Annotated in this window: 35 protein-coding genes, 3 tRNA genes and 2 pseudogenes (1 of these 40 running past the window's edge); 24 read left to right on the top strand and 16 right to left on the bottom strand. The window is 71.0% G+C overall.

What is annotated here, in order from left to right; genetic code table 11:
* Window positions 1-66: 66 nt before the first annotated feature.
* Both GA0070621_RS29715 and GA0070621_RS00010 read right to left on the bottom strand, forming a co-directional pair.
* A pseudogene (locus tag GA0070621_RS29715) lies at window positions 67-918 on the bottom strand (sugar transferase); the annotation flags it as partial.
* Window positions 919-1,532: 614 nt separating this feature from the next.
* Window positions 1,533-2,609 carry an LCP family protein gene (locus GA0070621_RS00010; RefSeq protein ID WP_091190036.1) on the bottom strand — a complete coding sequence of 359 codons (1,077 nt, stop codon included), beginning with the start codon at window positions 2,607-2,609 and terminating at the stop codon, window positions 1,533-1,535.
* A gap of 113 nt (window positions 2,610-2,722) precedes the next feature.
* Between GA0070621_RS00010 and GA0070621_RS00015 the strand changes: the two genes are divergently transcribed.
* Together GA0070621_RS00015 and GA0070621_RS00020 are read left to right on the top strand one after the other, a co-directional pair.
* Window positions 2,723-3,556 carry a class I SAM-dependent methyltransferase gene (locus GA0070621_RS00015; protein WP_091190040.1) on the top strand — a complete coding sequence of 278 codons (834 nt, stop codon included), beginning with the start codon at window positions 2,723-2,725 and terminating at the stop codon, window positions 3,554-3,556.
* Window positions 3,557-3,634: 78 nt separating this feature from the next.
* The gene (locus GA0070621_RS00020; protein ID WP_091190043.1) at window positions 3,635-4,630 is read left to right on the top strand and encodes an expansin EXLX1 family cellulose-binding protein; all 996 of its coding nucleotides are present in this window, start codon (window positions 3,635-3,637) and stop codon (window positions 4,628-4,630) included.
* A 60-nt stretch (window positions 4,631-4,690) separates the two neighbouring features.
* Here the strand turns inward: GA0070621_RS00020 and GA0070621_RS00025 are convergent, their stop codons facing one another.
* The 3 genes from GA0070621_RS00025 to bcp form a co-directional block, all read right to left on the bottom strand.
* Window positions 4,691-5,224, bottom strand: a complete 534-nt coding sequence (locus tag GA0070621_RS00025) for a GNAT family N-acetyltransferase (protein ID WP_091201792.1) — start codon at window positions 5,222-5,224, stop codon at window positions 4,691-4,693.
* A 64-nt stretch (window positions 5,225-5,288) separates the two neighbouring features.
* Window positions 5,289-5,375, bottom strand: a tRNA-Leu gene (locus tag GA0070621_RS00030).
* A 94-nt stretch (window positions 5,376-5,469) separates the two neighbouring features.
* Window positions 5,470-5,940, bottom strand: a complete 471-nt coding sequence (gene bcp / locus GA0070621_RS00035) for a thioredoxin-dependent thiol peroxidase (RefSeq protein WP_091201794.1) — start codon at window positions 5,938-5,940, stop codon at window positions 5,470-5,472.
* A gap of 160 nt (window positions 5,941-6,100) precedes the next feature.
* Between bcp and GA0070621_RS00040 the strand changes: the two genes are divergently transcribed.
* From GA0070621_RS00040 to GA0070621_RS00055, 4 genes are read left to right on the top strand one after another with little or no spacing between them, the layout of a single operon-like run.
* A complete protein-coding gene (locus GA0070621_RS00040) occupies window positions 6,101-6,820 on the top strand; it encodes an energy-coupling factor ABC transporter permease (protein WP_091190047.1) in 720 nt (239 codons plus the stop codon).
* Window positions 6,817-7,230: a PDGLE domain-containing protein gene (locus GA0070621_RS00045; RefSeq protein WP_091190050.1), complete on the top strand. Its 414-nt coding sequence runs from the start codon at window positions 6,817-6,819 to the stop codon at window positions 7,228-7,230. Before GA0070621_RS00040 ends, GA0070621_RS00045 begins: the two co-directional genes overlap by 4 nt.
* A gap of 13 nt (window positions 7,231-7,243) precedes the next feature.
* Window positions 7,244-8,014 (top strand): cobalt ECF transporter T component CbiQ, encoded by a 771-nt coding sequence (cbiQ, locus tag GA0070621_RS00050; RefSeq protein WP_091190054.1) that lies wholly within the window; start codon window positions 7,244-7,246, stop codon window positions 8,012-8,014.
* The gene (locus GA0070621_RS00055) at window positions 8,011-8,781 is read left to right on the top strand and encodes an energy-coupling factor ABC transporter ATP-binding protein (RefSeq protein ID WP_091190057.1); all 771 of its coding nucleotides are present in this window, start codon (window positions 8,011-8,013) and stop codon (window positions 8,779-8,781) included. Before cbiQ ends, GA0070621_RS00055 begins: the two co-directional genes overlap by 4 nt.
* On the opposite strand, the gene GA0070621_RS00060 is transcribed toward GA0070621_RS00055, so the two are convergent.
* Genes GA0070621_RS00060 through GA0070621_RS00075 form a run of 4 tightly spaced genes read right to left on the bottom strand, consistent with a single transcriptional unit; the run spans window position 8,745 to window position 11,758 of the window.
* Window positions 8,745-9,902, bottom strand: a complete 1,158-nt coding sequence (locus tag GA0070621_RS00060; RefSeq protein WP_167666443.1) for a hypothetical protein — start codon at window positions 9,900-9,902, stop codon at window positions 8,745-8,747. The two genes, GA0070621_RS00055 and GA0070621_RS00060, sit on opposite strands and share 37 nt — an antisense overlap.
* Window positions 9,899-10,621 carry a DsbA family protein gene (locus tag GA0070621_RS00065; protein WP_091190059.1) on the bottom strand — a complete coding sequence of 241 codons (723 nt, stop codon included), beginning with the start codon at window positions 10,619-10,621 and terminating at the stop codon, window positions 9,899-9,901. The genes GA0070621_RS00060 and GA0070621_RS00065 overlap by 4 nt, the downstream gene beginning before the upstream one ends.
* The gene (locus tag GA0070621_RS00070) at window positions 10,614-11,138 is read right to left on the bottom strand and encodes a MauE/DoxX family redox-associated membrane protein (protein ID WP_091190062.1); all 525 of its coding nucleotides are present in this window, start codon (window positions 11,136-11,138) and stop codon (window positions 10,614-10,616) included. The genes GA0070621_RS00065 and GA0070621_RS00070 overlap by 8 nt, the downstream gene beginning before the upstream one ends.
* A gap of 32 nt (window positions 11,139-11,170) precedes the next feature.
* Entirely contained in the window at window positions 11,171-11,758 is a 588-nt protein-coding gene (locus GA0070621_RS00075) for a sigma-70 family RNA polymerase sigma factor (protein ID WP_091190064.1), read from the bottom strand.
* A gap of 272 nt (window positions 11,759-12,030) precedes the next feature.
* On the opposite strand from GA0070621_RS00075, the gene GA0070621_RS00080 reads away from it, so the two are divergent.
* From GA0070621_RS00080 to GA0070621_RS30610, 3 genes and pseudogenes are all read left to right on the top strand, one after another.
* Complete coding sequence (locus GA0070621_RS00080) at window positions 12,031-13,713, top strand: copper resistance CopC/CopD family protein (protein ID WP_091201796.1); 1,683 nt, start codon at window positions 12,031-12,033, stop codon at window positions 13,711-13,713.
* A 17-nt stretch (window positions 13,714-13,730) separates the two neighbouring features.
* On the top strand, window positions 13,731-14,465 hold the full coding sequence (locus GA0070621_RS00085) for a YcnI family copper-binding membrane protein (RefSeq protein ID WP_091190068.1): 735 nt from the start codon (window positions 13,731-13,733) through the stop codon (window positions 14,463-14,465).
* Window positions 14,466-15,139: 674 nt separating this feature from the next.
* Window positions 15,140-15,565: pseudogene (locus tag GA0070621_RS30610) on the top strand (hypothetical protein); the annotation flags it as partial.
* A gap of 162 nt (window positions 15,566-15,727) precedes the next feature.
* Here the strand turns inward: GA0070621_RS30610 and GA0070621_RS00095 are convergent.
* Window positions 15,728-16,987 (bottom strand): glycosyltransferase family 87 protein, encoded by a 1,260-nt coding sequence (locus tag GA0070621_RS00095; RefSeq protein ID WP_091190075.1) that lies wholly within the window; start codon window positions 16,985-16,987, stop codon window positions 15,728-15,730.
* 73 nt (window positions 16,988-17,060) lie between these two features.
* Here GA0070621_RS00095 and orn point away from each other — a divergent pair, with 73 nt between their 5' ends.
* Window positions 17,061-17,651 carry an oligoribonuclease gene (gene orn / locus GA0070621_RS00100; protein WP_091190077.1) on the top strand — a complete coding sequence of 197 codons (591 nt, stop codon included), beginning with the start codon at window positions 17,061-17,063 and terminating at the stop codon, window positions 17,649-17,651.
* A 102-nt stretch (window positions 17,652-17,753) separates the two neighbouring features.
* A tRNA-His gene (locus GA0070621_RS00105) sits at window positions 17,754-17,826 on the top strand.
* Window positions 17,827-17,931: 105 nt separating this feature from the next.
* On the opposite strand, the gene GA0070621_RS00110 is transcribed toward GA0070621_RS00105, so the two are convergent.
* Together GA0070621_RS00110 and GA0070621_RS00115 are read right to left on the bottom strand one after the other, a co-directional pair.
* A complete protein-coding gene (locus tag GA0070621_RS00110) occupies window positions 17,932-19,257 on the bottom strand; it encodes a L,D-transpeptidase (RefSeq protein ID WP_091190082.1) in 1,326 nt (441 codons plus the stop codon).
* Between the two features lie 220 nt (window positions 19,258-19,477).
* Window positions 19,478-20,767: a L,D-transpeptidase gene (locus GA0070621_RS00115; RefSeq protein ID WP_091190086.1), complete on the bottom strand. Its 1,290-nt coding sequence runs from the start codon at window positions 20,765-20,767 to the stop codon at window positions 19,478-19,480.
* Between the two features lie 186 nt (window positions 20,768-20,953).
* Between GA0070621_RS00115 and GA0070621_RS00120 the strand changes: the two genes are divergently transcribed.
* Window positions 20,954-21,029 (top strand) — tRNA-Lys (locus tag GA0070621_RS00120).
* Between the two features lie 292 nt (window positions 21,030-21,321).
* Here GA0070621_RS00120 and GA0070621_RS00125 read toward each other — a convergent pair.
* The gene (locus tag GA0070621_RS00125) at window positions 21,322-21,840 is read right to left on the bottom strand and encodes a hypothetical protein (RefSeq protein ID WP_091190090.1); all 519 of its coding nucleotides are present in this window, start codon (window positions 21,838-21,840) and stop codon (window positions 21,322-21,324) included.
* A 71-nt stretch (window positions 21,841-21,911) separates the two neighbouring features.
* Complete coding sequence (locus GA0070621_RS00130; protein ID WP_167666445.1) at window positions 21,912-23,339, bottom strand: alkaline phosphatase; 1,428 nt, start codon at window positions 23,337-23,339, stop codon at window positions 21,912-21,914.
* Here GA0070621_RS00130 and GA0070621_RS29305 point away from each other — a divergent pair.
* From GA0070621_RS29305 to GA0070621_RS00180, 7 genes are all read left to right on the top strand, one after another.
* Window positions 23,326-23,667, top strand: a complete 342-nt coding sequence (locus GA0070621_RS29305; protein ID WP_167666446.1) for a hypothetical protein — start codon at window positions 23,326-23,328, stop codon at window positions 23,665-23,667. The genes GA0070621_RS00130 and GA0070621_RS29305 overlap by 14 nt on opposite strands.
* Before the next feature lie 159 nt (window positions 23,668-23,826).
* A complete protein-coding gene (locus GA0070621_RS00155) occupies window positions 23,827-30,315 on the top strand; it encodes a carboxypeptidase regulatory-like domain-containing protein (RefSeq protein ID WP_167666447.1) in 6,489 nt (2,162 codons plus the stop codon).
* Window positions 30,316-30,887: 572 nt separating this feature from the next.
* A complete protein-coding gene (locus tag GA0070621_RS00160; protein WP_231921110.1) occupies window positions 30,888-36,740 on the top strand; it encodes an RHS repeat domain-containing protein in 5,853 nt (1,950 codons plus the stop codon).
* The gene (locus GA0070621_RS00165) at window positions 36,721-37,446 is read left to right on the top strand and encodes a hypothetical protein (protein ID WP_157739788.1); all 726 of its coding nucleotides are present in this window, start codon (window positions 36,721-36,723) and stop codon (window positions 37,444-37,446) included. Before GA0070621_RS00160 ends, GA0070621_RS00165 begins: the two co-directional genes overlap by 20 nt.
* A 319-nt stretch (window positions 37,447-37,765) precedes the next feature.
* Entirely contained in the window at window positions 37,766-38,254 is a 489-nt protein-coding gene (locus GA0070621_RS00170; RefSeq protein WP_157739789.1) for a hypothetical protein, read from the top strand.
* Between the two features lie 470 nt (window positions 38,255-38,724).
* A complete protein-coding gene (locus tag GA0070621_RS00175; protein ID WP_091190117.1) occupies window positions 38,725-45,009 on the top strand; it encodes an RHS repeat domain-containing protein in 6,285 nt (2,094 codons plus the stop codon).
* A 146-nt stretch (window positions 45,010-45,155) separates the two neighbouring features.
* Window positions 45,156-45,554 (top strand): hypothetical protein, encoded by a 399-nt coding sequence (locus tag GA0070621_RS00180; protein WP_091190119.1) that lies wholly within the window; start codon window positions 45,156-45,158, stop codon window positions 45,552-45,554.
* Between the two features lie 5 nt (window positions 45,555-45,559).
* Here GA0070621_RS00180 and GA0070621_RS00185 read toward each other — a convergent pair whose 3' ends face one another.
* Both GA0070621_RS00185 and GA0070621_RS00190 read right to left on the bottom strand, forming a co-directional pair.
* Window positions 45,560-46,213, bottom strand: a complete 654-nt coding sequence (locus GA0070621_RS00185; RefSeq protein WP_091190122.1) for a LuxR C-terminal-related transcriptional regulator — start codon at window positions 46,211-46,213, stop codon at window positions 45,560-45,562.
* The gene (locus GA0070621_RS00190) at window positions 46,201-48,183 is read right to left on the bottom strand and encodes a sensor histidine kinase (RefSeq protein WP_157739790.1); all 1,983 of its coding nucleotides are present in this window, start codon (window positions 48,181-48,183) and stop codon (window positions 46,201-46,203) included. Before GA0070621_RS00190 ends, GA0070621_RS00185 begins: the two co-directional genes overlap by 13 nt.
* 160 nt (window positions 48,184-48,343) lie before the next feature.
* On the opposite strand from GA0070621_RS00190, the gene GA0070621_RS29310 reads away from it, so the two are divergent.
* The 5 genes from GA0070621_RS29310 to GA0070621_RS30245 all read left to right on the top strand — a co-directional run.
* Complete coding sequence (locus tag GA0070621_RS29310; protein WP_157739791.1) at window positions 48,344-48,712, top strand: hypothetical protein; 369 nt, start codon at window positions 48,344-48,346, stop codon at window positions 48,710-48,712.
* On the top strand, window positions 48,709-49,386 hold the full coding sequence (locus GA0070621_RS00195) for a hypothetical protein (RefSeq protein WP_157739792.1): 678 nt from the start codon (window positions 48,709-48,711) through the stop codon (window positions 49,384-49,386). The genes GA0070621_RS29310 and GA0070621_RS00195 overlap by 4 nt, the downstream gene beginning before the upstream one ends.
* A 99-nt stretch (window positions 49,387-49,485) precedes the next feature.
* A complete protein-coding gene (locus GA0070621_RS29720; RefSeq protein ID WP_167666449.1) occupies window positions 49,486-49,911 on the top strand; it encodes an effector-associated constant component EACC1 in 426 nt (141 codons plus the stop codon).
* Between the two features lie 2 nt (window positions 49,912-49,913).
* Window positions 49,914-54,236, top strand: coding sequence for a type VII secretion protein EccCb (eccCb, locus tag GA0070621_RS00200; protein WP_167666450.1), 4,323 nt, complete (start codon window positions 49,914-49,916; stop codon window positions 54,234-54,236).
* 573 nt (window positions 54,237-54,809) lie between these two features.
* Window positions 54,810-57,671, top strand: partial view of a hypothetical protein gene (locus GA0070621_RS30245; protein WP_167666451.1) — the 5' portion only. It continues 942 nt past the right edge of the window; the window shows 2,862 of its 3,804 coding nt (coding positions 1-2,862); its start codon is at window positions 54,810-54,812; the stop codon falls past the right edge of the window.

Consider the following 57,671-nt stretch of genomic DNA (forward strand, 5'->3'; position numbering starts at 1 on the left):
CAGGCCACTGACCTGCGCGAGCCCGGTCAATCCCACCGGCACCCGGTGGCGCATCGCGTAGTTCGGGTACTCGGCCGAGAACTTCTCCACGAAGTACGGCCGCTCCGGACGCGGCCCGACCACGCTCATCTCCCCTCGCAGGATGTTCCAGAGCTGAGGCAACTCGTCCAACGACGTCCGGCGCATGAACCGCCCGATCGGTCCGACCCGCTGGTCGTGGGCGATGGACCAGTTCGTCTGCGACTCGTGCTCGTCCACCGGGCGCATCGAGCGGAACTTGAGTACCTGGAACGGCTTGCCGTAGCGGCCGATGCGCTCCTGACGGAACAAGACGCCCCGGCCGCCGTCCAACAGCGTCGCGATCACGCAGAGCAGCAGCAACGGGCTCAGCACGATCAACGCCAGCGCGGCGAACGCGACATCCGAGGCGCGCTTGATGGCCCATCGTGGGCCGGTGAACGTGATGTCTCCGATCTGCACGATCGGGATTGCGCCGACATGGTCGGGGTAACGGCCGTGGGTGCGAGAGCCCCAGAGGCGGGGCACCGCCCAGAGGTCGCAGCTCGCGCTGACCGGGTGAAGCAGATATTCGATCAGCGCCGACTCAGGACAGTCGGAATCGGCGATGACGAGGACCTCACAGTCCAGCAGCCGGACGAGATGCTCCAGGTCGTCGAGGGTGCGACGAGCGGAAGTCCGCTGACGTCCTGCCGGGACGCCGCGTCGACGCAGCCGACGAACCGCAGCCCGTACCGGGTAACGGCGGAGCAGCCGGGCCAGTTCCCCGGCGATCGGACCGCTGCCGATGATGATGGCATTGTGCTCCAGCCAGCGGCGCTTACGCGCGGCGATGATGAGCGCCCGGGTGCAGGTCCGACCCACGATCACCAGGCCCGCCGAGAGCGCGACGTCGTGCATGAACCGCTGACGTACGGCACGAGTCGTGGCGGTAGGCCGCGATGATGGCCACCACCGCGCCGCAGGCCAGCAGCCGCCCGCAGATGCCCGGCAGTTCGTCCAGGATGCTCAGGTGGCGGCGGGCCCGATAGAGCCCTCCGGCCGCGAAGACGGCCATGGCGAGGCCGGCGTTGGTCAGCGTGCCACGCCAGTAGTTCTGGCTCAGCAACAGGGGAGCCAGCAGTGCGGCGAGGTCGACGGGAAACGGTCAGCATCCAGGCCCGGAGCCGGCGCGTCCGCTTCGAGGTTCGGGAACTGGCGTACGGCAGCACCGCGGTCGTGTCCAGACCGATCCGCGCCGGAGCGGTGACCGCGGCCTCGCCGGCCAGTTGCCCGGCGGGGAACACGGCGAGTATCCCCTCGTCGTCGTCGGCCGCGTCGGGCGGCGATGCCGCGATGGGTCCTGCTTCCTCAAGCTGCGTCGCGGTCGCAGCCGGGTCCCTCGTCGCCGAGTGCCCTGACATTGTCGATCCTCCCCCGTGACCGCCCGGTCCGCGCATGACGCGGGCTCCGGGCGATCGCAGGATACGAGCGACTCCGCCGCGCCGCCAGAGCCGGCCCGACAGAGCGAGTTCCTACTTTCCGGCGGAAGTGATCTCCGGAACCGAGTCGCGGCGGACCGCGTCGAACAGCTCCTTGGCCCTCGCGGTGTCCGCGAACACCACGCTCTCGCTGCCGACCCGGCCAGTTCCCTTCACCGGGCAGGTGTAGAAGCCGAGATTGCCGCTGCGCAGGTGGCGCATCTCCATCGCGAGATCCACAAGAGACATCGACTTGTCCACCGCGACGGAGCTGGCCGTGGCCCGTACGAACGAGTTCAGCTTGGTGGGGCTGCTCAGCGTGCCGCCGGAGGCGGCCTTGTCGAGGATCGCCTTGATCACCTGCTGCTGGTGCTTGATCCGGGTGAAGTCGCCGTTGGCGAAGGCGTAGCGCTCCCGGGCGTAGTCCAGCGCGGCGGCCCCGTCCATCGTCTGCCGGCCCTTGACGAACTCCCGGCGGCCGTCCGGGTTGAGCGAGTGCCTCGACGTGAAGCTCTGCTCCACGTCGATCTCGATGCCGCCCAGGGCGTCGACGATCTCCTTGAAGCCGGAGAAGTCGACCATCGCCACGTGATCGATGCGGACGCCGGTGAACTTCTCCACGGTCTGCACCATCAGCGGCACGCCGCCCCACGCGTACGCTGCGTTGATCTTGGCGTCCCGGCCGCCCCGACCCTCCTTCGACCGGGGGATCGGCGTCCAGGTGTCCCGAGGGATCGAGATGAGCTGGGCACTCTGCCGGTCCTTGGGCAGGTGGACCAGGATGATGGTGTCGCTGCGGGACCCCCCGGTGTTCTCCGGGTCGCGGGAGTCACTGCCCAGGATCATGATGTTCATCGCGCCCTTGGCCACCACCTGGGGGCGGGACTCCTCGGGCACGTTCTCGAACGCGTCCACCCGGTCGATGGAGGAGTTGACCGAGCGGTAGTACAGCCCTCCGGCGAGGACGCCGCCGCCGGCGAGCAGCACCACCACCAGCAGCACGATCAGGGCGATACGCCGACCCCGGCGACGACGCGGAGCCGGGGTGGACGGCTGCTCGGCACCGTCCGAATCCACTCCAGATGCTGGGGTGGGCGCTTCGTGGTCCGCGAGCTGCTGACGATCCGACATGTGCGCGATGCTACTGACTCGCTCTCCGACACGGTGACCCTCGTCCGGCGAGCCGGTCGGTAGCTGGAAACTTTTCCTGTCGGTCACCGCCCGGAACTGGTACAACCGCACTCGTGGACGCAACGAAGCTCCGTCGGGCCATCGCCCGTACCCCGCTGGCGCCGGTCGCCGCCTTTCCGAAGCGGCTGGCCAAGGTCGCCCGGTACGACAGCCGGGTGCTGGGCACCTCAGCCCGCTGGCTGTTCACCTCGCGGGAGCATCACAACTACACGTACGACCTGACCAAGCTGAGCCGACAGCATCTGGCCTGGTTCGTCAGCGTCGCCTGCGACGTGCCGGTCGGGCAGGTGCGGGGTTGGTTCGCCGAACTGGAGGCCGACGAGACGCTGCGCGGGCACATCGAGGCCGCCACCGCCGCCTCGGCCCGGCGCGGCCTGGCCGACCGGCAGGTCCGCTACGCCCGCCGGATCGGCTGGTACGCGATGGTCCGCGCCCGCCGGCCCGCACACGTCGTCGAGACCGGCGTGGACAAGGGGCTCGGCAGCTGCGTCCTGGCCGCCGCGTTGCTGCGCAACACCGCCGAGGGGCACCCCGGTCGGCTCACCTCGCTCGACATCAACCCCGAGGCCGGCTATCTCGCCCGGGCCACCCCGTGGGCCGACGTGGTCGACCTGGTCATCGGCGACTCGATCGCCTCGATCCGCGCGCTGGACCGCCCGGTCGACATCTTCCTGCACGACAGCGACCACAGCCGGGGACACGAGAAGAGAGAGTTCGACGCGGTCGAGGCGAAGCTCGCCCCGGGGGCGCTGCTGCTCACCGACAACGTCACCATCACCAACGTGCTCGCCGAGCACGCCGAGCGGACCGGCCGGCGCTTCCTCGCCTACCGGGAGACCCCGGCCGGGCACTGGTATCCGGGTGACGGCATCGGCGTGGCCTGGTAAGCAGGACTCCTGCGGCCGTCTTAGCTTTCGCTTAGCCCGCTTGTCCGGCGGCGGGCAGATCCGGCAGCATCGACCGGCGTGACCGCCGGCAGCGCTCCCAGCGCCCCACCCTCGCCCGTCGACGCCGCCCGGCCCGCGCGACGCGGTCCGGGACGCCGCCGGGCCGCTGCCCACCCACGCCGCTGGTTGGCCGCCGGCGGCATCGCGCTCGCCGCCCTGCTCGGGGTGGCCCTCGCCGTACGCGGCGGCGCCGCCCCCGCCTGCGCCGCGCCGCCCGGCGCGCTCGCCGGGCCGCCGCTCGGTGGCACCGTCCACAGCGGGAAGGCGACCTTCTACGACTCGAAGGGCGCCGGCGGCAACTGCTCCCGGCCGGCCGCGCCCGCCGACCGGCGCTACGTCGCCCTCGGCCCCACCGAGTACGCGGCCGGCGCGGCCTGCGGCGGCTTCCTCGACGTCACCGGCCCGAAGGGCACCGTCCGGGTCCTCGTCATGGACCAGTGCCCGGAGTGCGAATCCGGCCACCTCGACCTCTCCGCCGAGGCGTTCGCGCGGATCGCCGACCCGGTGCAGGGCGTGGTCAAGGTCAGCTACCGCGCGGTGGTGGATCCGCCGCTGCCCGGCCCGCTCACCTTCCGGATCAAGGAGGGCGCGTCGCAGTGGTGGTTCGCCGTCCTCGTCGGTGACCACGGCAACCCCCTGCGCTCCGTCGAGGTACGGCAGGGCGGCAGTTGGCGCGCGACGGTCCGCCAGGACTACAACTACTGGCTCATCGACTCCGGCGCCGGGCCCGGGCCGTACACCATCCGGGTCACCGACGTGTACGGCCACCGCGTCACCGCCACCGGGGTCCGGATGCTCCCCGGCCAGGTGCAGCGCAGCAGCGTGCGGATGTACGGCGGGGCCGGCGCCACCCCGTCCCGGTCGGCGACGCCGTCCCGTACGCCGTCCGCCCGGCCGACCCCGCGGCCGTCCGCCTCGGCCAGCGCGTCGGTGGCCCCGACCACCGGCGCGGCCGTGCTGGACGCGGCCGCCGCCCCACCGTCCCTCGACGTGACGCCCGCCGCCTGTGGCTGACGGCGCGCGCGGCCACCTGCCGTCCGAGCCCGACGGCCGGCACGCCCGGCGGGCGGTGGGTCAGGCCACGGCGCGACCGGTCAGGTCGAGCCACATGAAGATCTCGTCCCGGTCGTCGCCGGGAGCCAGGCGTAGCGCGGCGGGCAGCCGCCCGACCTCCCGATAGCCGAGCCGGCCGTAGAACGCGCCCAGGCCCTGGCCGCCCCGGACCGTCACGTGCAGCGCCTCCAGGCCCAGTTCCCGCCCGATCCGCTCGGCCTCGCGCATCAGCGCCGCCCCGTACCCACGGCCCTGGGTGTCCGGGTGGACCATCACCCGCTTGAGCACCCGCCAGTGCGCCTGTAGGTGGAACCGGTTGTCGGCGATGACCAGGAAGGCGACCGGCCGATCGCCCTCGTAGCCGACCAGCAGCCGGTCCAGTCCGTCGCCGAGGCCGGCGAAGGTCTGCTCGGCGACGGGCCGGACCTCGGCCGCGGTGACCGGTGCGACGAAGCCGACCGCGCCGCCGGCGTTGGTGACGTCCACCCACAGGGCGAGGATCTGTTCGCGCAGCTCAGGAGTGAGGGCGGGATCGAGGACGAAGCGCAGTTTCACGCCCGCCATCCTGCGTGAACGACGCCGCCCGAAGCTGCCTTCGTGACCTTCACGACAGTGCTGCTGGTGCGGGAGAGGGGAGTCGAACCCCCACGTCCTTTCGGACACGGGCTCCTAAGGCCCGCGCGCCTGCCTGTTACGCCACTCCCGCAGACCCGCTGAGTCTAGTGCGTCGCGCCCGTGCGGTGGTGAGGCCGGCCTCCCGCAATATCAGCGGCACCGTCCGGCGGCTGACTGCGACAGCCTCAGTCCAGGCCGAGTTCGCGGCGCAGCTTGGCGACGTGACCGGTGGCCCGGACGTTGTAGAGCGCCCGTTCGATCTTTCCGTCCTCGTCGATGACGAAGGTCGAGCGGATCACCCCGGTCACCGTCCGGCCGTACATCTGCTTCTCGCCGTACGCGCCGTACGCGTTCAGCACCGCCTTGTCGGTGTCGGCGACCAGCGGGAAGGTGATGGCGTCCCGGTCGCGGAACTTGGCCAGCTTCTGTGGCTTGTCGGGGGAGATGCCCACCACCGTGTAGCCGGCGGCCTGGAGCGAGGCGAGCGAGTCGCGGAAGTCGCAGGCCTGCTTGGTGCAGCCGGGCGTCATGGCGGCCGGGTACGCGTACAGGATGACCTTGCGGCCGCGCAGGTCGGCCAGGGAGAGGGTCCCGTCGCTGTCGGTCGGGAGGGTGAACTCGGGGGCGGGGTCGCCGGGGTTGAGGCGGTCGGTCATGGCGCAGACGATACCGCCGCAGTGCCGCCGGGCGGCGGTGACGACGCGCCGCCGCGTGATGATCACCATGGCTTGTTGCAAGGGATTGGCAACAGTGGTCGGCCACAAATAAGCTCACCGGTGACGGCGTGGACCACCCCGCCGCGCCTCGGGAGGTGGAGTGGAAACCCTGGCGATGCACATCTCGAACGGGATCATCGACGGTCCCGTGGCCGCGATCTTCGCGGGGCTCGCGCTCGCCGTGCTCACCCTCTGCGTGCTGCGCGGGCGTCGTGACCTCGACGATCGGCTGGCACCGATGGCCGGTCTGGTGGCCGCGTTCATCTTCGCCGTGCAGATGCTCAACTTCCCGATCGTCACCGCCGGTGTCAGCGGCCACCTGCTCGGCGGCGCCCTGGCCGCGCTGCTGGTCGGCCCGTGGGTCGGCGCGCTCTGCGTCGCCGTGGTCCTGGTCGTGCAGGCCCTGGTCTTCGGCGACGGTGGCGTGGCCATGCTCGGCCTCAACATCACCAACATGGCGATCATCGGCACCGCCGCCGCGTACCTGCTGATCGCGCTGCTGCTGCGGGTGCTGCCGCGTACCTCGGGCGGTCTCGCCGTGACCGCCTTCGTCTCCGCGCTGGTCAGCGTGCTGGTCGCCAGCCAGGGCTTCGTCCTGGAGTACTGGCTGGGCGGCACCACCGACCTGGGCGGCAACCTGACCGGGCTGGCCGGCACGGTGGCCGGCTTCCACCTGCTGATCGGCATCGGCGAGGGCCTGATCACCGCGACCACCGTGGTCACCGTCGCCAAGGTCCGCCCCGACCTGGTGTACGCGCTGCGGGCCCTGAAGCCGGCCACGCCGGCTTCCGCCGTCCCGGTCGCCGGAGGTGCCCGATGAGCAAGCGTCCCTGGCCCTTCGTCCTCGGCGGCCTGCTGGTCGCCCTGCTGCTCGCCGGCGTGGTCAGCAACTACGCCTCGCCACACCCCGACGGGCTCGACTCGTCGCTGCTCAAGGGCTGCACGGTGAACGCCGACGACGAGATCACCGGCGGCAGCTGCCCGGCCCAGCAGGCGAAGCAGCACGAGCTGGGCGACAGCCCGCTGGCCGACTACGGCGTCCGCGGCGTGACGAACGGCTTCCTCTCCACCGGCCTCTCCGGGGTGATCGGCGTGCTGCTCACCTTCGCCCTGGGCGGCGGCCTGTTCTGGCTGACCCGCCGACGCGGCGCCGGCCCGGACGCCAGGCCGGACACCCCCGACGGCACCGGTGCGGCGCCAGGCACGGCCCGCGCCAACTCGGCCGGCTGAGGGGTACGCGTCCATGGGTGCCGGGCACGCGCACGTGCTCTACCGCGAGTCCACCTCCCCGGTGCACCGCCTCGCGCCCGAGGTGAAGATCGCCGCGATGGTGCTCCTCACCGTCGTGGTGGTCGCCACCCCCCGGGCGGCGTACTGGGCCTTCGCCGGGTACGCCCTGCTGGTCGCCGCCGTGGCGGCGCTGGCCCGGGTCGGACCCGGCTGGCTGCTCAGCCGGGCGCTGATCGAGCTGCCGTTCGTGCTCTTCGCGTTCGCGCTGCCGTTTCTCGGCACCGGGGAGCGGGTCGAGGTGGCCGGGCTGAGCCTGTCCCTGGACGGCCTGCACGGCGCGTGGAACATCCTGGCCAAGGGCACCCTCGGCGTACTGGCGTCGCTCCTGCTGGCGGCGACCACGACGACGCGGGACCTGATCGTCGGCCTGGACCGGCTGCGCTGCCCGCAGTTGCTCACCCAGATCGCCACCTTCATGCTGCGCTACCTGGAGGTGCTGGTGGGCGAGGCCCGACGGATGCGGGTCGCCCGGGTGTCCCGGGGCGACGATCCCCGCTTCCTGTGGCAGCTGCGCGGCTTCGCCGCGGGCGTCGGCGCGCTCTTCCTGCGTGCCTTCGAGCGTGGCGAGCGGGTCTACCTCGCGATGGTCTCCCGGGGCTACACCGGGCGGATGCCGGCGGTCTGGCAGGGCGCGGGCGCGGCCACCGCCGGGCAGTGGGCGGCCGCCGCGACCGTGCCGCTGGCCGCGGCCACCATCGCCGCCGTCGCGGTCGTCCTGACATGATCGGGGACGTGCCGACACCTGCCTCCCTGGACGTACGCAGCGTCCGGTACGCGTACCCGGACGGTCACGTCGCCCTGCACGGGGTGGACCTGACCGTGCCGCGCGGCGACCGGGTCGCCCTGCTCGGGCCGAACGGCGCGGGCAAGACCACCCTGGTGCTGCACCTCAACGGCATCCTCACCCCGACCGAGGGCACGGTCAGCGTCGGCGGCCTGACGGTCAGCCGGGACCGGGACACCCTGGCCGAGATCCGGCGCCGGGTGGGCATCGTCTTCCAGGACCCGGACGACCAGCTCTTCCTGCCCACCGTCGCCGAGGACGTCGCGTTCGGGCCGGCCAACCTCGGGCTGCGCGGGGCGGAGCTGGCCGCCCGGGTCGACGAGGCCCTCACCGCCGTCGGGATGGGCGAGCACCGGGACCGGGCACCCCACCACCTCTCCTTCGGCCAGCGTCGCCGGGTGGCGGTGGCCACCGTGCTCGCCATGCATCCGGAGATCCTGGTCCTCGACGAGCCGTCGTCCAACCTCGACCCGGCGGCCCGGCGGGAACTGGCCGAGATCCTGCGCACCCTGCCGGTGACCCTGCTGATGGTCACCCACGACCTGCCGTACGCGGCGGAGCTCTGCGACCGGTCGGTGATCCTGGACGCCGGCCGGGTGGTCGCCGACGCCCCGACCGTGGACGTCCTCACCGACGAGCCCCTGCTGGCCCGCCACCGCCTCGAACTTCCCTACGGCTTCGACCCCCGCACCGCCGCCCGCCGCTGACCGCCCCCGAGAGTGGGGCGCTCCTCAGCGAGGCGCGGACGTCGCGGGGGCGGGGTGGCGCGGGCGAGGCGGGCGGCGGTGTGCAGGCGCAGGACGCCGGCGGCGACCGCACCGGCCCCGGAGGCCAGCACCAACACCACCGTGACCCGGGCCAGGACCGCCGGCCCGGCCACCGGGACCACCGAGCGGGACAGCACGGCCAGGTTCCCCAGCCCGGCGAAGAGGGTCAGACAGGCCCCGGCCAGGGCGAGCGTGAAGTCGGCGGCCCCCCGGCGGGCCAGCGCGTAGCCGCCGGCGGCGACCGCGCCGAGCCCGGTGAGCAGCGTCCAGACCTGCGCGCCGAGCAGCCCGAGCAGCACCCCGCCCACGCCCTCGGCGCCGGCGTCGAGCACCCGGCCCACGGTGAACGTCACCGTGGCCGCGCCGCCGAGGGCGAGCAGGGCGCCGACCGCGCGCAACGCGCGTACCCCCGGTGCCGTGCCGCCCGGGACCAGTCCGGCCGCGCCGATGACCAGGAAGCCGAGCGTGGCGGCCACCCACCAGGGGTACGCGTCCGGCGGCGGCAGCCAGTCCAGGGTGCCGCGTACCTCGATCGTCTGGTCGCCGGCGCGCAACGGCACCACCCAGTCGCGGATCCGCTGCTGCCGGGTCGGATCGGCGCTCACCCGCGGCGGCGGCGTCGACTCCAGCCAGAGTGTCCGCTGGTCGTGCCACTGGGCCGACGGACCGTCGGCGACCCGCCGCCACTCCGGCGGGGCCGCCGGGTCGGCCTCCGGCGGCAGTTGGGTGTCGCCCGCGATGGTCCGGTTCAGGTACGTGGCGGGGGAGCGGGTGTTCTCGTACACCCCGCCGGGGCCGATCCGTAGGTACGGCTCCCCGGAGTAGCCCATCACCTCGACGTCCCGCCCGGTGCGGTTGGTCAGCTCCAGGCGGGCCCCCGCCTCGACCATCCGGGCGGTGAGCCCGGGCCGGGCGGGGCCGATCGCGGTGACCTCGGCCCGGTAGTCGGTGCCGTCGGGGGCGTCCGCGCCGTGCGCGGCGGCCGGCGTGGCGAGGGCGAGGAGGGCGGCGAGCGCGGCGGTGACCACCAGCCCCGCCCGCCGCAGCGGTGCCAGGGTCACTTGCCGGCCGCCGCCACCGCTGCCTTGATCCCCTCGGGGGTGCGCTCCGTGTCCTGGAGCACCCTGCCGTTGACCTTGATGGTCGGGGTGCTGACGACGCCCGACCGGCTGGCGTCGTCGGTGACGTGCGCGGTCCACGACTTGTACTTGCCGTCCTTCACGCAGGAGCTGAAGGCGTCCCGGCTCACCCCGACGCTCGCGCCGATGTCGATCAGCTCGGCGTCGCTCAGCCCGGCGCTGTTCTCCGGCGGCTGCTTCGCGAAGAGGGCGTCGGTGAACTCCTTGAACCGCGCGCCGTCGGCGGCGCAGCCGGAGGCGGCCGAGGCGCGGGTGGAGTACTCGGTGCTGGAGAACCGGTTGAGGAAGGCGACCGGGTGGAAGACCACCCGCACCTTGTTCTCGTTGATCAGCTCGGTGATGGTCGAGCCGCTGGTGTCCTGGAAGTTCTTGCAGGCCGGGCAGAGGTAGTCCTCGTACTGGTCGACGGTGACCGGGCCGTTGCCGAGGACGATGCCGGTGCCCTCGTGGTTGGCGTTGGGCGGGGCGGTGTAGGTCTTCGACTTCTGGCTGGAGAAGACCGCCCAGCCGATCAGCCCGGCGATCACCAGCACCGCCGCCGCGCCGATCGAGGTCCAGATCGTCCGGGTCCGCCGCTTCTCTCGCGCGATCTGCTCGCGGACCACCTGGGCCGCCTTCTTCTGGCCCTTGCGACTACTCATCCTCGCCCTCCTCGGGTGCCTTGCCCGCCAGCCAGCCGTCCAGCGCGAACGGGGTGCGGGGCCAGATCAGCAGGAACCCGGCCAGTACCAGGAATCCCAGGTCCCGGAGGATCTCCGGGAGGTAGCTCGGGGCCTGGCCGGCGGCGAGCTGGCCGCCGCTGCCGAAGCACCCGCAGTCGATGGCCAGGCCACGGGCCCAGGCGGAGGCGATGCCGGCGATGAAGACCACCAGCAGCGCCGCGGAGACGCCGGCGACCAGTCGGGTGGCCAGCCCGACGATCAGGAGTACGCCGAGCGCCAGCTCCACGAACGGCAGCGCGGCACCGATGACGGTGGCCAGGTCGTACGGCATCACCTGGTAGGCGTTGACCGCCCGGCCGGAGGCGGCCAGGTCGCCGATTTTGCTGGCGCCGGCGAACAACCAGACGGCGGCCAGGCCGAGCCGGGCGGCGGCGCCGAGCCAGGGGCGGAGGACGGCCCAGCGGCCGGGCCGGGCACTCGATGCGGTCACGGTCATTGGTCGCCCCGGATCCGAGAGAAGTTCCACCGTCACCCGGCCAGCGCGTCGTCGACGGCGTCGATCAGCTCGTCGCGGGCCCGGGCGACGCGGGAACGGATGGTGCCCACCGGCACCCCCTCCACCGCCGCGGCCTCCGCGTACGACAGGCCGAGCAACTGGGTGAGCACGAACGCGCCGCGCCGTTCGGCGGGGAGCCGGCGGACCAGGTCGCTGGCGCCGAGCTGCCCGGCCGGGTCGGGGTACGGCCGGTCGGTGGCGGCCTGCGCGGCGAGGCGTTCCCCGAGCCGCCGTCGGCGTACCACCGTCCGCAGGTGGTCGGCGCAGGCCCGCCGGGCGATGCCGAGCAGCCAGGTACGCGCGCTGGAGCGCCCCTCGAACCCGGGCAGCGCCCGGAACGCCCGCAGGTACGTCTCCTGGGTCAGGTCGTCGGCGCTGTCCGGATCGATCAGGGCCGCGGCGAAACGCCACACCTCGGCCTGGGTGGCCCGGACGAAGGCGGCCTGCGCCGCCGGGTCGCCGTCACGGGCGGCCAGCGCCCATCGTGTCGCGGGATCCCGCGCAGCGTCGTACCCTGCCGGACCGGGGCCGGCGGAGGCGTCGCGCGGGGCGGGGATCACGACAGACGAGGTTACGCGGCGGATCTGGGTCGAGCAGGGTCCTTCGGCCCTTTCTATGGTCCCGCCCACGTCGGGAACTTTTTCCGCCCGCCCTCCGACTACCCCCTCATGACGTGCGACGACGTACGCGAGGCGCGGTGGGCGCGGCTGGACGGCGAGCACGCGCCGGCCCCGGCCCGGGACGGGGCCACGGCCACCCGGCGGCCCCTCGTCACGGCCCGCGGATGAACCAGGCTCGCCGATCCCGGGTCGCGTCGGGAAGCATGATGGTCATGACTCCTGCCGTACGCCGCCGGCCCGGGGCCGCCGCCGACCGTCGCCGGGCCGCCCGGTGGGGGACCCTGGCCGGCCTGCTGGTCACCCTCGTCGCCCTGCTGCTCGCCCCCGCCACCCCGGCCAGCGCCCACGCGGTGCTGGTGAGCACCAGCCCGACCGCCTCCGCCGTGGTGCCGAACGCGCCGGCCGAGGTGGTGCTGACCTTCAGCGAGGGGGTACGCAAGGTCCCCGGCAAGATCCGGGTGATCGCTCCCGACGGCTCCCGGGCCGACCGGGGTGAGCCGACGTTCAACGGCACGGTGGTGACCATCCCGGTCGACCCCTCCGGCGCGCGCGGCACCTACCTGGTGAGCTACCGGGTGATCTCCGCCGACAGCCATCCGGTCTCCGGTGCGTTCACCTACTCGGTCGGCGCACCCTCGACGCCGCCCACCGACTCCGGTACGGACAACCGCGCGAACCCGGTGGTGGAGAACGCGGTGAAGGTGGTCAAGTTCGCCGGCTACCTGGGCCTGCTGCTGCTGGTCGGCCCGGCCCTGGTGCTGGCCGCGCTCTGGCCGCGCCGGCTGTCCCGGCGCGGGCCGGCCCGGCTGGCCTGGTCGGGGCTGGGCCTGCTGGTCGTCGCCACCCTCGCCGAGCTGTGGCTGCAGGTGCCCTACACCGCCGGTGGCGGGCTGTTCGAGGTGACCGGCTCCGGCCTCGGTGACGTGCTGGGCAGCGCGTACGGCACGGCGCACCTGGTCCGGCTCGGTCTGCTCGCCGCTGCGGCGTTCCTGCTCCGGCCGCTCTTCGCCGGGCCGGTCGGCCGCACCGACGGGATCATCCTGGGCATCCTCGGCGGGGCGACGCTGTTCACCTGGCCGCTGGCCGGCCACCCGGCCGCCTCGCCCGCCCCGGCGGTCTCGGTGGTGGTGGACGCGGTGCACCTGGGCAGCATGGCCGTCTGGCTGGGCGGCCTGGTGATGCTCGCGACCTTCCTGCTGCGCCGGGCCGACGAGCGGGAGCTGGACGCGATCCTGCCGATCTGGTCCCGCTGGGCGACCCTGGCGGTGGCCGCGCTGCTGCTTGCCGGCACCGTGCAGGCGTTGATCGAGGTGGCCACCCCGGCGGCCCTGGTCGACACCACGTACGGGCGGTTGCTGCTCGCCAAGATCGGGCTGTTCGCGCTGGTGATCGGGGTGGCGGCGTATTCTAGGGCGCTGGTGCGGCGGCGCACCGCCGCCGGCCGGCCGGGGTCGATGCGCCGGGCGGTGGTGGCCGAGCTGGCGATCACCGCGGTGGTGCTCGGTGTCACGGCCAACCTGGTACAGACCACCCCGGCCCGTACCGCCGCCGCCAATGTCGCCGGTTCGTCCGCCGGCTACTTCTCCAGCACCTTGACCAGCCCGATCTACTCGCTCCAGGTGGAGCTGGACCCGGCCGAACGCGGCAACAACTCGATCCACCTCTACGCGTACACCCCGGACAACCGGCCGCAGCCGGTGAAGGAGTGGAAGGCCACCGCGGCGCTGCCGTCGGCCGGGATCGAGCCGATCGAGATCCCGCTGCTGGGGCTGACCGACAACCACGCCTACGGAGAGATCAGCCTCCCCGCGGCGGGGCAGTGGCAGCTCCGCTTCACCCTCCGCACGACCGAGATCGACCAGGCCACGGTGACCGCCACCGTGCCGATCAAGTAGTGGAAGGCTTCGCACCCATGATCCGTCTCCGGCGTTCCGCCGCCGTCGCCACGCTCACCATGGCCGCCGTCGCCACGGCGCTGCTCGGCCTGGCCGGGCCGGCCTCGGCGCACGTCACGATCAACCCGAAGGAGGCCGACCAGGGCGGCTACGGCCGTTTCGCCTTCCGGGTGCCGAACGAGAGCGACACGGCGTCGACGGTCAAGGTCGAGGTGGTGCTGCCGGAGAACGCGCCGGTCGGCTCGGTCTCGACCATGCCGGTCCCCGGCTGGACGGTGCAGGTGGAGAAGCGCAAGGTCGACCCGCCGGTCGAGGTGCACGGCAGCCAGCTCACCGAGGCGGTGTCCAAGCTGACCTGGACCGCGCCCGCGAACGCCGGGGTCAAGCCGGGCGAGTTCCAGGAGTTCCCGGTGTCGATGGGGCCGCTGCCGCAGGTGGACCAGATGGTGTTCAAGGTGCTCCAGACGTACTCCGACGGCGACGTGTCCCGCTGGATCGAGGAGCCGACGCCGGGCGGGGAGGAGCCGGAGAACCCGGCCCCGGTGCTCACCCTGACCGCCGCGTCGGCGTCCGCGGCGCCGGCCGCGAACGCCCCGACGGGCTCCCCGGTCGCCGAGAGCGGTGACGGCGACTCCGACGGGGGTGCCGGCACGGCCCTCGGAGTGGCCGGTCTGGTCGCCGGCCTGGCCGGTCTGGTCCTGGGCGGGCTGGCCTTCCTGCGTACCCGTCGGGAGCCCACGCCGAAGCCCTGACCAGCGCCGATGCTCGCCGGCCCGACGGATCTTCCGGCGGGCCGGTGTGCTTTCTGCGGTCCTTTGGGTGCTTGCCGTGGATATCCGGCGATTGCACGGTTTGCGTCGGTAAGGTCGGCCCGGGTAATCGGCTACCGAAGGGGACGACGCGAATGCGGTTCGTGCGAACGATCGCCGGCATGGTGCTGTTGGTGACGGGGATCCCGGCGCTGCTGGTCGGGGCCGTGCTCTGGACCGCGGCACAGCACGCCGGTCCGGACGGCGGCTTCGGCGCCCGCTTCGAGACGATCCGCACCCCCGGCCAGGCCGTCGTGGTCACCGACATCGACGACCTGCTCCGCACGGAGGCGCCCTTCGCCCGTACCGGGCTGGCCCACCTGCGGCTGACCGCGCGTACCCCCGACGGCCCGGCCTTCCTCGGCCTGGCCCCGACCGACCAGGTCGGACGCTGGCTCCGGGACGTCCCGCACGCCACGGTGAGCCGGGTCGCGCTGGCCCGCGGCCCGCTGCCGGTCCGCCTGGAACCGGCCGGCCCGGCCGCCGCCGCCGCCGACGCCGCAGTCCCGCACGACCAGGGCTTCTGGGTACGCGAGGGGACCGGCGCGCTGGAGTGGACCCCCGCCGAGCTGGCCGACCGGCCGCTGAGCCTGGTGGTGATGCGCCCGGACGGCCGCGCCGACCTGACCCTGGACCTGCGCGCCGAGGCGTGGGCCGGCTGGCTCCCCGGTACGGCGTGGGCGCTGCTCGCCGGTGGGGTGCTGCTCTTGGTCCTCGCCGTGATGCTGCTGCTGCGCCCGGTCCGCCCGCGCGAGGTGGTCTTCGTGGTCGACCCCGACCAGGTCCCGGTGCTCGCCGGGCGGCTCGGGGTCACCTCGCTCAGCGGGCTGGGCAGCCGCGAGGAGCCGTGCGGCGTACCCGAGCGGCAACTGGTCTCCGTCGGGGCGGGGTCACCCGCCGGGCGGCCCCGGCCGGCGCTCGGACCGGTGCCGAGCCGGCGCCCGGAGACCCTCGCGGACCTGCCGGCCGGCCCGGACTGGTCCTGGCCGCCCGCCTCGGCTCCCGAGACGCCCCGACCGGTGGACGGCCCCGCCGACGCCTGACGATCCCCGCCCGGCAACGGCGGGTGGCCCCCCGCGCTGCCGACGCGGAGGGCCACCGTCACCGGGGGAATTCGGTGCTACCTGGGAGAAAATTGAGGTAGTTGGGAGCAGATTAGCGCCGAACCTCCGCCGGACGCGAGGTCTGTCCATTTGGTGCAAGTTTCAGGGTGTGGCGCGGTGCTCCGCCCGATCCGGTCGGCGTGCCGGCAGCGTCACCAGCAAGAGCAGGCTGAGCAGCACGTACGCGTTGCGGGCGACGAACTCGCCGACGGTGTCCGTATGCGTCGGAGCGACCCCCCAGTCCAGGAAGGTGACCACCCCGTAGATGCTCACGAAGCCGGTGCCGACCGCCAGCGTGAACAGCCAGCGGCGCCGCCGGGCACCCCGCACCGTGTCCCGCCGCTCGTCCAGGCCGGCGTCGACCAGCACCACCACCGCCGGGATGAACCAGTAGAGGTGATGGGTCCAGGTGATCGGGCTGAACAGCCCGCCGACCAGGCCGGTCAGGGTGAGTCCGGCGAGGGCGTCGCCGGCCCGGGCGACGCGGGCGGCCCGCCACAGCCCGTACCCGGCGGCCACGACGATCAGCAGCAGCCAGGCCAGCTGACTCGGCTTCTCCGGGGCGGTGAACCGGCTGAGCAGGCCGAACAACGACTGGTTGCCGGTGTAGTCGGTGCGGCCCACCCGGTCGGTCGCCCACAGCTCGTGGGTCCAGAACCGCCACGAGTCCCATGGTGCGACCGCCGCGGCCAGCAGGGTGGCCGCCGCCGCGGTCGCCGAGGCGACCACCGCCGCCCGCCAGCGCCGGGTGGCCAGCAGATAGAGGATGAAGATGCCGGGAAAGAGCTTGAGCGCCGTCGCCAGCCCCACCCCGACCCCGGCCCAGCCCCGCTCCCCGGGTACGGCGAAGAGCAGGTCCGCCAGGATCAGCACCACCAGCAGCATGTTGATCTGACCGAAGGTGATGGTCTCCCGGGTGCTCTCCGCGGCGAAAACCAGCAGGACCGCCACCGTGAGGGTGAACAGCCGGGGCAGGTTGTGCCGCCGCACCACCGGCGCCACCAGCCAATACGTCGTCACCAGCACGCCGAGCACGGTGAGCACCGTGAAGATCGTCACGGTGGCGCCGAGCGGCAACAGGGCGAACGGCCGCAGCAGCAGCGCCGCGAAGGGCGGGTAGGTGAAGTAGAGCGCGCCCTGCACCCGATCCGGCTGGACGTAGTCGTAGAGCGGGTTGCCGGCCGCCCACCAGTCCATCGCCCGCATGTAGATCTTCAGGTCGAAGAAGTCATGGCCCAGGCCAGGGTGGTAGAGCACCGGCAGCACCGCCACGAGCGCCACCACCGCGACCAGCCGACGAACCGTACGACCGCCGGGATCGTCCTCGGTGGCCGCGGGTGGCGCGACGGGTTCGGCTGGCACGCAGAAACACTAGCGGTCCACGTCGCCCGGGTGCTCCAGGCACGGGCAGGTCGGCGGCGCGTAGTCTGTTCCGGTGGCTGATCTTCTCGTCTGGATCGACTGTGAGATGACCGGGTTGGACCTCCGCCGGGACGCCCTGATCGAGGTCGCCGCGCTCGTCACCGACCCCGACCTGAACGTGCTCGGGGAGGGCGTGGATGTGGTCATCCACGCCGACGACGCGGCGCTGGACGCGATGCCGGAGATCGTCCGCACCATGCACGGCAAGTCCGGCCTCACCGAGGAGGTGCGCCGTTCCACGGTCACCCTCACCGAGGCCGAGGACATGGTGCTCGACTACGTCACCACGTACGTCAAGGACGTCCGCAGCGCGCCGCTCTGCGGCAACTCGATCGCTACCGACCGGGGCTTCATCGCCCGGGACATGCCCCGCCTCGACGGGCACCTGCACTACCGGATGATCGACGTCTCCTCGATCAAGGAGCTGTGCCGGCGCTGGTACCCCCGGGTGTACTTCGGGCAGCCGCAGAAGGGGCTGGCCCACCGGGCCCTCGCCGACATCCGGGAGAGCATCCGCGAGTTGGAGTACTACCGGCGCACCATCTTCGTCCCGCTCCCGGGCCCGGACGTGGAGAGCGCCAAGGCCATCGCCGCCCAGCTCTGAGCCCCCGCCCGAGGGCTGGCCGGAACCCGCTGGACGGGGGCGGCCCGGGTGTGGCTATTATTAGTCCGCACCCCGCCCGGTTCGACCGGCGCGGAGCGCATGGTGGCTGTAGCTCAGTTGGCAGAGCACCGGGTTGTGGTCCCGGTTGTCGTGGGTTCAATTCCCATCAGTCACCCGGTCAAGGAAGCCCCCTCCCTCGGGAGGGGGCTTCCTTCGTTGTCGGCCCGGATACGCGGAAGCCCCCTCCACCGGAGGGGGCTTCTCGCGGCCTGCCGGCCGGTCAGGCGGTCGGCGCGGTGGTGGGCCCGCCCGTGGTGTCCGGGTCCGCGCTCGGGCTGGTTTCCTCGTCCGGCTGCGCCGCCGGCTCGTACGGCAGGGCGCTGCCCTTGACGTACTCGTCCCAGCTCATGTTCCAGTCGGTCCAACCGTTGCCGTTCTGGAGCTTGCGCTCGGTGCCCTTCACCGTGATCGGATCGCCGATCCGGGTGTTGCTGAAGAGCCAGGCGCCTTCCTTCATGGAGACGTTCACGCAGCCGTGCGAGACGTTGGTCCGGCCCTGCACCCCCTCCGACCAGGGGGCCGCGTGGATGAACTCACCGCCCCAGGTGAGCCGCTGCGCGTAGTCGATGGGCTGGCGGTAGCCATCCACCGGGCCCAGTTCCTCCATGGTGTCGAAGACCGTGTGCTGCTTCTTCTCGATCACCACCATGGTGCCGCTGGACGACGGGGTGGACTTCTTGCCGAGGCTCACCGGGATCGTCTTGATCACCTTGCCGTCCTTGGTGACCGTCATCCGCTTGGTGCGGTTCTCCACGGTCATCACGAACGACGGGCCGATCTTGATGTCGACGGTCAGGTCGGAGCGGCCGTACCAGCCGTCACCGAGCGGCAGCCCGCCCGCCTGCACCCGGTACGTCACGGTGCTGTTGGCCTTCCAGAACTCTTTCGGCCGGTAGTGCACCTCGGTGGGGCTGATCCAGTGCCAGATGCCCTCCTGCGCCGAGGTCGCGGTGACCGTCATCCGGCGCTGCATGTCGTCCCGGTAGTCCTGCGGGATGGCCCGGCTGAACTTGACGATCAGCGGCATGCCCACGCCGACGACCTGGTTGTCGCCGAGGAAGCTGCTGACCCTGATCTGCTTGGCGGGCTTGGCCATGGTGGTGAAGCTGCTGGTCGCCGTCGCCGGCTTCCCGTCGTCGCCGGTCGCCGTCACGGTCGCGGTGTACGTCTGGCCGTACTCCAGGGCACCGGCCGGGAGCCAGCTCTTCCCGTCGGCCGCGAGCTTGCCCTGTACGGGCTTGCCGGCGGAGTCCTTCAGCTCGACCGTGGTCTCCTGCGCCTGCTCGGCGGTGAAGGAGATCGCGGTGGCGGCCGGCACGTCCTTGGCGTCGGCCTTGGGTTCGGTGATGGTGGCGCTCGCCTTCGGGGCGTCCTCGCCGCTCTGCCAGCTGGACGGCTTGTCGCCGTCCTTGCTGCTGCCGCCGCCGCTGGTGCAGGCGGACGTCAGCGCCATGGCGGCGGCGAGCACCGCGGCCACGACCATTCGGCGTCGGCCACCGCGCCGGGCGACGCCGGGCCGGATCAGCTCGTCCTGGCTAGCTCGCATGATTCCCTCACAGTTGTGATCCCCGATCCCATCGTCCCCTACAGACGCGCGGATACGGATACCCGTTGCTGGAAGTGAACCGAAACACCCCAACCGCCAGGTAACGATTTCGTCCGCTGCGACGCTACGTGACCGGACCCTGCGTCCGCCCTGGCCACCGGCGTGCGCCGGACGGTCCCCACCAGGCCGGGACGGCCCGTTCCGGCCCACGGTACGCCAGTTAGAAGGCCGGCTCGGCTCCGCCGTCCGGGACCGGCAGCGCGCTGCCCGCGACGAACTGCGACCAGCTCATGTTCCACGCCGTCCAGCCGTTGCCCGGTGCCAGCTTCCGCTCGGTGCCCTTGACGGTGATCGGGTCGCCGACCAGGGTCTGGCCGAACAGCCACCGCCCGTTCGCCATCGAGACGTTCACGCAGCCGTGCGAGACGTTCTGCCGGCCCTGCACCCCCTCGGACCAGGGCGCGGCGTGGATGTACTCGCCGCCCCAGGTGATTCGCTGGGCGAAGTCGATCTTCGTGACGTACCGGTTCCGCGCGTCCGGCTCGTCCCGGGTGTCGAAGACCGTCGACTCCTTCTTCTCCATCACCACCAGGGTGCCGCTGGAGGAGGGGGTGCTCTTCTTGCCGAGGCTCACCGGCAGGGTACGGATCAGCGAGCCGTTCTCGTACACGCTCATCTTTTTTGTCGCGTTGTCGACCTTCATCTCGAACGCCCGGCCGATCTTCGCGGTCGCGCTCCGGTCGACGTTGCCGTACCGGCCGTTGCTCAGCGGGATCCCGGCCAACGCCAGCCGAACGGTGATCGTGGTGCCCGTCTTCCAGTACTCCGGCGCCCGGTAGTACGCCTGGGTGCCGTTGTCGACCCAGTGCCAGGCGCCCGGCTGCGGCGGGTCGGTCTGCACGAACATCCGCTGCTGCACCGCGGCGCGGTCCTTCTTCGGGATGCCCGGCGAGAACTCGGCCACCACCGGCATCGCCACGCCGTACGTCTTGCCGGTGAACAGGTACAGCCCCGATCCGATCATCGACTTCGGCTTGGCCATCGTGGTGAAGGTGCTGGTGCCCTCGTGGGTCCGGCCGTCCGTACCGGTGCCGCTGACCGTGGCGGTGTAGCGGGTGGCGTACTTCAGCGGGGCGGACGGCACCCAGGACGAGCCGTCGCGGCGCATCCGGCCCTGGACCGCCGTGCCGTTCGCGGCGGTGAGGACGACCTTCGACACCGTCCCGCCGCCGGGGATCGTCGCGCTGATCTCGCTGCTGACCGGTCGGCGGTCCGAGCCGTCGGCCGGGTTCACCCGCAGCGGCTGGACGTCCGGCTGCGCCGGCTCGCCCGTCGAGCCGTCCGTGGTGGCGGCGGGCGTGGTGGCGGACGCGCTGTCGGCCGGGTCGGCCTGCTGCCCGCCGGCCACGAACGCCGGCTTCTTCTGGTCGTCCCCGCACCCGGTCAGTGCCAGTGACGCAGTGAGGACCAGGACGCCCATCATCGCCCCGGCCCGCGCGAACCTGCCCATCCCCACCCCGTTCTCGCGTGCCTGGCGCACATCGTGCCGTATCACCGCCATGGCTCCGGGCCCTTCGTCCCGGCGGCAGGGTGATTTGGGGGGTTTTGCCGGCTAAGCTCGACCGAAGAGGGGAGCCGGGGATCGGATTGGAACCCGGGTCAGGGGCCGTGCTAGTGTTCTCCCCGTTGCCAGCGAGCGCCGCTAGCTCAACTGGCAGAGCAGCGGACTCTTAATCCGCGGGTTCGGGGTTCGAGTCCCTGGCGGCGCACCAGCAGTAACACGGTCAGGCCCGGTCCGGATGGATCGGGCCTGACCTTTTTCTGACCCTGCCTCAGACATCGAACAGGTAACCCAGCGCCGAGCTGTTCGCGCTCCAGGCGGCCCGCTACGACACCGCCCAGAGCGCTGCCACCCCGCCGGTGCCATGCCAGGCGACCACGAGCGGAGCGGACGAGGCGGCCGGCGTCACGCGAGGATGAGCCCTGGCCGCCTCACGACCAGGGCTGTCGAAATCGAGGAGACTTCACCGTGAACGGCATCGGCCTCCTCGGTCGATCGGCGGGTTATTCGTTCACCAGGACCGGTACGCCGACCGCGGCGGACGCCACCCTGCCCAGGAACTCGCTGGGGATGGAGATGCTGAACGGCTCGCGTTCCTCTGGTGCCCCGTGGTCGTGCCCGTCCTCCGTGTAGTGGTGGACGAACCGGCCGGTGTGCAGCAGCCGTCCGCTGCTGTCGTAGAGCCCGGCAACGACCTGGAGCTCCAGGATCGCGCTGACATCGCTGGTGACCGTGATCGACCCGCTGACCGTCGTGTGGTTCAGGGCCAGGTCGGCGAAGTCGAAGCGGTCGTCGAAGGGGCCGGGGACCGTGGCGACGGTGCCGGGGGTCGGACGCTGCTGGCTCAGCCCCGCCAACGTCGGCTCGCCGGACGCCGGCACCAGCCCGGGAAACGCGGTCCTCACCGCCGCCGCGGGGGCCGGAGGTCGGTCGGCGTCGCGCTGGTCGGAGCAGGCGGTGGTGGCGGTGAGCCCGGCGGCGAGCAGCAGACCGGTCAGGGCGAGAACGCGCTTGTCACGCACGGGGTTCTCCTCAGGTGGAACGGGTGGGCCGGAAGCCCGAGCGGCTTCCGGCCCACCCGCGGCAGGGGTGCTCAGCCGGCCAGGCCGAGGGACCGGCCGACGATGGTGAACAGGTCGGTGTTGTCGATGCTGCCGGCCATGGCCTCAGCGCCCGCGCCGTAGGCGAACACCGGCACGTCGGCCCCGGTGTGGTTGCCGGACAGGTAGGTGAGCCACAGGCTGGCCTCCGCCGACCCGTCGCGCACCGCGGCGGGGTCATCCAGGGTACGGAACGTGGCCGGGGCGAAGTTCCGCGGGTCGGCGGCACCGGCGCCGTTGACGATGCCGGTCGACCGGTTCGCGTCCTTGACGTTCCCGCCGGGCCGCGTCGGGGTGGAGTTGTTGGCCGTGTTGCCGCTGTCGACGTTCACCGGCGGGGCGGCGGCCTCCGCGTTGGTGAAGGTGCCCTTCTCGATGATGTTGAACCCGGCGCACTCGTGGTCCGCGGTGACGATGACCAGGGTGTGCCCGTCGCGCTTGGCGAAGTCCAACGCGACCTTCACCGCGTCGTCGAACGCCTTCATCTCCTCCAGCGTCTGGGCCGCGTCGTTGGCGTGCGACCGCTTGTCGATCAACGCGCCCTCGATCTGCAGGTAGAAGCCCTTGCCGCCGCCGTTGTTGCCGGCGAGCAGGTCGATGGCCTTGCTGGTCATCTCCGGCAGCGACGGCTCCGCGGCCTGCGGCGAGTCCGGGTGCTCCCGCTTGTACTTCTCGATGGTCAGGTTGCCGGTGTTGAACAGCCCGAACACCTTGCCGCCCCGGGTGGCGGTCAGGTCGCCGCGGGTGGCGACCTTCTGGCTGGCCGGCGAGCCCAGCACGGTGTAGCCCTGCGCGCGGAGAGCCTTCTCGTCCGCGTCGTCGAACCGGGCCAGCCCGCCGCCGAGGATGACATCGGCGGTGCCGTTACGGGCGATCTGGTCCGCGATCGGGGTGACCCGAACATCGGACGTGGGCAGCAGGCTGCCGGTGATCTTGGTGTCCTGGCAGGCCGCCTCGGAGTAGCTGGGGCCTTGGCAGCCGCGCGCCAGGGCGTGGCTCATCTGGCCGGCCGGCGTCGCGTCGGTGATCTCGGCGGTGGACACGTTCCCGGTGCGGTAGCCGGCCTGCTTGGCCATCTCCATCACCGTCGGAACGACCTTCCCCTTGGCGTCGATGCCAAGGGCGGCGTTGTACGTCTTGACCCCTGACGCCCACGCCGTCGCCGCCGACGCGGAGTCGGTGACGTAGTTCGGGGCGAAGTCGGCGGCGCCGGGCTGGCCGGAGTTCTTCTCCACGGCGTACGTGCTGACCTGCCCCACGACCGGCATGGTCTCCATCGCCAGGTGCCCGGCGGCACCGTAGAAACGCTCCCGGGCCGCGGTGACGTGGGTGCGCCCCATGCCGTCGCCGAGCAGGTAGATGACGTTCTTGATCCGGCCGTTGTTGCCGCCAGCCGCGGTCGCGGAGGTGCTGCTGACCACGCCGGTGCCGACGGCACCAGCCAACAACACGACCGCCGCCGCTGCCGAACGCGTGCGGATGCGAGTGGACATGAACTTCCCCTCAGAGCGGAACCGGCGCCACTCGGCGCCGAACCCGGAAAGTAGGTCGGGTCAACAAACGGTTGCGGGTATCCGGGTGACGCTGACCGAAGCGGAGGATGAACTCGCGGTCGACGAGGCCGGCGTCCGCTGGCGCTTCTCGACGGAGGCGGCCGGGTCGGGCTCTGCGACGGCCCAGGACTGCGTGCCGACGGTTGAAGGGGCGGTGACCGTACGTCACGACGTTGGGCTATGCGGGCGCTTCTGACCGTTCCGTCCTCGCAAGTTGTAGTCGCCCTTTACATCGACCGATCCACATCTCTACTGTCTGGCCATTCGTCAGACATGATCACGGGGGTTGTCGATGGCTGATTGGCGTTCGCCTGCACGCGTTCCGCGGGCCCGGTCCGGCTCTTTGCGACGTTGGTTGGCTGTCACGCTGGCTGCCGCCACCACCGCCACGACGCTCGGGGTGGCCACCACCCCGGCCGCGGCGAGCGTGCCGAACAAGAACACCTGTGTGGACGAACAGCCGGACGCGGCGGCGGCCCGCCGGATGCTGGCGGTCTGCGGCCGGCGGGTGGAGGACCTCTCCGCGCGTACCGAGTGGTCCCAGACGTTCGTCAACGCCGACGGGTCACAGACGTTGGAACAGACCATCGAGCCGACCCGGGTGCGTAAGGGCAACTCGTGGGTTCCGGTGGACACGACGCTGAAGCTGACTCCCGAGGGGGTCGTCCCGAAGGCCACCGTCCTACCGGTGGTCTTCTCCGCCAAGGGGGACGGCCCGTTCGCACGGTTGCGCGACGGTTCCCGTGAGTTGGCCCTCTCCTGGCCCGGGGCGCTCCCGACGCCGGTGTTGAACGGCTCCACGGCGACCTACCGGGACGTCCTGCCGGGGGTGGATCTCCAGGTCACCGCCCGGGCGCTCGGGTTCTCCGAGGTGCTTGTCGTCCGGACGCGTGAAGCGGCGGCCAATCCGAAGCTGCAGTCGCTCCGGTTCGGGATCCAGACCAAGGGTGTGACGGTCGGTACGGCCTCCGGAGGCGGGCTCGCTGCCCGCGACAGCAAGGGTGGCCCGGTCTTCGCCGCGCCGGCACCGCTGATGTGGGACTCCTCGAACGCGGAGGGAAAGGCGGGTAAGGCGGTCGAGCAGGACAAGCGGGAGCGATCGGTCGCCCCGCAGCGCAAGCCGGCGGCGGCGGAGACCCCCGCTGCCGCGGGTCGCGCCGCCGACGTCGCCCCCGGCAAGGACGCGGCGCCGGAGCATGCCCGGCGCGCCGTGATGCCGGTGCGGGTCGACGGCGACACGATGACGCTGCTCCCGGACAAGGCGATGCTGGCCGACCAGGGCGCGAAGCTGCCGATCTACATCGATCCGTCCTGGACCGGTGGTATCTCGGGCAACGCGTGGACGTCGGTGTGGAGCAAGTACAAGTCGAGTTCGTTCTGGCAGGACGCCTCGGCGTTGAACAACGGGTCGACGTACGGGTCGGCGGGCGCGGGGCGTACCCAGGACTGCTCCGGTTGCGCGGACCACATCATTCGTTCGATGTTCCGGATGAACACCGCGACCGTGGCGGGCAAGCACATCCTGAGCGCGCAGTTCCGGGTGGAGCAGAAGTGGTCCTGGACGTGCAGCCCGAAGTCGAACGCGAAGTTGTGGATGACCGGCGCGATCTCGACGAGCACCACGTGGAACAACCAGCCGACCTGGTACAGCAGCTACACGTCGCAGACGCTCGGCAACCGCAAGTACGGCGCCGTGCACGGTTGTCTGGGTACCGGCACCATCGAGTTCAACGTCACTTCGATGGTGGCGCACGCGGCGGAGAACAAGTGGTCGACCCTGACGGTCGGGCTGCGGGCGGTCGACGAGGGCACGAAGGACCAGTGGAAGCGGTTCACCCACACCTCGCCGAAGTTGGCGATCACGTACAACACGGACCCGAACGCGCCCAGCGACCGCAAGTCGGACGGCAAGGCGTGCGCGACGGGCACGGCGCGGCCGTACGTGCTGACCACCACGCCGATCCTGGCCGCGAAGCAGTCCGACCCGGACACCGCGCAGCAGTCGCTGACCACGTACTTCTACTGGTGGCCGGTGGGTGGTTCGCGGAACGAGACGGACAAGGTGTCGCAGGCGGCGGGCAACCCGTCGACGGTGTCGAAGGCGATCCCCTCCGGGAAGTTGATCGACGGTACGAGCTATGTGTGGCAGGCCCGGACCTGGGACGGATCGCACTACGGCCCATGGTCGGGCACCTGTGAGTTCACCGTCGACGCCACACCGCCGCCACCGCCGGCCAGCGTCACCTCCACCAGCTACACCAGCGACGGCGTGCCGCGGGGTGGGGTCGGCCTGCCCGGCACGTTCAACATCGCACCGCCGACCGTTCGGCCGCATGAGGTGAAGGAATACGCCTACAGCCTCGACTCGGGTGTGCTGACCGACGCCGATACCGTCCCGGCCCGCACTACGGACTACGGCGCCTCGGTCACCCTCGCTCCGCTGCACGACGGGGTGAACAAGCTCTACGTGTGGTCGAAGGACCACGCGGGCCGCTTCTCCACTTCGGTGCCTTACACGTTCAGCGTCCGTGCCGGCTCGGGTCCGGCGGCGGAGTGGACGTTCGAGGGGACCGGCACCACCGCCGCCGATGTCTCAGGCCACGGGAACACGTTGACCCTCGGCACGGGGGCCTCGCGGGTCGCCGGCCGGTCCGGTGTCGGGACGGCCCTGTCGCTGAACGGCAGCGCCGCGGCGACGAAGAGCGGCACCCTCAACACCCCGCACCCGGACACCGGGGTCTCCACCCCGATCCGGACCGACTCCAGTTTCACGGTCGCCGCCTGGGTGAAGATCGACTCCACCGCCGGCACCGGCCTGCAGACCGTGGTCAGCGCGAGTGGCTCCCGGATGTCCGCGTACCACCTCGGCTACCTCGGCAGCAGCCAGCGCTGGCGGTTCACCATGGCGGCCGCCGACACGGACAACGCGGGGCTCTACAGCGTGCTGTCCGACGCGGCGCCGACCGCGGGCAAGTGGACCCACCTCGCCGGTGTCTACGACGCGGCGACCAAGAAGATGACGCTCTACGTCAACGGTGTGGCGCAGACGACCACGGCGACCCTCTCCGGCGGGTTCGACGCCACCTCGGAGTTCGCCGTCGGCCGCCGCAGGTGGAACGGCTCCAACGACAGCTACTTCACCGGCACCGTCGACGACGTGCGGTTCTACAACTTCATCGAGACCCCGGCCAACCTGGCCAAGCTCGTCCTGCCGCTGCCGCCGAAGATCACCTTCCCGAACGGCGCCAGCGTCACGGCCGGTGGCCAGCTCACCGTGAAGTTCGACGCGGGCGGGGACATCAACATCACCAAGTTCAAGTACAGCGCCGACAACACCGGTCTCGGCAGCACCGTCAACGCCACCAGCGCGGGCGGCACGGCGACCGTCACGATCAACGTGGGCAACACCACCGGCGAGCGCCTGGTGTACGCGGCCGCGGTGGACGACGGCAACCGGGTCAGCCTGACGCGGCAGAACACCTTCACCGTGAACCCCGCGGCCAGCCTCTCCGGCACCGTGTGGGACCCGTACTGGATGCCGCAGGCCGGGGCGGTCGTCCGGCTGCAACCGGGTGGATACCAGGCGACCAGCGGCGCGGACGGCAGCTACGCGCTGGCCAACTTCCCAACCGGCTCGTACACGATCACCGCCACGGTCGGCGGCCGGTGCGGCCCGGCGTTCAGCGGGCCGATCGAGATCGACGGCCAGGGGCTGACGTTCGACATCTTCATGAGCGCGTTCAGCGACGACCTGGGCCACACCTGCACCGAGCAGACCACGGCTTTCACCGCCGCGAGCACGGCGTTGCCGCTGACCGGTGACGACGCCGTCACCACCGTGTCGTTGCCGTTCGCCTTCCCGTTCTACGGCGGCGCGTACCGCAGCGCCTGGGTCGACACCAACGGCCTGCTGTCGTTCACCGACCCGGGTGGCTCGCACCCGTACACCGGTGGTGGGCAGTTGCCGCCGTCGGCGGCCTCGAACGCCGTGCTGGCCCCGTTCTGGGACGACCTGGTGGTCGACGCGTCGGCGAGCGTGCGGACCGCCACCACCGGCACCGGCGCCGGCCAGCGGTTCGTGGTCGAGTGGCGCAACGTGCACCGTAAGGGCAACACCAGCCAGCGGCTGTCGTTCGAGGCGATCCTCGCGCCGGACGGCACGGTGACCACCAACTACGACCAGCTCGACAACGACGCCGAGAAGGGCTCCAGCGCCATCGTCGGCATCGAGGCGCCGGCCGGCCAGGACCGCCTGTTCTACTCGGTCAACGAGCCGGTGCTCGCCAACACCCGGGCGATCACCTTCGTCCGCCCGGACGTGGCCGGCGGGCTGGAGGTGCACAACCTGACCGGCACGCTCACCGACGCCGCCGGCGCCCCGGTGGTCGGTGCCACCGTCACGCTGGACCCGAGCGGTCTGAGCGCTACGACCGGCGCCGGCGGGGCGTACAGCTTCACCGGCCTGGTGGCCGACAGCTACAACGTGTCGGTCAAGCTCGCCGGTCGGTGCGGCGCGGTCGTGCGCAGCCAGGTGGAACTCTCCGCCGACACCGTCCGCGACCTGCGGCTCGGACCGGACTACGGCGGCCTCGGGTACGCCTGCACCACCGGTCCGTCGGCGTTCGTCGCGGCCGCGAACGTGCTCGCCCTGACCGGTGACGACGCCGCCACCTCGGTGACCATGCCGTTCCCGGTGCAGTTCCACGGCGAGTCGTACACCTCCGGCTGGGTGCACACGAACGGCCTGGTCAACTTCGGCAGCGTGCACGGTGCGGTGGACGCGTGGGCGAACCCGACGATGCCGACCGCGGCCGCACCGAACGCCGTGGTGGCCCCGTTCTGGGACGACTTCGAGGTCGACGCCGCGGCGAGCGTCCGGACCCAGACGTTCGGCACCGCACCGAACCGGTACTTCGTCATCGAGTGGCGCAACGTGGGCTTCCGCCCGTACAACACGGAGCGGCTGACCTTCGAGGTGATCTTCCACGAGGACGGGCGGATCGCGTTCCACTACGGCGCGATGTCCAGCCCGACCCAGACCGGCGCCGGCGCGACCGTCGGACTGGAGAACGCCTCGGGCACGGTGGCAGCCCTGTACTCCTTCCAGGAGGCGGTGCTGACCGCGAACAGCTCCATCACCTACACGCCGGCTCCGGTCGGCACCGTCAAGGGTGTGCTCACCACCGCCGTGACCGGCGGCCCCTACGCCGGGGCCACCGTCACGCTGAACCCCGGTAACCGCAGCACCACCACCGGTGCCGACGGCAGCTACCAGTTCACCGGCGTACCCGTCGGCGAGTACACCGTGGCGGCGTCGACCGGGGACAACCGGTGCGTCGGCCAGTCGGCGAAGGAGATCATCAACCACCCCGGCGGTACCTCGGGCGTGGACCTGTCGGTGATGGTCGACGGTGACGAGTTCGGCTACAAGTGCACCACCGGCGCGCAGACCTACATCCCCGGCGACGTCGTCGAGGGCTGGAGCGGCGACGACACCGTCTGGCAGAAGAACCCGCCCTTCCCGGTGAAGCTCTACGGCGAGTCGTACACCTCGGCGTGGATCAGCGCCAACGGTCTGATCACCTTCAAGGACCCGGCGTACTTCGGCTGGATCGGCGCTCAGCCAGGCACCATCCCCTCCCCGGCGAAGGAGGGCTCGCCCAACGCCACCGTCTACGTCCACTGGAACGACTGGGTGGTCGACTCCCAGGCCCGCATCGCCACGAAGATCAGCGGCACCGCACCCAACCGGCAGTGGGTCGTGGAATGGCGCAACGTCCACTACTGGGGCGACACCAACACCCGGACCAGCTTCGAAGCGATCTTCAACGAGGGCGGCGACATCACCCTCGCCTACACCAACATCGATCCCGCCAAACCCGTCCTGCGCGGTAGTGGAGGCACCATCGGCATCGAGAACGCCGACGGATCCATCGCCTTCCAGTACCTGCACCGGGAGACCTGGCTGGCCACGGGACAGGGCATCACCTTCAAGCCCAACCCGCCCGGCCAGGGCAGCGTCGCCGGCACCGTCACCTGCCAGGGCACCCCGGTCGCCGGGGCGACCGTGACGGTCGCCGACCTGACCGCCACCACCGCGGCCAACGGCACCTACCAGATCAGCAACGTGCCGGCCGGATCCTGGGCCGTCATCGCCACCGCGACCAGCGGTGCCTGCAAGGGCTCCGACGTACGGCAGGTCGTCGTCGGCACCAACACCCAGGCCACCGTCGACTACGGCCTGGGGGCCACGCCCACCGGGGGCGGATACACGCTCGCCGAGCAGTCGGTGCCGTACATCCCGGCCGACAGCACGGTGCTACCGCTGACCGGCGACGACGCCTACACGTCGGTGGCCCTGCCCTTCCCGGTGAAGCTGTACGGGCAGACGTACAACACCGGCTGGGTGGACATCAACGGGCTGGTCAGCTTCATCGACCCCCAGGTGCCCTCGCCCGACGCGTGGCCCATCCCCTCACCCGCCAGCCCGGAGGAGCCCAACGCCGCGCTCTACCCGTTCTGGCACGACTGGGTCGTCGACAGCAAGGCCAGCGTCCGCACCACCGTCCGGGGCAGCGCACCCAACCGGCAGTTCGTCATCGAGTGGCGCAACGTCCACTCCTACGAGGACCCACTCACCCGGGTGACCTTCCAGGCCATCCTCGACGAGGCCGGCGGCTACAGCTTCGCCTACACCGACAACGACGGCACGTTCCTGGAGCGCGGTGGCGGCGCCACCATCGGCATCGAGAACGCCGACGGCACCTCCGCCATCCAGTACACGTACCGCCAGCCGGTCCTCCGGCCCGGCCTGGGGCTGCGGTTCAACCCGCCGACCCCCTGACACCGCCGTCCCGAACGTGATCGGGCGGGGCGTCTCGTGCGAGACGCCCCGCCCGCCCTCCCGGCCTGTCGCCTCCTGCTGAGCCACAAAACTTTCGGAGCCCCATGAAGACTTTCATGCCCCCGCGCCGATCACTCTTAGTGTCTATACCGTCACTCAAGGGCAAGGGTTGGCGCCGTGCCCCGCTTGCGGCGGCCGTCGCCGCCACCCTGGTGGCCGGACTGCTGCAGGCTGGCCCGGCGCGGGCCACGGCCGCCGGCTACCAGCGTTCGTCTCCCAAGCCGGCGCCCACGGTGCCAGTCAAGACGGTCCAGCCGGCCGTGGTGCCGACGGCGAAGCAGCTGCCGCCGGCCGCTGCCAAGCCGGCCCCGGTCTGGCCGGCGGCCAGCGCGGCGGAGGTCGACCTCACCGCCGGCCGGCAGGGTGCCGGCCCCGTTCGCGCCGGCACCCTGCCGGTCCGGGTCAACCGGTCGGCCGCGACCGCAGGTACCGCCGGGGCAGCCGCGAGTCGGGTACGGGTCGAGGTGTTCGACCGCGCCGCCACCACGCGCGCCGGGGTGCGGGGCCTGCTGATGCGAGTCAGCCGTACGGACGGCATCGCCGCGCCCGGGCAGGCGGACGTGTCCATCGACTACGGGTCCTTCGCCACCGCGTACGGCGCCGACTGGGCCAGCCGGCTCCGCCTCGTCTCGCTGCCCGAATGCGCCCTGCGCACACCGGAGCGCAAGGAGTGCCACCGCACGCCCCTCAAATCCCACAACGATCTGCGCTCCCGTACGGTGACCGCGAGCGTCGCCGCCGGCGGGGCGCAGACCCTGATGGCGCTGGAGGCGACCGACTCCGGCCCGGCCGGTGACTACAAGGCCACCCCGCTGCAGGCGTCCGCGACCTGGAATGCCGGCGGCAGCGCGGGCGCCTTCACCTGGTCGTACCCGATGCGGGTGCCGCCTGGTGCCGGTGGTCCCGAGCCGCAGGTGGAGCTCAGCTACTCGTCCCAGTCGGTCGACGGCCGGCACGCCGCTTCCAACAACCAGCCCTCCTGGATCGGTGAGGGCTTCGAGGGCTGGCCCGGTGGCTACATCGCGCGCACCTACCGGAACTGCTCGGACGACATGGGCGGCTCGGCGAACAACACCGAAAAGGCCACCGACCTCTGCTGGGAGACGGACAACGCGACGCTGTCCCTCGCCGGTCACGCCGGTGAACTGATCTACAACGCCACCGAGGGCCGGTGGCACCTGCGCAACGACGACGGTTCGCGAATCGAACGCCGGACCGGCGCGAGCAACGGGGACAACAACGGCGAGTACTGGGTTCTCACCACCACCGCCGGCATGCAGTACTGGTTCGGACTGAACCGGCTTCCTGGCTGGGCCTCGGGAAACCCGGAGACGAACTCGACCTGGACGGTGCCGGTCTTCGGCAATGAACCCGGCGAGCCGTGTAACGCCACCACCTTCGCCGCCTCCTACTGCACGCAGGCCTGGCGGTGGAACCTCGACTACGTCCTGGACCTCAACGGCAACTCCGTTTCCTACTGGTACGGCAAGGAGACCAACAAGTACGCCCGCAACCTCGACCCGAAGAACGCCACCACCTACGACCGCGGGGGCTGGCTGGACCGGGTCGACTACGGCACACGGCAGACGAGCGGCGTCGACTCGGTGTTCGCCACCCCGGCACCCTTCCGGGTCGAACTGACCGAGGCCGACCGCTGCCTGAGCGGCTGCGCCACGCACGACGAGGCGCACTGGCCGGACACCCCCTGGGACTCCGAGTGCACCGGCACGTCCTGCACCGACAACTTCGCGCCGACGTTCTGGACCACCAAGCGGCTGGCGTCGGTCACCACCCAGGTCCGCAGCGGCTCGGCGTACAGCGATGTCGAAAGGTGGACCTTCACCCACAGTTTCCCCGACCCCGGTGACGGCACCCGGGCCGGTCTCTGGCTCTCGAAGATCTCCCACGTCGGCCTGGCCGGGGGCAGCGCCAGCCTCCCGGACGTCGAGTTCACCCCGGTGCAGCTCTCCAACCGGGTCGACACCATCGACTTCGCCGCGGCGATGAACTGGATGCGGATCGCGAAGATCCGCAACGAGGCCGGCGGTACGACCAGCGTCAACTACTCCGCCCAGGACTGCAAGGCGGGGCAGACCATGCCGACCCCGCACACGAACACCCGGCGTTGCTACCCGGTGATCTGGACCCCGGAGGGCTACCAGGACCCGGTGACGGACTGGTTCCACAAGTACGTGGTCACAACCATCTACGAGAACGACAACACCGGTGGAGCGCCGCCGCAGGGCAGTCCGCGGGTGGTCTATTCGTACAGCTACTACGACGGTGCGGCGTGGCACTACAACGACGACGACGGGATCATCGACAAAAAGCACAAGACCTGGTCGGACTATCGGGGCTACGGGCGGGTCGGCGTCACCGTCGGTGATCCGGGTGAGCAGACGTACACGGAGACCAGGTACTTCCGGGGGATGAACGGGGACCGGGCCACCCCGACGGGCGGCACCAAGTCGGTCACGATCGACGGGATCGCCGACGAGGACTGGTACGCCGGGATGACCAGGGAGAGCACGGTCCACAACGGCCCGGGTGGTCCGGTGGTCTCCCGGGAGCGCAACGTTCCCTGGGCGTCGGCCGCCACGGCGACGCGGACGATCAACGGGGACACCGTCACCGCGAGGTTCATCGGAGTCGGCACGACCACCCGGCACACCACGCTGGACGCCGGCCGGGGCGAGCGGGTCACCAAGACGGTCACCACCTACGACAGCTACGGCATGGCGGTCGCCGTCGACGATCTCGGCCAGGACGGCGTCGAGGGTGACGAGCGATGCACCAAGACCGACTACGCCCCGCGTAACACGACAGCCTGGATCATGGACCGCGCGCATCGGGCCCAGTCGTACGCGGTGAAGTGCGCGGACACCGCCGCGCCCACGTCGTTGACGGAGAACGACGTGATCGGGGAGGTCCGAACCTCGTACGACGGCAACGCCTTCGGGGTCGCGCCGACGCGCGGTATGGCCACCCGGAACGAGGAGATGTCGGCGTGGAACGCCGGTGCTCCGACCTTCACCACCGTCTCTCGTACGGCCTACGACAGCCAGGGCCGCGTCACCTCGGTCTGGGACGCGAACAACTACGAGACCAAGACCGCCTACACGCCCGCCACCGGCGGTCCGGTGACCGCCACCACGGTCACCAACGCGGCCCAGCACGTGACCACGGCGACTCTCTCGCCCGGATACGGCATCGAGACCTCGGTGGTGGACCCGAACGGCAAACGGACCGACCTGGCCTACGACGGACTCGGCCGGCTGAAGTCGGTCTGGCTGCCCGGCCGCGACAAGGCCACCCAGAGCGCCAACTCGACCTTCAGCTACACCGTCCGCAACGACGCGGCCACGGTGGTCGCGGCGTCGAAGCTCACCCCGTCGGGGACGTACTCCACCTCGTACGCCCTCTACGACGGCTTGATGCGGGAGCGGCAGACGCAGGCACCGTCGATCTCGGGCGGGCGCCTCCTAACCGAAACGTTCTACGACACCGCAGGGCGTAAGTCGAAGAGCTTCGGCTCCTACCACGCGTCCGGTACGGCCGGCAGCACGCTGGTCACCACCACCGAGCGGGCATTCGTGCCGAACCAGACCCGGACGGTGTACGACGGCGCGGGTCGGGCGACGGCAGAGATATTCCAGCCCTACGACGCCGAGCGCTCACGTACCTCCACCTACTACGCGGGTGACCGCACCGACTTCACTCCGGCCGCCGGCGGCACCGCCACCTCCAGCGTCGCTGACGCCCGTGGGCAGTTGGTGGAGCTGCGGTACTACCACGGAGCCATCCCAACGCCGGGTACGGCGGGCAGTTGGGACGCCACGAAGTACACCTTCAACCGGAAGGGGCAGAAGACCGCCGTCACCGACGCCCGCGGCAACAAGTGGACCTACACCTTCGACATCCGCGGCCGGCAGACCGAGGTCGTCGACCCGGACAAGGGCAAGGCGACCTCGACGTACGACAACGGTGGCCGGGTCGCCACCCTCGCCGATGCCCGAGGCAAGAAGCTGGCCTACCAGTACGACTCCCTCAACCGGAAGCGGGCGGTCTACGAGAACCAGGTCGGCGGCACCATGCGTGCCCAGTGGCTGTACGACACCGTGGCGAAGGGGCAGCTGACCCAGTCCACCCGGTTCGTCGGCGCGGCGTCGTACCAGGTGAAGAACACCGGCTACAGCGACGCCTACCAGCCGACCGGCCAACAGATCATCATTCCCACCTCGGAGACCGGCCTGGCCGGCACGTACAACTTCGGCACCACCTACAACGCCGACAACTCGGTGGCCTCGCAGAGCATGCCGTCCACGAACGGTGACCTGCCGGCCGAGACCCTGCTCTTCGACTACAACAGCTTCGGACTGCCGAGCGCCCTCCGGACGCTGTACGGCAGTGTCAACTCCTCGTACGTGGCGGACACCGACTACAACGCCCTGGGCCAGATCGACCAGGTGGAGCTCTACACCGGTAGCGGTGGACGGGTGTTCCAGAGTTTCACCCGGGAGCTGGAGACGGGACGGCTCACCGGCATCCGGACCGACCGGGACTCGGTGGCGCCGAACATCCTCGCCGACGTTCGATACAGCTACGACGACACCGGCAACATCACCAAGATCACTGACGTCACGCCCGACCCGGTCGACGACACCCAGTGCTTCGCCTACGACCAGATGCGCCGGCTCACCGAGGCGTGGACGCCGTCCTCGGGCGACTGCGCGGCGACCCGGTCGGCCGGCGCGCTGGGCGGCCCCGCGCCGTACTGGCGGTCGTGGACCTTCGACAGCGTGGGCAACCGCCGTACGGAGGTCGTGCACACCTCAACCGCGGACACCACGACCACCTACAACTACCCGGCCGACGGCTCGCCGAAGGCGCACAGCCTGACCTCCACCACCGGCGGTCAGGTGGGCAGCTACACCTACGACGAGACCGGCAACACCCTGACCCGCCCCAGCGGCACCCCCGGTATCCAGACCCTCACCTGGGACTTCGAGGGGCACCTGGACACCGCGAGCGACTCGACCGGGCAGACCAGCTTCGTCTACGACGCCGACGGCAACCGGCTGATCCGCCGGGACCCGACCGGCAAGACGCTCTATCTGCCGGGGCAGGAGATCCGCTACAACTCCACCACGCAGACCACCACCTGCACCCGCTACTACTCCCACGTGGGCTCCACCATCGCGTCGCGGACCGCCACCGGCCTGAACTGGCTGACGGGTGACCATCACGGCACCGCCGGGGTGACGGTCAACGCGGCGACCCAGCAGGCGGCGATCCGACGCGAGACTCCGTACGGGACGCCGCGCGGTACCCAACCGGCGTGGCCCAACGACAAGGGCTTCGTCGGCGGCACCAAGGACAACACCGGCCTGACCCACCTCGGGGCGCGGGAGTACGACCCGGCCATCGGTCGCTTCATCAGCGTCGACCCGGTTCTGGACCTGGCCGACCCGCAGCAGATGAACGGCTACAACTACAGCAACAACAGCCCGGTCACCGCCAGCGACCCGACCGGGCTTAAGCAGTGCGGCGACGACCAGTGCACCATGTACACCACGCCGACGCCGGACGGCGAGATCGTGCACGAGCCGGGCGGCAAGACCACGAAAATCACGAAGCCAAAGGTCTGTACCAAGCGCTTCTGCATTGGCTCGCCCCGGAACCCGACCAACCACGGCCCATGGGACGATGAGTTCGTGCATGACCCGAAGGCCAAGTGGACGCCCGCGGACGTGGCGAGCTGGTCGAAGTGGCAGGCGTACCGTTACGGCTGCATCTCCTCCGAGAAGGCCAACGTGGGCCGATGCGCGGGTTGGGCCGACGCGCCGTATATGTACGACCACTACCTGAACGGCACCGGCGATCCCTACGTCTTCATGTTCTCGCCCGCCTATTACGAGGACGCGAAGATCAGACGCCACGTCGACCAGGAGATCGCGGCCGCGCAGTTGGCAGCGGAGGAACTGATGGGCAAGTCCGGCAGCAACTCGTTCCAGATGACCGGTGTGAACCGGCACTTCCCGGGGCAGCCATCAACCGAAAAGTGGCAGAAGATCGTCGGGTCCTTTGACATGTGGGCCAGCGCCGAGGTCACCGTCACCGGTGACACGGTTGCCATGAGGATCACGATGCACGCCGAGGATCGGTGGAATTTCAACCCGGACGCGAACGACGTCGGGAGCGGGATCAAGGACGACGAGAACGGCCGCTTCGCCGTGCTGGGCAAGGCGAAGGGTTTCAACTCCTCAGGTTCCATGGTGAAGGAAGTGACGTGGACGATCGGCTCGCCACGCAGCGCGACCGTGAGTGACCCGAAGGCGATTATTGATGAACCGCATCGTTGGTAGGCCGTTGTCCGCCCTGGCCACCGTTCTGGGGATCCTCCTCATCTCGGCCTGCGGGACGAGCGACGGAACCTCCCCGTCGGGTGGCCGGGCGCGGCCGGCCACCCTGTCGGCCAGCCCGTCCAGCACCGACCCGGCGGTGACCGGCGTGCAGCCACTCTATGATCTGAGCCGCGAACTCGAGGATCAGATCGACACGGTGCTGATCGGGCCGGCCTTGGACATCGACGGCGTCGTTGCGGTGCCGCTCCAGTCGCCGTACATGGACGACCTGCTCTCCGAGGTGTGCGATACCCAGCCGGGAAACGGCGTATACCTGAGTGCTTTCGGGCAGCGCCGGGAGTGGAAGGCGTCGGACCTTCGGATCCAGCAGTTTGCCGGCGGATGGGGCGTCAGTCCGGCGGCTGAGGCCGTTGCCCAGGTTCGTGGCCAGCTCGGCTGTGGCACCTACCGTGACCGTGAAGGGCTGCATCGGATTCTCGGCGAGCGGGAGCTTTCCCGCCTGAGCGGGCTCGACGACCAGTTGATGTTCTGCGAGGTGATCGACGAGAACGACCCGGACGGCTCGACCCATCTCTGTACCGCATTGCTGGCGCGGGGTGAGATCGCCTCCCGGATCGAGACCCGGGCCGCCACCGCCGAGCGGGCCGAGCAGGTGACCCGGGAACTGGCCGCTCCCGCAGCCCAGCGCCTCGCAGCCGTCTCCTGAGGCCGGCCCGGCCGGGAGAGACAACGGTCGGATCACCGGTTACGCGGAGGCAGCCTGCTGTCCCGACCTCAGTCAGGTCCAGACAGCAGGCTGCCTCCGCAGCTCGCGTGCGAGGCGGAGCGGCGTCGCGAGTAGTGGGAGTACGCAGGAAACGCCTTCGCGTGGGAGAACGCGGGCCGTAGCTCGGCGGCGTGCTCCCAACTGGGGGGTGCGAAAATGTCAAGATGCCGGGTGGCTGGCTGCTCCGCTGATGAACGATGATCGTGAAGTCCAGGCCGGCCGGGCGCGGCGGCAGTTGCGGGACCTGGGACGACCGCTCGTGGTCCTGACCGCGCCGCTGCTGGTGCGCCTGGCCAACCGGGACAAGCGGTTCGTCTGGACGCTGGACGAGGTGCGTGGCCACGCTCGGGACTGGCCGGGCACCGGTGGCGACGCCGAGATGGCGAACCTCTTCCGCACCCAGGCGTGGTTCGGTCTGAGCCTGGTGCCGCTCGCGGTGTACATCGCGGCATCTCAGCTGCGGCCGAGCGATGGGGCCAGCTATCCCGTGCACGAAGGTGTCATGACGGGCGCCACCACGCTGCACATGTTCACCCTGGGCATGGTCCTGGCGAGCGGCCTCAAGTGGGCGTTGTCGCAGTACTTCACACCGGATCTCGACCGCCGTCTCGGACCTCCCCGCAGGCGCGGCCCCCGAACGGGCGGGCGACGGCCGGGCCTGCTGGTGCGGTTGTGCCTACCGTCCAACCTCGACTGGGTGTTCGCGCTGATCTTCGCCAGCTGCATGGCGCCCAACCTCTATCCCTGACCAGCCCCGCCGAATGCTCCGGCAATCAACCTGCCGAGCGTCATGGTGGCCGGCCGGGGGTCTGCTGCCTCGGCCCTGATCAACCTACCGTGATCAGGGCCCCTACTTGCGGCAGTTTTTGCCCATTTTGTGCTCGCAGCTTGCGACCCCCCTTTACATGGATGCTTTTACATCTTTAGTGTCTGGCGCACCACAATGGTGATATCACGGGGGTCGCTAGTGGTTGGTTGGCCTGTGCCTGCGCGCTTTGCGCGGGTTGTGTCAGGGTTTGGGAACCGATGGCTGGTCGCCGTAGCGGCCGCAGCTCCGGCGGGCGTCGGTCAACCTCGCGTCGGCGAGGAAAGCACCCTGGGCTCCGCGCCCTTCTGATTCTCGGACCGCATGTTGTCGTGCTCGTCGTCGAGTGTGTCGTCGAGCATTGACCCCCATCGATTTCGCCCCTAGTACACGGAGGTTCCGTGCAGGTACACATGCCCCCTGCCGTTCCGCCGCCCGTACGGCACGATCGTGCTCGTACGCTGCGGCGGACCGTCACCGCGACGCTGGCTGCCACGGTCGTCGCCAGCCTGCTGCACGCGCCGGCCCAGGCCGCGCCGATCGGAGCGCCGTACCGGCCGTCGGCGCCGAAGCCGGTGCCGACGGTACCCGTCGACAAGATCACTCCCAGTTCCCCGGCCGGAAGCAAGATCCTCCCGGACGCGAGCAGGAGGCCGGCGCCGAGCTGGCCCGCTGCCGGCAGCAGCATCGTCGATCTGACCACCACCCGCACCACCGGCCCCGCCCCGGCAGGCGCCCTGCCGATCCGGGTTGCCGCGCCGGAGAAGGGCGTCGCCGCACCAGGGCGGGTCCGGGTACAGGTGCTCGACCGCGCCACCACCAGCCGTACCGGAGTCAACGGCCTGCTGCTGCGCCTCGACCGGGCGGACGAGAACGACAGCGCCGGGACGGTACGGGCCAGCGTCGACTACCGGTCGTTCGCCACGGCCTACGGCGCCGACTGGGCCAGTCGCCTGCGCCTGGTCCAGTTGCCCGCGTGCGCGCTGTCGACCCCGGCGGACCGTCGCTGCGCCGGCACCCCGCTACCGTCGAGCAACGACCTGGCGCAGCAGACCGTCACCGCTGACGTGCCGGTGGGTGCGGCGGCGGGCGGCACCCTGGTCGCGCTTTCGGCCGGCCCGTCAGGGCCCGCCGGAAACTACGCGGCGACCTCGCTGTCGGCCTCCTCGACCTGGTCGGCGGGCGGTAACTCGGGCGCGTTCAACTGGTCCTACCCGCTGCGGACACCGCCGGCGCTGAACGGACCCGCACCCGGGCTGTCGCTGAACTACTCCTCCCAGTCGGTCGACGGCCGGCACGCCGCCTCGAACAATCAGCCGTCCTCGGTCGGCGAGGGCTTCGAAATCTCCACCGGAGGTTTCATCGAACGCCGGTACAAGTCGTGCAGCGATGACATGGGCGGATCGGCGAACAACACCACGAAGACGTTCGACCAGTGTTGGGCGACCGACAACGCCACGCTCTCGCTGGCCAGCGGATCGGGCGAGTTGATCTACAACTCGACCGAAAAGCGCTGGCACCTGCGCAACGACGACGGGTCCCGGATCGAGCGGCGGACCGGTGCGAGCAACGGCGACAACGACGGCGAATACTGGGTGGTCACCACGGGTGACGGTATCCAGTACTGGTTCGGCCTGAACCGGCTGCCGGGCTGGAAGTCGGGGGATCCGGTCACCAATTCGGCACTGACCGTCCCGGTCTTCGGCAACAACCCCGGAGAGCCCTGTCACGCCACCGCGTTCGCCGACTCCAGCTGTGTCCAGGCCTGGCGGTGGAACCTCGACTATGTCGTGGACCCGTCCGGCAACTCGGCCTCGTACTGGTACACCAAGGAGACCAACAAGTACGGCCGCCGCCTCGACCCGAACGACGCCGTGACGTACGACCGCGCCAGCTCGCCGCAGCGGATCGACTACGGCACCCGGCGGGACAACGGCGTCGACTCGGCGTTGAGCGGCTCCGCGCCGATGCGGGTGACCTTCACGGCCGCCGACCGGTGCCTCAGTTCCTGCGCCACTCACGACGCTGCGCACTGGCCGGACACGCCCTGGGACGCCGCGTGCGCCGGCACCTCCTGCCCGGACAACTTCTCCCCGACCTTCTGGACCACCAAGCGGCTTCAGGCGGTGAACACGCAGGTCAGGTCCGGCAGCGGCTACACCGATGTCGAGCGTTGGACATTCACCCACACCTTCCCCGACCCCGGCGACGGCACCCGGGCCGGACTCTGGCTGGACCGGATCTCCCACACCGGCCTGTTCGGCGGCACCGCCAGCCTGCCCGACGTGCGGTTCGCCTATACCCAGCTCGCCAACCGGGTCGACACCATCGACTTCGCCGCCGCGATGAACTGGATGCGGATCGCGCGGATCACCAACGAGTCCGGCGGCACGGTCAACGTCACCTACTCGGCGCCTGACTGCGTCGCCGGCCAGCCGATGCCGACGCCGCACACCAACACCCGCCGGTGCTACCCGGTGATCTGGACGCCGGAGGGGTACACCAACCCGGTCACCGACTGGTTCCACAAATACGTCGTCACGACCGTCTACGAGACCGACCACACCGGCGGCGTCCCGCCGCAGGGTAGCCCCCGCGTCGTATACACGTACAGCTACCTGGACGGGGCTGCCTGGCACTACAACGATGACGACGGTCTGATCGACCCGAAGAACAAGACCTGGTCCGACTACCGGGGGTACGGCCGGGTAGCGGTCACCGTCGGCGACCCGGGTGAGCAGACGTACAGCGAGACGCGCTACTTCCGCGGCATGAACGGCGACCGGCTGAGCCCGAGTGGCGGCACCCGTTCGGTCAACATCGACGGGATCGCCGACGAGGACTGGTACGCGGGCATGACCCGCGAGACGAAGACGTTCAACGGGCCCGGCGGGGCGGTGGTGTCCCGGCAGACCAACGAGCCCTGGACCTCGCCGGTCACCGCGACCCGGACCATCAACGGCGACACGGTGACCGCTCGGTTCAGCCGCATCGCCACCGTCCGCGACTTCACCACGCTGGATGGCGGCCGCGGGGAGCGGGTCACCCGCACCACCACCGGCTACGACCAGTACGGCATGGTTGTCTCGGTCGACGACCTCGGACAGGAGGGTGTCGACGGCGACGAGCTGTGCACCAAGACGGACTACGCGCCGCGCAACACGACCGCGTGGCTGATGGACCGGGTCCACCGGACCCAGAGTTACGCGGTGAAGTGCGGCGACACCGGCGGCACGCTCTCGGCTGACCAGGTCATCGGTGAGGTCCGCAACTCGTACGACGACCAGGCTTTCCAGAGCGTCGCGACCCGGGGCCTGGTCACCCGGATCGAACGCATGGAGTCCTGGAGCAGTGGCACCCCGACCTTTTCCACGGTCGGCCGGGCCGCGTACGACGCGCACGGTCGTACCACGTCCACCTGGGACGCGATGGGTGCCCTCACCACCACCGCATACACGCCGGCGGTTGGTGGACCGCTCACCGCGACCACCGTCACCAACCCGCTGCAACACGTCAGCACCACCACGGCACAGCCCGCGTGGGGTCTGCCCACACGCAGCGTGGACGCGAACGGCAAGGTCACCGACCTCGCCTACGACGCGCTCGGCCGGCTCACCTCGGTCTGGCAGCCGGGCCGGGACAAGGCCACCCAGACCGCCAACCTGACGTACGGCTACCTGATCCGGGACACCGCGCCCACCGTCGTTTCCACCGCCCAGCTCAACAACGCGGGCAACTACGTCACGTCGTACACCCTGTACGACGGGCTGCTCCGGGCTCGGCAGACCCAGACGCCGTCGCCGTCCGGCGGCCGGCTGCTCACTGACACCTTCTACGACACCGCTGGCCGGCAGGTCCGGTCGTACGGCAGCTATCACACCAGCGGGAACCCCGGCACCACCCTCGTCACGGCCACCGAGGCGGCGTTCGTGCCGAACCAGAGCCGGACGGTGTACGACGGCGCCGGCCGAACGATCGCGTCGATCTTCCAGCCGTACGCGGCCGAACGGTGGCGCACCTCGACCTACTACGCGGGTGACCGCACCGATGTCACCCCGCCGGCCGGCGGGACCGCGACGTCGACGGTCACGGACGCCCGCGGTCGCACCGTCGAGCTGCGGCAGTACAACGGCCCGGCACCCACCCCCGGAGTGTCCGGTTCATGGGATGCGACGAGGTACGCGTTCAACCGCAAGAGCCAACTCGCCGAGGTGACCGACCCGGTCGGCAACAAGTGGACCTATACCTACGACATCCGTGGCCGGCAGATCGAGACCCGGGACCCGGACCGGGGACCGACCACCAACACCTACGACAACGGCGGCCGGACCACCAGCACCACCGACGCCCGGGGTAAGACGATCGCCTACCTCTACGACCCGCTGGGCCGCAAACGCGCCGCGTACGACGACCGGGTCGGCGGCACCATGCGTGCCCAATGGGTCTATGACACCCTGGCCAAGGGATACCTCACCCAGAGCACGCGGTTCGTGGGCTCCGCCAGCTACCAGGTGAAGGCCCTCGGTTACAACGACCAGTACCAGTCGACCGGCACACAGGTCATCGTCCCGACCTCCGAGACGGGACTCTCCGGCACCTACAACTTCGAGAACACCTGGAACCCGGACGGCTCCCTGAAGTCGGCCAGTTTCCCAGGGACCGTCGGTGACCTGCCCGCCGAGACCGTCTCCTACGCCTACACCGACCTGGGCAACGTCACCACGCTGAACACTCTGTACGGCAGTCAGCAACAGGCGTACGTCAGCGCGGTCGTCTACAACGCGCTCGGCCAGATCGACCAGGTGACCCTGGACACCGGCTCGGGCGGACACGTCTGGCAGGCGTTCACCCGGGAGCTGGAGACGGGCCGGCTGACGGGCATCCGGATCGACCGGGACTCCGTCGCACCGAACACCGTCTCGGACGTGCGGTACACGTTCGACCCGGTCGGCAACATCACCCAGACCAGGGACGTCACCCCCGATCCGGTCGACGACACGCAGTGCTTCGCGTACGACCACCTCCGCCGGCTCACCGAAGCGTGGACCCCGGCCTCGGGGGACTGCGTAGCCACGCGGAGTGTCGCCAGTCTCGGTGGGCCGGCCCCGTACTGGCACTCGTGGAGCTTCGACAAGATCGGCAACCGCCGCACGGAGGTGGTGCACACCTCGTCCGGTGACGCGACCACGACCTACGCGTACCCGGCCACGGGAGCGGCGCGACCGCATGCCGTGACGGGCACCAGCGGCGCCACCACCGGCAGCTACACGTACGACGAGAACGGCAACACCCTCACCCGGCCCACCAAGTCGTCCGGCACCCAGACACTCACCTGGGATCCGGAGGGTCGGTTGGAGACCAGCGTGGACGGCACCGGGGAGACCCGGTACATCTACGACGCCGACGGCAACCGGCTGATTCGCCGCGACCCGACGGGCCGCACGCTCTATCTGCCGGGGCAGGAGATCCGGCACACCACGTCCGGTGGCGCGAAGACCACCCGCTACTACAGCATCGCCGGTCAGGTGGTGGCGTCGCGTACCGCTGCCGGCGTGAGCTGGCTGGCCGCTGACCACCAGGGCACCGGGCAGGTGGCCGTCGACGCGGCCACCCAGGCCACCACCATCCGTCGGCAGACTCCGTACGGCGTGCCGCGCGGCGGGGATCCGGCCTGGCCGAACAGTAAGGGCTTCGTCGGTGGGACGCGGGACAACACCGGTCTCACCCACCTCGGCGCCCGCGAATACGATCCGTCCACCGGTCGGTTCATCAGCGTCGACCCGATCATGGACCTGACCGATCCACAGCAGTGGAGTGCGTACACCTACAGCAGCAACAGCCCGGTCACCTACTCCGACCCATCGGGTGAGCGGGCCTGCTCGGACGACAACTGTGGGCCGGGCGCCGACTACGTGGACCTCGCCGGCAACTACCACGCCGTACCGGGCCACAACGACGGCTGCAACGGGTGCAGCGCTGCCGTCCCGAAGCGGGGGTACTCGTCCGACGACGAGGAACGGGCCGCGACCGGCAACGCCGACAAGGCGCGGATGCTGCGTGAGATGCGCCACCGGCAGATCTTCCTGGAGGGCAAGTTCTGGATCGGCAAGCTCCGTGAGGAGATGGTGGAGGCGAACTTCGACGCCTGTAAGATGGGCAATCCGTACGTCTTCGCAGGTTGCACCACCGGTGCCAACATCGCCAACGAGAAGCTCGCCGAGCAGATCAACGAGGCCCTGGATCGGATCGACGAGTCACGGGCCCGCGAGGGCAAGTTCATCAAGGACAAGGTGCTGGGCAAGGTCAACTCGGGCTTCGACGACGACGAGTTCGAGATCGCCTTCTGGCTCGCGTTTACCGGGAAGCAGAAGGTCGAATCGCGTGACGACTCGCTGCCAGTCGCCGGCGAATCGGGTAACAGGGGCTTCGACGCGTACGTGGACGGCCATCGCGCGGAGTTCAAAAAGCTCCAGACAAACACTCAGAGCGCTGCCCGTGACCGGCTGCGCAGCGCCAACGGGCAGCACGTGGACCGGGTATACGTGTTGGTCCGCGACGGGGTCGAGAAGGCGAACGTGGAAGCGGGGCGGGCCAACTTCATGCGGAATCACTCGAACCCGTCGTTGAAGTACTGGCAGGTGATCGACGGCGGCGCCGGCTGGCAAAGCCCGTTCCAGTCCATCAACCAGCCGTTGTGAGGTTCGCCCAGGGATGATCACGCATCGTCCGTCGGGCAGATGAGGATCCAGGTGCCCCCGCTGGTTGAATCGAGCAGCGGGGGCACCGCCCGGCGTGGAACCAGCGGACTTCCACCCGATCGGCCAAGCGAAAGGGACGATGGACCATGAACGACTACTCGCTCGTGGTGGGCCTACTCGACGAGCGGCAGTCGTTCGAGCAACTCGTGGACGTGGTCGCCGTAGCGACCGGCGCGACCGTCACGGATCTGCCCGGCGAGAAACCGTCGGTGGAGGGCGCGCTTCCCACGGGGCACTTCTGGGTGGAGTTCGACCCGGCCGATATCGAGCCGTTCGCCAGCAACCCGTACGTGATCGATGTGACGTTGACGGATCCGTCGGCGGAACCAAGGCTGGCCGAGACGATCTTCGCCGCTCTCGTCGCCCACGGTTACCGGGTGGCCATCCTCGAGAACGGCGGGGTGATCCGCGCCTCGCACCACGTCGAGGAATCCGTCGCGGACGGGGCGGGCGGCAACGGTGGACAGGCCGAGCCGTCAAAGTGATGCGCTCACCCGGAATGACCTGACCGCCGGAGGTGCACGAGCACCGCGAGCACCCGCCGGTGGTCCTCGTCGGAGGAGGCCAGGCCGAGCTTGGCCATGATCGAGCTGACGTGCGCCTCGACGGTCCGCTCGGTCAGCCACAGGCGGCGGGCGATCCCGACGTTCGTGCGCCCCTCGGCCATCAGCGCGAGCACCTCCCGCTCCCGGGCGGTGAGGGTGCTGAGCGGGTCGTCCGGCGGCCGGTGGCCGATGAGCCGGGTGACCACCTCCGGGTCCAGCGCCGACCCGCCGGCCGCGACCCGTCGCAGGGCGTCGAGGAAGTCGTCGACGTCGAGGACACGGTCCTTGAGCAGATAGCCGAACCGCCCGCCGGCGACGAGATCCACCGAGTGCCGGGTCTCGATGTGCTGGGAGAGCAGCACGATGCCGAGGTTCGGGTGGCGGGTACGGATCTGGCGCGCGGCGCGGGCGCCGTCGTCGGTGTGGTCGGGCGGCATCCGTACGTCGATGATGGCCAGGTCCGGCGCGGCCTCCTCGGCGGCGACCAGCAGGCCCGGGGCGTCGACGGCCTTGCCGACCACCTCGTGCCCGGCGTCGACGAGCAACCGGGCCAGGCCCTCGCGAAACAGCGTCGAGTCCTCGCCGATCACGATCCGCACGGCAGCACCGCCTCGACGAGGGTCCCGTTGCCGCGCTGGCCGGCCACCGTGAGCGCACCCCCGGCGGCGGCCACCCGGTCGCCGATGCCCGCCAGCCCGCCGCCGGGCCGCACCCGGGCCCCACCGACGCCGTCGTCGCGGACCGTCACCGTCAGATCGTTGTCGGCCCGGGCCACCCGCAGGTGTACGGCGCTGGCGCCGGAGTGCTTGACCACGTTCGTCAGCGCCTCGCTGGCCACGTAGTAGGCGGTGGTGGCGAGGTCCTCGGGCACCGGCTCGGGGCAGACGTCGAGGGTGACCGCCAGCGGTACGCCGCGGACCAGCATCGTCAGCGCGTTGGCCAGCCCCTCGTCGAGGCTGGACGGGCGCAGCCCGTGCGCGATCTGCCGCAGCTCCGCGACCGCGGTGCCCAGTTCGGCGACCGCCTGGTCGAGCAGGCCGGAGACGTCGGTTTCGGGAAGGTGCCGCTGGGCGAGCCGCAGCGCCATGCCGAGGGAGACCAGCCGCTGCTGGGCGCCGTCGTGCAGGTCGCGCTCCAGGCGCAGCCGTTCGGCGTACCCGGCGCGCAGCAGCCGCGCCCGGCTGGCCTCCACGTCGAGCAGGGCGCGGCGTAGCTGCAACCGCAGCCGGACCACCTCGACGAGCAGCGCGCAGGCGTCGGCGAGTTCGCGCATCAGCTCGCGGGTTGTGGTCCCGCCGCGGACGAGTACGCCGATCTGCTGGCCACCGAGGCGGATCACGGTCGCGTCCTCGGCCACCCCGAAGCTCTCCCCGGTCGCGGTGACCAGCTCGTTCGTGCCCGGCATCCGGTAGCCGACGCGTACCTCCGGATCGCGCAGCGCCTGCCGCAGCGCCTCCTCTAGCCGTTCCGGCGCCGCCTCACCGGCGTGCATCCGATCGCGGAGGTCCTCGATCGCCGCGAGCGCTGCCCGCCGGGCGGGATAGAACCGGCGGTCCACCTCGCGCTGCAACCGGACGCGCAGCGGGGACAGGGCGAGCGCGCAGACCGCCGTGGCGCCAGCCGCGGCCACCGGCGACGAACGGCCGGCCGCGACGCCCGCGACGAACATGGCGACCGTGTAGAAGGCCAGCAGCGCGGCGGTGACCAGGCCGTAGGTGACCGTGGCGCTCAGCGCCTTGTTCACGTCGTACAGGTCGTGGCGGAGGATGCCGATCGCGGTCGCCGTCGGGACCGCGATCAGCGTCGCGGCGAGCCCGACCACGGCCAGGTCCGGCCCGTCGAGCAGCAGGTAGCTCAGCCAGCACAGCAACAGCGTCGCGGGCAGGAAGAACGCACCGAGCGCGAACCACTTCACCTGCGCCCGGCGTACCGGGTCGGTGGCCCGCCGGTACCGCACCACCATCGCCACCGTGGACGCGACGAGCAGGGCGAGCAGCCCGGGCAGCAGGGCGACCGCGATCGGTCCGAGCACCCGCGCCAGCGACGGTGGCGGGGTGCCGAACGCGTGGTCGACGTCCGCGAACGGCGGCGGGAACGGGGCGGGGTCGAGGCCGGTGAGCATGATGAACGCCGCCGGCACCACCACGAGGCCGGCGGCCACCACCCGCCAGCGCCGGCCGGGCAGCAGCCGACCGTCGGGGAAGAGCAGCATGAGCAGCGCCGCCGGCACGTAGTTGAGCATCCAGGAGCCCTGGGCCGTGGTGACCAGGAGCGACGAGACCGGCAACCGCCCCGGATGGTGCGCCACGACATACCCGTAGACGTCGGTCAGGGCGACCCAGATGGCGAGCAGCCCGAACAAGGTGAGCAGGGCGCCGACCAGGTTGGTCGGGCGTCTCGTCACGATCAGCATGCCCAGAACCACGGAGGCGGCGGCGAGCAGGCAGGCGGTCGCGAAGTAGACGGTCTGACCGGCGTCGCGGCCGAGGGTCAGCAGCCAACCGCCCGCGCCGACGAGCGCGACGGCGACCGCCGTCATCGCGTACGCGACCAGCCGCGGCATCGTCATGGCGTTCACCGTAGGCCCACCGTGGCGCCGACGGATACGTGCCAGCACGGAGATGCCCTCCGTACTTTCCCGCACCCCGGGTCCCGCGTCCGCCACGATGCGCTCCCCGGTGCGTCCGGCGAAAACTGCTGGCCAGGACATCCGCTCAAGGGAGGCAATCGTGAGACATCCGCGCGGCTTCATCGTCGGTCTCGTACTCGCCGGCGTGCTCGGCCTCAGCGACCTGGCCACCGGGTTCTTCGGAGTGGGCGGGGAGGGCCAGCCGCCGGTCGCCGCCGCCGTGGTGATCACCCTGCTCGGCGCGATCACCCTCGCCGGCGGCTGGTTCGCCTGGCGCGGACGGCGGGGCGGCCTGGTCTCGGTGATCGTCACCCGGATCCTGTCCGGCCTCGCCGTGCTGCCGGCGTTCGGCGACGACAGCATCTCCACCGCGAACGAGGTGCTCATCGGCGCCGGTCTCGTGGTCACCGTCGCCGCCCTGATCCTGATCTGGCCGGGCCTCCGGCGTCCGGCGGTGGCCACGTCATGACCGCCACCCTCGACCGTGAGGCCACGCTCGCCCAGACCGACGCACCGCGCCGGGTCGGCACCGCCCTCACGATGGTGCTCGCCCCCTGGGGATTCGTGGTCGCCAACGCCTGTTACGCCTGGGCCACCCGCAACGGCGGCAGCGACCAGACCGGCGCGGACAGCCTCGCCCTCGCCGCCGCGCATCCGGGGCCGCTGCGGGCGTCGACCATCGCGGCCATGCTCGGCTGCCTGCTCATCATCCCGGCGACGCTCGGCGCCATCGGGTTCACCCGGCAGCGGGCGAACCGGCTCGGCCTCATCGGCGGATCCCTCATGATCGGCGGGTACGTGGCGTACTTCGGCGTCGCGATGAAGGGCCTCGTCGACCTGGCCATGGCCCAGCGCGGCGGCCCCACCGGCGACTACGCCGCGGTGCTGGACGCCGCGAGCGAGTCCGCCATCCCGTTCCTGCTGCTCTTCGTGATCGGGAACATCCTCGGCACCCTGCTGCTCGGCATCGCCCTGCTGCGCGCCCGGACCGCGCCGACCTTGGCCGCGGTCGCGATCTGCTGCTGGCCGGTGCTGCACGTGACCGGCCTGATCGCTGGCACCGAGTGGTTCGAGGTCACCGGCGCCACGCTCCAGGCCGTCGGCTTCGCCGTCCTGGCGCTCCGGCTGGCCCGCACCAGCTGACCGCTGGCCGGCATCCCGAGCACGGGGTGCCGGCCAGCGGCGAGGGTGGCGCGACCCGGTGGTGTTGAATGTAGACAGTCGTGCTGCCGGAGGTGGGTCGTGACCGAACTCTCGCTGCTGATCGAGCCGCCGGCGGCGCTGCCCGCCGACCGGGTCGACGGGCTGGCCGCCGGCCTCGCCGACGACCTGCGGGCGGTACGCGGGCTGCGGGTCGCGCACGCCCAGGCGCCGGCCGTCGGGCCCGGCAAGTCGGCGCAGGCGTGGGAGCTCGGCATGCTCGTCGTCGGCGGCGTCTTCTCGGCCAGCACCATGCGGGCCCTGGCCCAGATCGTCGTGGCGTACGCCGACCGGGTGAAGGCCCGGTCGATCCGGGTCCGCAACGGCGACCGGGAGGTCGTGGTCACCGGCGACACAAGGATCGATCCGGCCGTGCTGGACCGGTTGACGCAGCTTCTCGGCGCACCGTCCGACCCGGCGCTACCCGGTTCGTCGTCGGACGGCGGGAGCACCAGCGCCGGGAGCTGACAGTGGGACAGCGACGCGCGCTCCTGATCGCCAACGACCGCTACATCGACGAGTCCCTGGCGGACCTGTACGCGCCCCGGGAGGAGGCGCGTGACCTGCTCAGCCTGCTGGCGGACGCCGACGTCGGCGCGTTCGACCAGACCGTGCTGCTGGAGAACGAGTCCAAGAGTTCGATCGAGCGGGCGATCGAGTCGATGCTGCGGGCGGCCGGCCCGGAGGATCTAGTCCTGCTCTACTTCTCCGGCCACGGCGTCCGCAGCAGCAAGCGGGGGCGGCTGCACCTGGCGGTGGCCAACACCGAACTCGACCACCTCTCGTCGACCGCGATCTCGGCGTCGTTCGTCCGGGAACTCCTCGACGAGTCGGACGCGGCCAGCTCGGTGATCCTGCTCGACTGCTGTTACAGCGGCGCGTTCGAGGGCCACGGCCTGAAGACGACGGACGACCTGGCGATCGACGGCGAGCTGAAGACCGGGTACGGCCGGTACGTCATCACCGCCACCAACTCGGTGGAACGGGCCGACGACGGGCGGCCGGCCTCCGGCACCGGGCCGCGCCTGCGGTCGGCGTTCACCGAGACGATCATCCAGGGTCTGAGCACCGGCGCGGCGGACATCACCGGCCAGGGCCGGATCACCCCGGACGACCTGTGGCGGTACGTCCACCTCGAACTGCCCAAGCGGTCGGCGCAGACGCCGTGCCAGTTCGGCAGCGCCAGCGATGAGATACACATCGCCCTGTCCCGCGACGGCCACCACCGGCAGCGCCGCCGGCGGGACCACCGCGAGCTGCGCCTCGGTGACCTGCTCGGGCCGCTCGAACCGGCCGACGACGTCAAGCTCTGCGCGACCGACTGGCGGCGGCGCGGGCTGCTCAAGGTGCCCGTCGGGCAGGCGCAACGGATCGACCAGCCGGCCGGCGAGCCGGTCTGGCTCGACCTGGCCTCCGCAGACGGGCACCTGCTGGTGGTCGGTCGGGCGGGCACCGGCAAGACCAGCCTGCTGCGCACCATCATCGGTGGCCTCGCGTTGACCCACTCGGCCGACGAGGTGGCGTTCAACTGCCTCGAGTCGGGCGGGAACTGGCTCGGGCCGATGCGGCGCCTGCCGCACGTACGGGCCGTCGTCGGTGACGACGAGGTGGGCGACGTCGGCGAACTGCTCGACCGGCTGGAGCAGGACGTCCTCGACCGCAAGCAGCTGTTCCGCCGCTACAACCTGGAGTCGCCCACCAGCCTGCGGGCCCGACGCGCCACCCTCGACGCCGGGCCGTGGCCCGACGTGTTCCTGGTCGTCGACCGCTGGCACGACTTCACCACACTGCTGCCGGACTTCGCCACCCGGGTCGTCGACCTGGCCAACAAGGGCCTCGGCTACGGGGTCCACGTGGCCGTCGTCGAGCGGAGCTGGCGGAGCATCCCGGAGGACCTGCGGGAGCTGCCCCAGATCCGGATCGAGACCCGGCTGTCACAGCCGCAGGAGTCGCTGGTCAGCCCGGACCAGGCGACGCGGCTGCCGGTCAACATGCCGGGCTGGGCCATCCACGGCCGGCGTACGTTCCGCATCGCCCTGCCCGACCTGACGCCCGCCGACCGCGACGTCGAGCTGGACGCCGAGACCGGGACGGCGGACGGCGGCGGAACGCTGGTGTCGGTGATCGCCGAGGCGTGGGGCGCGGCCGGCGAACGGTCGAGCCTGCCGTCGCCCGTCGTCGCGCAGACGGACGAGGCGCTCTTCGTCCTCGGCGTACCGGATCGGGCGGCACTCTGGCGGTTCGAGGGGCGGCACACCCCGCTCGGCCCGGACCACCTGCGGGTGCCGCTGGGTTTCGACGAGCGGGGCCAGCCGGTGCTGCTCGACCTGAAGGAGCCGGCCCGGGACGGCATGGGCCCGCACGGCCTGCTGGTCGGGGCGCCCGGGTCCGGCAAGAGCGAGCTGCTGCGTACCCTCGTGGCCGCGCTGGTGGCGCGGCACTCCTCGGCGGAGCTGAACCTCGTCCTCGTCGATTTCAAGGGCGGGGCGGCCCTCGCGCCGTTCGCCGCGCTGCCGCACGTGAGCGCGGTGATCACCAACCTCGCCGAGGAAGTCACGCTGATCGACCGGCTGGCGGACGCGTTGACCAGCGAACTGCTCCGCCGGCAGGAACTGCTGAGCCGCTCCGGCAACCACGCCAACCGGTGGGACTACGCGCACGCGCGGGCGGCCGACGCCGACCTGCCGCCCCTGCCTACCCTGCTGGTCGTCTGCGACGGGTTCTCCGAGCTGCTCGCCGCGCGGCCCGAGTTCATCGACGTCCTCGTGCAGGCGGCCCGGGTGGGCCGCACCCTCGGCGTGCACCTGCTGCTGGCCAGCCAGCGGCTGGAGGGGCGGCTGCGCGGGCTGGAGAACCACCTGTCGTACCGGATCGGGCTGCGCACCTTCTCGGCCGCGGAGAGCCGGGCGGTGCTCGGGGTGCCCGACGCGTACGCGCTGCCCGCCGCCCCTGGGCACGGTTACCTGAAGGCGGGGGTGGCGATGACCCAGTTCCGTGCCGGGTACGTCTCCGGCCCGGCCGACGACGCCGAGGTCGACGTACCTCCGGAGCTGGCCGGATGCAGCACGCTCGACGTCCTGGTGGCGCGGCTGCACGGCCGGGGCGCTCCCGCCCACCAGATCTGGCTGCCGCCACTGGGCGAACCGCCCACGCTCGACGAACTCCTGCCGCCGTTGCTGGCCGACCCGGCCCGGGGCCTCACCGCCGGCCCGCCGCAGGCCGCGCTGGCCGTGCCGATCGGCCTGGTCGACGTGCCCCGTGAACAGCGCCGGGAGCCGCTGGTCCTGGAACTCGGGGGCAGCGCCGGGAACGTCGGTGTGGTCGGCGCGCCGCTGTCCGGCAAGAGCAGCACCGTGCGGACCCTGGTGGCGTCGCTGGCGTTGACTCACACCCCGCGCGAGGTGCAGTTCTTCTGCCTCGACCTCGGCGGCGTCGCGCTGCGGGGCCTGGATCGGCTGCCGCATGTCTGTGGGGTCGCCGGGCGGCGCGACGCCGAGGCGGTCCGGCGGTCCGTCGCCGAGGTGGCCGCGCTGCTCGACGAGCGGGAGCGGCGCTTCACCCAGCACGGCGTGGGCTCGATGGCCGACTACCGGGCGCTGCGCGACTCCGGCAAGGTCCCCGACGACCCGTACGGGGACATCTTTCTCGTGGTGGACGGCTGGGGCACCCTGCGCCAGGAGTACGAGGAACTGGAGGAGACGGTCACCGACATCGCCCAGCGTGGGCTCGCGTTCGGCGTGCACGTCGTGCTCACCGCGGTGCGTTGGGTCGAGTTCCGGTCCAGCCTGCGGGACCTGCTCGGCGCCAAGCTGGAGTTGCGGCTCGGTGACCCGACGGAATCGGAGTTCGACCGGCGGGCGGCGGCGAGCGTACCCCGGTCCGCGCCGGGTCGGGGGCTGGCACCCGGCCGACTGCACTTCCTGACCGCCCTGGCCCGCATCGACGGCCGTAACGGCGTGGAGGATCTGACGGCGGCGGCCGTCGCGCTGGCGGAACGGGTCGCGGCGGCGTGGCCGGGCGACCCGGCCCCACCGGTACGGCTGCTGCCGCGCCAGCTCTCGGCCGCCGAGCTGGACGCGGTGCGTGACCCGACGGCGACCGGGCTGCCGATCGGGTTGGGCGAGGCGGACCTGGCCCCGGTCCACCTCGACTTCGACCGGGAATCGCATCTGATCGTCTTCGGTGACGCCGAGTGCGGGAAGTCCAACCTGTTGCGGTTGATCGCCCGGCAGATCGTCGGCCGGTACTCACCGGAGCAGGCCCGGCTGATGGTCGCGGACTACCGCCGCAGCCTGCTCCACGCCGTCGAGGGGGAGCACCTGCTGCACTACGCCGCCGCGCGGCCGGCCTTCGTCGAGGGGCTGGAGCAGGTCCGGCAGGCGATGGAGCGGCGGCTGCCCGGGCCGGACGTCTCGTACGACCAGTTCCGGGAGCGTTCCTGGTGGCAGGGGCCGGAGCTGTATCTCCTGGTGGACGACTACGACCTGGTCGCCACCGGTGGGACCAACCCGCTGAGCGTGCTGCACGAGTTGCTGCCGCACGCGCGGGACATCGGCCTGCACCTGGTCGTCGCCCGTCGGGTCGGTGGGGCCGCGCGGGCGCTCTACGAGCCGGTGCTGCAACGTCTGCGCGAGCTGGACTCGCCGGGTCTGCTGATGTCGGGCAGCCGGGAGGAGGGGCCGCTGCTGGGTGGGCTGCGACCGCAGCCGATGCCGGCGGGACGCGGCACGCTGGTTCGTCGCCGGGACGGCAACCGGGTGGTCCAGACCGCCTGGTCGCCGCCGGAGCCGTGACGACGGGGCATCGATGACTTACCCATCGTGATCAGTGTCTATGCGGTGTGCTTATTGACCCTTTTTGTGGTTGCAGTTTGTGACCGCTCTTTACATGGATGTATCTCCATCTCTAATGTCTGCCGCACCACGTCGGTGATATCACGGGGGTCGCTGGTGGTTGATGGGCCTTTGCCTGCGCGCACGCAGGTCGTTTCAGTTGGGCCGCGCTTCGCGGCCGTACACGCGGTCACGGATTGCGAGGGCGGTGGCGCCTTCACCGCCGGCACCGAGGAAGCCGACGGCAGTCGCGCGTCTGCTTCGGCCGCCGGCGGACGCCCTTTCGCCTGGGCCCCGCACCGCCGCTCGACGCGTTCCCCCTCTTTCGCGGCCTCATGAGCACCGGAGGGCTCAGCGGAGCGTGCGCCGATCGGTTCCGCCGTCCGCGTCCCGCCGCCAGCGACATCGGGCGGCCATCACGTGTCGGCGGACGACTGCCCGCCTGACGGGCAGCGTCTTTCTCCTCGTCGACCGGCCCTCCCGAGCCGGTCGCGCTGGCCGCAGTGCCGCCTGAAGACCCATCGGAGGTAACTGGTGACACCCCCCTTGCCCCTTCTCCAGCGCAGACGTCCACCTCGACTCACCTGGCGACTGCTCGTCGCCGGCCTGACGGCGGCAGCCCTCGGTGCCACCACGGCGCAGGTGCCCGCCGCCGCCCAGCCGGTGGCCGAGAAGTTCTCACCGCCGCGCGCCGCTCCGGTCAAGCAGGTGCCGGTGAAGACCGTCCAGGCGAATCCGACGGCAAACCCGAAGCGGACGGTGCCTGCCGCTTCGTCCCCGGCTCCGGTCTGGCCGGCCGCCAGCACGGCGACCGTCGACCTGGCCGCGGGCGGCGGCAGTCCACGGCGCGCCGGCACCCTGCCGGTAAGAGTCGGCCAGCCCGCCCAGGCGGATCGCCGGGGAGTCGCCGGGCCGCAGCGGGTGCGGGTGGAGGTTCTGGACCGTGCGACGACCGCGCAGGCAGGGGTGCGCGGTGTCCTGCTGCGGTTCGGGCGGGCGGACGGCCTGACGGCGGCCGCCCCGGCCAGCGTCACGGTCGACTACCGGTCGTTCGCCGGGGCCTTCGGGGCAGACTGGGCGAGCCGGCTGCGGCTGGTTTCGCTGCCCGAGTGCGCCCTGACCAGCCCGGCGGCCGAGGGTTGCGCCGGGACGCCGTTGCCGTCCAGGAACAACCCGGCGGAGCAGACGGTGTCGGCGACCGTCACCGCAACGTCCACCGGCGGCCTGGTCGCGGTGTCGGCCGCCACCTCGGGGCCGGCCGGAGACTACGCGGCCACCTCGCTTCAGCCGTCCTCCACCTGGACGGCAGGGGGCAACTCGGGTGCCTTCACCTGGTCGTACCCGTTGCGGGTCCCGCCAGCGCAGGCCGGGCCGGCGCCCCAGATCGCCTTGAGCTACTCGTCCCAGGCGGTCGACGGTCGGCACGCCGCGTCCAACAACCAGCCCTCCTGGGTCGGTGAGGGCTTCGACGCCTGGCCGGGCGGTTACATCGAACGGCGCTACCAGGTCTGCGCCGAGGACATGGACGGCTCGGCGAACAACGTTCTGAAGACCGGCGACCTGTGCTGGAAGACGGACAACGCGGTCCTGTCGATGAACGGGCGTTCCGGTGAGCTGATCTACAACGCCACCGAGGGCCGCTGGCACCTGCGCGACGACGACGGCTCCCGGATCGAGCGGAAGACCGGGGCCGCCAACGGAGACAACAACGGCGAGTACTGGGTGCTCACCACGACCGACGGTACGCAGTACTGGTTCGGCGCCCACCGCCTGCCCGGCTGGGCCACCGGCAACGCGGAGACAAATTCCACCTGGACCGTACCCGTTTTCGGTAACCACCCGGGCGAACCGTGTCACGCCGCCGCTTTCATCGACTCGAACTGTGCACAGGCGTGGCGGTGGAACCTGGACTACGTGGTCGACGTGCACGGCAACTCGTCCTCGTACTGGTACGTGAAGGAGTCCAACCGGTACGCCCGCAACCTGAACCCGACGGACGGCCCGAGCTACGACCGCGGCGGTTGGTTGAGCCGGATCGACTACGGGACCCGGCGGGTCAACGGGGTCGACTCGGTGCTGAGCACGTCGGCGCCCGCGCGCGTCGAGTTCGCCGTCGCCGACCGCTGCCTGAGCGGTTGCGCCACCCATGACGCGGCGCACTGGCCGGACACCCCCTGGGACGCCGCATGCGCCGGCACCCCCTGCACGCAGTCCTTCGTCCCGACCTTCTGGACGACGAAGCGACTCGCCACCGTGACCACGAAGGTGCGGTCCGGTAGCGGCTACGACGACGTCGAGCGCTGGACCCTGACGCACAGCTTCCCCGACCCGGGGGACGGTACGCGAGCCGGTCTCTGGCTGGACAAGATCTCCCACGTCGGCCTGGCCGGCGGGACGGTCACCCTGCCCGACATCGAGTTCACCCCCGTCCAGCTCGCCAATCGCGTCGACACCATCGACTTCGCGGCGGCGATGAACTGGATGCGGATCGCGAAGATCCGGAGCGAGTCGGGCAGCACGACGAGCATTACGTACTCCCAGCCGGACTGCGTCGCCGGCCAGACACCGACCCCGCACACGAACAGCCGGCGTTGTTATCCGGTGATCTGGACCCCGGAGGGCTACTCGAACCCGGTGACGGACTGGTTCCACAAGTACGTGGTCACGACGATCTACGAGAACGACAACACCGGTGGGGTGCCGCCGCAGGGCAGTCCGCGGGTGGTCTATTCGTACAGCTACTACGACGGTGCGGCGTGGCACTACAACGACGACGACGGGCTTATCGACAAGAAGCGCAAGACGTGGTCGGACTATCGCGGCTACGGGCGGGTCGGGGTCACGGTCGGTGATCCGGGTGAGCAGACGTACACGGAGACCACCTATTTCCGGGGGATGAACGGGGACCGGGCCACCCCGACGGGCGGTAGCAGGTCGGTCACGATCGACGGGATCGCCGACGAGGACTGGTACGCCGGGATGCCCAGGGAGACCAAGACCCTCAACGGTCCCGGCGGGCCGGTGGTGTCCCGGGAGACGAATGACCCCTGGCCGTCGCCCGCCACGGCGACGCGGACCATCAACGGTGACACGGTGACCTCGCGCTTCACGCGGGTGGCCACGGCCCGGCAATACACCGCGCGGGACGCCGGCCGCAGCGAGCGGGTCACCAGGACGACCACGAGTTACGACTCGTACGGCATGGCGGTCAGCGTCGACGACCTCGGGGAGGACGGGGTCGCCGGGGACGAAGAGTGCACGAAGACCGACTACTCACCGCGCAACGAGAGCGCGTGGCTGATGGACCGGCCACACCGGGTGCAGCGCTTCGCCGTGGCATGCTCCGCGACCGGCGGCACCCTCACCGAGGACGACATCATCGGTGAGTCGCGTACC

It is taken from the genome of Micromonospora narathiwatensis (genome assembly GCF_900089605.1).
GTDB classification, from domain to species: domain Bacteria; phylum Actinomycetota; class Actinomycetes; order Mycobacteriales; family Micromonosporaceae; genus Micromonospora; species Micromonospora narathiwatensis.

Bases quoted from the DNA above. Each gene is read 5' to 3' on its own strand.
- GA0070621_RS00010 (WP_091190036.1), bottom strand. From the start codon at position 2,609: ATGTCGGATCGTCAGCAGCTCGCGGACCACGAAGCGCCCACCCCAGCA.
- bcp (WP_091201794.1), bottom strand. From the start codon at position 5,940: ATGACCGACCGCCTCAACCCCGGCGACCCCGCCCCCGAGTTCACCCTC.
- GA0070621_RS00045 (WP_091190050.1), top strand. From the start codon at position 6,817: ATGAGCAAGCGTCCCTGGCCCTTCGTCCTCGGCGGCCTGCTGGTCGCC.
- cbiQ (WP_091190054.1), top strand. From the start codon at position 7,244: ATGGGTGCCGGGCACGCGCACGTGCTCTACCGCGAGTCCACCTCCCCG.
- GA0070621_RS00055 (WP_091190057.1), top strand. From the start codon at position 8,011: ATGATCGGGGACGTGCCGACACCTGCCTCCCTGGACGTACGCAGCGTC.
- GA0070621_RS00065 (WP_091190059.1), bottom strand. From the start codon at position 10,621: ATGAGTAGTCGCAAGGGCCAGAAGAAGGCGGCCCAGGTGGTCCGCGAG.
- GA0070621_RS00070 (WP_091190062.1), bottom strand. From the start codon at position 11,138: ATGACCGTGACCGCATCGAGTGCCCGGCCCGGCCGCTGGGCCGTCCTC.
- GA0070621_RS00080 (WP_091201796.1), top strand. From the start codon at position 12,031: ATGACTCCTGCCGTACGCCGCCGGCCCGGGGCCGCCGCCGACCGTCGC.
- GA0070621_RS00085 (WP_091190068.1), top strand. From the start codon at position 13,731: ATGATCCGTCTCCGGCGTTCCGCCGCCGTCGCCACGCTCACCATGGCC.
- GA0070621_RS00110 (WP_091190082.1), bottom strand. From the start codon at position 19,257: ATGCGAGCTAGCCAGGACGAGCTGATCCGGCCCGGCGTCGCCCGGCGC.
- GA0070621_RS00115 (WP_091190086.1), bottom strand. From the start codon at position 20,767: ATGGGCAGGTTCGCGCGGGCCGGGGCGATGATGGGCGTCCTGGTCCTC.
- GA0070621_RS00160 (WP_231921110.1), top strand. From the start codon at position 30,888: ATGCGAGTCAGCCGTACGGACGGCATCGCCGCGCCCGGGCAGGCGGAC.
- GA0070621_RS00165 (WP_157739788.1), top strand. From the start codon at position 36,721: ATGAACCGCATCGTTGGTAGGCCGTTGTCCGCCCTGGCCACCGTTCTG.
- GA0070621_RS00175 (WP_091190117.1), top strand. From the start codon at position 38,725: ATGCCCCCTGCCGTTCCGCCGCCCGTACGGCACGATCGTGCTCGTACG.
- GA0070621_RS00180 (WP_091190119.1), top strand. From the start codon at position 45,156: ATGAACGACTACTCGCTCGTGGTGGGCCTACTCGACGAGCGGCAGTCG.
- GA0070621_RS00190 (WP_157739790.1), bottom strand. From the start codon at position 48,183: ATGACGATGCCGCGGCTGGTCGCGTACGCGATGACGGCGGTCGCCGTC.
- GA0070621_RS00195 (WP_157739792.1), top strand. From the start codon at position 48,709: ATGACCGCCACCCTCGACCGTGAGGCCACGCTCGCCCAGACCGACGCA.